Origin of the sequence: Exiguobacterium sp. s145 (assembly GCF_018618835.1) — a bacterium.
Taxonomy (GTDB): domain Bacteria; phylum Bacillota; class Bacilli; order Exiguobacteriales; family Exiguobacteriaceae; genus Exiguobacterium_A; species Exiguobacterium_A artemiae.
In genome coordinates, this window is the sequence record NZ_JACSMV010000014.1 from 1 (window position 1) to 57,055 (window position 57,055).

Sequence of the window (57,055 nt, forward strand, 5' to 3'; positions counted from 1 at the left end):
TAAACGGCTTGAGTCCGCTGGAATTCAGAGCTCAAGCCGTTTAAAAGATTTTTATTATTTCGCCTGTCTACTTGACGGGGAGCAGTTCAAAGAGGACGGTCGTTTTTAAAATCATATTTTGAATCGTGATACGAGGACTTGCAATTCTTCCGCCATATCAGACAAGGTTTTAGCCGATTGTGAAATATCTTCCATCGAGCCAAGCTGTTCTTCCGTCGTCGCTGCGACGCGCTCGGATGCTGCAGAATTTTCATCTGCGATATGAGCGATTTCCGTTGCGGATGCCGAGACTTCCTGGACGTTGGCAGCAATCTCTTCGACCGTTGCCGTGACATCTTCGATCCGCGGTGTCATTTCTTGCGTCCGCAACATGATTTGTTTGAAACGAACGGCTGAATCTTCCGTCGTTTCGAGTCCCGCTTTCGTATGATGCGAAACTTCTTTCATCAGGAAGACCGAACGTTCCGTTTCCTGTTTGATGTTTTGAATCAGATGGGAGATTTGTTTCGTCGATTCCTGCGACTGTTCCGCAAGCTTCCGCACCTCACTGGCAACGACGGCAAACCCTTTTCCGTTCTCACCCGCCCGTGCCGCTTCAATCGCCGCATTTAAGGCCAGTAAATTCGTCTGGGTCGCAATGCCGTTGATGACATCAACAATTTTCCCGATTTCGTTCGAACGATGGGCCAGCGACTGGATGACCTCACCAAAGTTCTCGACCGATGAATCGATTGCTTTCATCTGTTCGACGTTTTTTGTGACCGCGGCCGTTCCGTCTTCTGCTTCTGAAGCGGTCGCCCGTGATAGTTCCGACACATTCGTCGAGCTCTCGGCAATCCGCATGACACCCGATGTGATGGCTTGCAGCGAAACCGCATTCCCGTCGAGCTGGCGTTTCGATTGACCGGCTCCGGCCGCCATTTCCTGAATCGAGCCGGCAATTTGTTCCGAAGCTGCCGTCGTTTGTGCGGCATTCGCCATCAGTTCCTCGGAAGAAGCCGCGACCTGACCGATTGATTGATCAAGATTTGAGATGATCCCGCGCAGTGACAGAATCATCGTGTTAAAGCTTTCCGCGACTTTTCCGATTTCGTCGTTCGATTCGACGACGACTTCTTCCGTTAAGTCACCTTCCTGAATCCGCTCCGCACTTTTCGTCAAGCGGTTCAGCGGGCTGATGATCGAACGCAGGATAAAGAACAGCAGGAGTCCAGCCAGGAGAAACGTACCGGCAATGACACCTAATGTCGTCCATAAAATACTGGCTGTTTCGTCCGTGATTTCACGGTCGTACAACGTACCGGCGACTTTCCAGCCGGTCAGACCGTTCGTCATGAAGTCCATCTGTTTGTCTTCATCTTCAAATAAGTAAGAGAAGCGTCCTTCTTTCCCGGCATAAAGAGGTCCGACCCAGTTGCCAGTTGCTGTTTCACCCGGTTTTAACGTCGGATGAGTGACGAAATTTTTCTTTGAATCTAAAATCGTGACATATCCTTCTTTCCCGATTTTGATTTTCTTGGCGATGTCGGCAATCCGGTCGACATCGACGTCGATTGCGATGACACCACGTCCGTTTCCACCTGTTTGCGAGAGCGTCACCATCATCTTGCCCGATGCAGCGTCAACGTATGGATCCGTGATGACGACTTTTCCACTGGCGTCTTCGGCTGCTTTGTACCATGGACGCTCACGCGGATCATAATCATCCGGCATCGACTGCTCCGGATAAATCGTCATCTCGCCGGATGTCGTCGCATAATAAATATTAGCGGCTTGCGGATGCGTATCTAAGTATTCGGTCATTTTTTCTTTTAAGTCGAGATTCTGTTTGCCTGATTGATACAACGTCCCGTCAATCCGGTCCGCAAAAAAGGCGACATCCCGTCGCATCGGATCGATGATATTCATGATTTCATCATTCATCCGATCGACACCGGCATGAGCCGACTGTAAAATTTCATTCATGATTTTTTGTTTGGACTGGCTGTAAGAAACAAAACCGATCAATAAAGAAGGAATCAATAATAAGAGCATCGATGTCAGGATCAACTTTTGTTTAATACTCAACGTGCGTTTTTTCTTCTGTTCCATATCCAACTCCCATTCTCGAGCTACGTACTCGCCGTTCTAGTTTCTTTATCGGTTAAAATGTATACTTTTTCACAGAAAATCAAAAAAAAGAAGCAGATCCGTTTAGGAATCCGCTTCCAATTTTTCAGCAATCACGCTTCTTGATCGCCTTTCCAGTTCATCATCCCGCCTTCGACGTTGATGACGTCATAGCCGTACTGTTCGAGGAACCGTCCGACGTTTTCGCTCCGGCCGCCTGCTTTACAAATTAGATAGTACGTTTCGCCTTCCTGCAACTCGGTATACCTTTCTCCGATTTCAGACATCGGCATAAAGCGGACATTCGGAATATGACCGGCATCGTATTCGTCCTGTTCCCGGACATCTACGACGTGTAATGCTTCACCCGCTTCAAGCTTTTCTTGCAGTTCATCGACATGAATCGTTTTCATAATAATCCTCCTCTTATTTCATCTTTGTCCAGTGTAGCAAAACTGACGTCGAAACAGAACAAAAGAGACCAGCCGAAGCTGATCTCCAGTTCTTATTCTCCGGATGCCCGATCCAGTGGTTGACGCTTTTGTTTATGCATTCCCCGTGCATAATACACAGCAATCAAAATCACGTACCAGAGCGGTCCGACAATCAGTGCAATCCGTGTTCCGGCATCAAATGCCATCAGGACGATGACACCCACGAGTGCGGCTAACGCAAGATAGTTCGCAATCGGGAAGAACGGAACTCCGAATTCAGCTGATCCGTGCACTTTACGTGCCCGCATCTGAGCAATCAAAATCATCGCCCATGTCCAGACGGCTCCGAATGTCGCAATACTTGTGACGATTGCAAAGACATCGTCCGGCAAGAAGTAGTTGAGTGCGACACCAACCAGCAGGGCAACGCCAGAAAGGATCGTCGCAAGTGCCGGCACACCGTTTTTAGAAATCTTCGCAAAACGTTTCGGCGCTTCCTGATTTTGTGACAAGTTCATCATCATCCGGGCTGTTGAGAAAATCCCTGAGTTACATGACGATAAAGCCGCCGTCAAGACCACAAAGTTAATGATTCCGGCAGCTGCCGGAATGCCTAGTGAATCAAATAATAAGACGAATGGACTGCTGTTATTCTGTCCGACTTGATCCCATGGATAAATCGAAAGAATGACGAACAGAGCACCGATGTAGAAGACTAAAATTCGTAAGAAAACATTGTTGACCGCTTTACGGATTGTTTTCTTCGGATTTTTTGCTTCACCTGCTGTGACCCCAATCACTTCAATCCCTAAGAAGGCAAACATGACCATTTGCATCGCAAGTAGAACACCGCCGAACCCGTTCGGCAGGAATCCGCCATGTGACCAAAGATTTGAAATCCCGACCGGCGTACCGCCGTTCCCGAATCCGATGACAATCGTCAGCGTTCCAAGAATGATCATTGCGACGATGGCAACGATTTTGATTAATGCAAACCAGAATTCGAATTCCCCGTAAAACTTAACGGCAATGAAGTTGATGCTCGTCATCAAAATCAGTGCACCAAGCGCCCACATCCAAGTGGGTGAATTCGGGAACCATTCCTGCATATAAATCCCGACGGCCGTAATTTCGGCCATACATGTGAAAATCCAGAGCAACCAATAATTCCACCCTGTCAAGAAACCGGCAAGCGGGCTGACATATTTTCGGGCATACTCGGCAAAGCTGCCTGATACCGGTTCACGGACTGCGAGTTCCCCAAGAGCCCGCATGATAATGAAGATAATGAGACCACCGATTAAGTACCCGATCAGTATTCCTGGTCCAGCTAATTGAATCGCTTTTGCGGATCCGAGGAACAGTCCGACACCGATCGCCGCCCCCAGCGACATCAGTGTAATGTGACGTTCTTCTAATCCCCGATTCAGTTCTGTCTGTTGTTTCATCTGTACGACGTCCTTCCCGTCTCTGTTTGTTTCTTAGCAGTTCCCCTAACCGCTACGTTGTCAGTATAAAGAAATTGTGTCCGTTTTGTAAACGTTTTCAAGAGATATTTTCTCCGAATCCCACATACTCGAAATATTCTGATTTATGTAACGGTACATAAAAGGAGCAACCACCTATACCGAATAGTATACATGACTGCTCCTTTCATAAGGGTTACAAATCTTATTCAACCTTTGCCAAAGGTGTTTTTCTCATCGCTGTCTTCTTTTCCGTCAAACGGAACAACCCGTTTAACAGCAGGGCTGTTACCGATCCTGCGACAATCGGACTGTCTGTCAGGACACGGACCTGATCCGGAAGTGACGCGACAATCGCCGGATTCATGCTGATGCCGAGTCCGACACCAAGTGCAAGCGCGACCGTGATCACATTATCGTTTTTAGCAAAATCAACACGGGATAAAATCCGGATTCCGCTCGCTGCGACCGTTCCGAACATCACGAGCATCGCTCCGCCGAGAACCGGTTTCGGAATCAGTGTCGTAAAGGTTGCGACTTTCGGCAAGAAACCGAGCACGATCAAAAAGAATCCGGCAAAGACGATGACTTTCCGTGTTTTGACACCCGTCAACTGGACAAGACCGACGTTTTGACTGTACGTCGTATATGGGAAACTATTGAAGACTCCGCCGATGATCGTTGCGGCTCCTTCCGCCCGGTACCCACGGGCTAAATCTTTATCCGTCAGTTTTTTGTCGGTGATTTCTCCGAGCGTCAAGAAGACGCCTGTTGATTCGACCATCGAAACGAGTCCGACCAGCGTCATCGTCAGAATGGCTGTAGCATTAAAGGTCGGGACACCAAAATAAAATGGTGTCACCATTTGGAACCAGGATGCTTCAGCGACCGGGCTGAAATCAATCATTCCCATTCCGAATGCAACGAGCGTTCCGATCAGGACGGCAATCAGCACAGCTGCCGCTTTTGAAAAAACCGTTCCGTAACGGTTAAAGACTAAAATCAGGACAATCGTCAGTCCGGCAAGTGCCAAGTACCGCATATCACCAAAATCCTTCGCGCCTTGTCCGCCGCCGATATCATTAATCGCCGCCGGAATTAACGAAATGCCGATGATCGTCACGACAGAACCGAGCACGACCGGCGGAAACAAAATCGCAATCCGGCTGAACCAACCGGAAATCACGAAGATAATTAAACCGCTGGCAATCAACGCACCGTAAATGGCCGTGATGCCCTGCAAACTGCCAATCGCAATCATCGGACCGACAGCTGTAAATGTACAGCCGAGGACGACCGGTAAACCAACACCGGTATATTTCGTCACGAACACTTGCAACAATGTCGCTACTCCACACATAAATAAATCAATCGCAACGAGATACGCCAGTTCTTCACCGGATAACCCGATTGCACTGCCGACAATCAGCGGAACAATCGCGGCTCCCGTGTACATCGCGAGTACATGTTGCAGACCTAGACTCGCCGCTTTGACGTTCGATAACGTCTTCATACTGTCACCGGGTCGACGAATGTCGCCTCTCCTGCTTCGAGCTTTTTAATACGGGCAAGCGATTCAACACGGAATCCGGCATCCAGCAATTTCTGACGTCCCGGTTGGAATGATTTTTCAATGACGATACCGAAGCCTGCGACTTCTGCTCCGGCCTGTTCGACGAGTTTTGCTAATCCGAACGCCGCTTCCCCGTTTGCGAGGAAGTCATCGATGATCAGGACGCGTTCTCCGGCCTGTAAATATTGTTCTGCGACCGTAATCGTACTCGTCTGTTGTTTCGTAAACGAATAGACTTCTGCTGAAATCGTTCCTTCGTTTAACGTTAACGACTTCGTTTTCCGGGCATAGACCATCGGGACACCAAGACGAAGCGCGGTCATCATCGCCGGTGCGATGCCACCTGCTTCAATCGTCAAGATCCGCGTAATACCGGCATCTTTGAACCGGTCCATAAATTCATAGGCAATTTCCCACATCAAGGTCGGATCGACCTGGTGGTTTAAAAAGGAATCGACTTTTAATACTTGATCCGATAAGACTAATCCTTCTTGTTTAATCATTTCTTCCAAACGTTTCATAACTGATTTCTCCTTTTCGAACGAAAAAAAACGTACAGTCGCTACCCGGGGGCAGCCACTGTACGCTAAAAAGAGAGCAGTAACTCACCACCCGTAGTCGGATCGTTACGGCGATCCGGTAGAGACTCGTGGGCCAATCCCCACTATTATACGAGCGTTGCTATACGTTTATTCGTTGATGCGTTATGTGTTCCATTTTACGGAGTTCACTGAAAAAGTAAAGTCTTTTTCGAAAATGGATTACGCTTGGCGTTCTTCGACAGCTTGTGCCGCTGTAATGATCGCCAGTTTGTAGACGTCTTCTTCGTTACATCCGCGCGACAAATCGTTGACCGGTTTGTTGAGTCCTTGCAGAATTGGTCCGATTGCTTCAAAACCGCCAAGACGCTGGGCAATCTTATAGCCGATGTTTCCAGACTCAAGGCTTGGGAAAATAAAGACGTTTGCTTGACCGGCAACATCTGATTCCGGCGCTTTTGATTTTGCGACACTCGGGACGAATGCTGCGTCAAATTGTAATTCACCGTCGATTGAGAGTTCAGGTGCACGTTCTTTTGCCAAACGTGTTGCTTCGACAACGCGCTCTGTTTCCGGTGATTTCGCTGAACCTTTTGTCGAGAAGCTGAGCAACGCAACTTTCGGATCGATTCCGAATGTTTTTGCCGTTTTCGCAGACGCGATTGCATTTTCAGCTAAATCGTTAGCGTCCGGTGCGATGTTGATTGCACAGTCGGCGAACACATACTGCTCGTCGTCACGAACCATGATGAAGACACCTGATGTCTTTTTATAGCCTTCTTGCATTTTGATGATTTGAAGTGCCGGACGAACCGTATCACCTGTTGCGTGCATCGCACCGGAAACTAGACCTTCTGCTTTTCCTGTGTGGACGAGCATCGTACCAAACGTGTTGACGTCTTTCAGGATGAGGGCGCGGGCTTGTTCTTCCGTTGCTTTTCCTTTACGACGCTCAACGAATGAAGCAACGAGTTCTTCGATTCCTTCATATGAAGCCGGATCAATCGTTTCAAGATCTGCAACATCAATGTTGTTTGCTGAAGCTGTCTCTTCGATTTGACCACGTGGTCCGATGACGATCGGTGTAACTAAACCGTCTTTTTTCAAACGTACAGCTGCACCGAGAACACGTGCATCGATTCCTTCAGGGAAAACGATCGTCGGCTGGTGGGCTTTGACTTTTGTCTCAAGCATTTCGAATAATTGCATGATATTAGCTCCTTTTGTGGCGAATAAGTGTCGGTTTTTGTTGTTGTTCCATTCCATTGTTCATTATACACAGTTCTGTTTCGTTGTTAAAACAATTTGCAAAAAAGTGTTTTTTCTATTCTTATACCTGACTTTTTGAATACTATTACAGTATCTTTTTTAATATAGTACAGGGAAAAACAGAACCTCTTTATCACACCCTTTTACCTCATACCCCCCTTTCCGTTTTTGTATGTCGGGTCCGCTCCAAAAACGAACCCGTTTTCTTACGGGGAAACCAAAAAGATATGGTAAGATTGAACATGGATTAACACGTTCACCATTACAGATTCAGGAGGTTTTCATATGCAACATCAATCATCCGAACCAACCGTTACGCAACAAGCCGCCGAAACACTCGATGGCTGGTATACATTCCATGATTTCCGCCGGATTGACTGGGCCCGTCTGAAACAGGTCGATGCTTCCGTCCGGACGAAGATGGTACAGGAGTTCCAGGCATTCTTGGGCGAACTCGCACAAGTAGAAGATCAAAAAGAAGGCAGTCATGCCCTCTATACGATCATCGGTCAAAAAGCGGATCTCGTTCTGATGGTTCTGCGTCCGACAATGGAAGAGATTCAGGACGTTGAAGTGAAGATGCAGAAGCTTGATCTATACGACTATCTGATTCCGACGTATTCCTATGTGTCTGTCGTCGAACTCGGTACATACCGCGGTTCAGGAGAAGGTAACCCGTATGAAAACCCGTACGTCCGCGACCGTCTCTATCCGATTCTGCCGAAATCGAAGCACATCTGCTTCTATCCGATGAGCAAGTCACGCCGCGACGGCGACAACTGGTACACGCTTTCGATGGAAAAACGAAAAGAACTCATGTACCGTCACGGAATGATCGGTCGGAGCTACGCCGGCAAGATTCAGCAAATCATCGGTGGATCAACCGGATTCGATGACTGGGAATGGGGCGTCACGCTGTTCGCCAATGATATTCTGCAGTTCAAGAAAATCGTTTATGAAATGCGTTTTGACGAAGTCAGTGCCAAATACGGTGAGTTTGGTGAGTTCTTTATCGGGAACCGCCTCGAAACAACAGATCTCGAAGCACATTTCGCACTTTAATCTGCTAAATCACGTTTCATAGGAAAACCCTACGGGAATATACTCTTTGCGGCCACAAAAACTGTCAGATTTGTACCTGAAGGAGGAATTACCATGGGGAATGCTATGAACCGATCAACGCGATCGCGTGAATTGCAATTCGCTGTGCTTTCAAAAGAGCTAAAGCCAGTCGCGGAACGCGTACTGGACCGCTATGAGCAAGCATTATCGAAGTTAAATAAAACACAACCTGCCAAGCGCTGAAGCTATTGCTTTTGTCGCTCTATCGTACCGGTAAACAGATCAAAATCTGTTTACCGGTTTTTTTGCGAACAAAAAAATCTATCCGTTTCACGTTTCTCTGCTCGAGTCGCGTGAAGCGGATAGATTCTTATTGTCTTTACAGCCCTTTATAAGCCCCGATTGCAACAAAAATCCAGGCTGCGATGAACAGGACGCCACCGATCGGCGTCACAGCCCCAAGTTTCGTCACACCCGTCAGCGCCATCACGTACAGGCTGCCTGAGAAGAAAACGATTCCGGCAAGCATCAGCCAACTGGCCAATGAGAACTGAGAAATCGATACTTTCAATAACATCCCGCCGAGTGCGAGAATTCCGAGCGAGTGAACCATTTGATACAAGACACCCGTCTGCCAGTTCGCAAGCATCCGCTCTGATAACATATCTTTTAAGGCATGCGCACCGAAAGCTCCCAGTGCCACGGCGAGCATCATCGATAATGCTCCGATCATGATGAAAATTTTCATTCCTTATCTCCCCCTAAACGTCGTGCTGGTAAATTCCATTCATAATAATAGGATAGCATACGTAAAATTGTGATCAGACCGAGTAATGTGAACAAATGGAGTGGATTCGTCAATTCGAACCGGTCAATCACAAGTGCCGCCATGACGGCCCACATCGCATAGATTTCTTTATGCAGGACAAGCGGTTTACGTCCGGCGAGTAGATCGCGGATGACGCCACCACCGACTCCTGTTAAAACAGCTGCCGAGATCGTTGCCGATAACGGCAGGCCTTTAGCGGAAGCCATCAACGCACCTTGAATCGCAAAGGCGGATAAACCGAGTGCATCAGCGAGCACCCCCCACCGCGTCCAGTGCGGTAAAAATAATTGCGGTAAAATGAAGATCAGCAACGCGACCAAAATCGCGATTAAAAACAATCCGCCTTGCGACCAAAGCGCAGAAACCGGGACACCAATCAACAGGTTGCGGATGGCACCACCGCCGAAGGCCGTGATTAAAGCAAGCAGCCAAACACCAAACAAATCATACTTTTCTTCCATCGCGACAATCGCGCCACTCATCGCAAACGCCACCGTGCCGATGATATTTAACAAGTCCCAGGACATACGCACATTTCACCTTTCCCATTAGAAATTCCAATACTTACTATACGCTCTTTTTCGATTCCGGCAAGCTTATTTTTTCTGTCACCGATTCGACCGTTTGCAAGTGTCGTTTTTAGGTAAAGTAACCTATACTGAAACAAACTGTACAGGAAGCGTAGGTGGAGGTATGAAACGTTGGGCGCTTTATCGGATTTTCATCATCGTAACGATGTTCGCTCGTTACATCTGGACGATTTATCGATTCACCCGGAAGAACCGACCCGGTACGAATAATGAAGAATTTGAGCGCATCATGATTACGATTGCGCGTGACTATAAGAAAAAAGCACTTCGTCTCGAAGGACTCCTCATTAAACTCGGTCAGTTCCTGTCGATTCGGGCCGACCTGTTTCCTCCATCCGTTTTAATGGAGCTGACGGAACTTGTCGATAAAGTCCCGTCAAGCAAACTCGGTGAATCCCGGAAAATCATCGAAGAGGACTGGGGAACAGCGATCGAAGATATCGTCGATGACATTTCCCCCCGACCGATTGCTTCTGCCTCGATTGGTGAAGTCTACAGCGCAACCCTGAAATCCAATGGACGCAAAGTAGCGATTAAAGTGCAGCGCCCGAACATCGAACAAATCATCAAAACCGATTTCCGGGCGATGCGGCTCGTCATTGCGATGCTCCGCCGGACATCGCTCAATAAATCAACCGATTTACAGAGTCTGTACCGTCAAATGGTCTTCGTCATCGGAGATGAGCTGAACTATCGGACAGAATTAAAAAACGGTCTCTACTTCAAAAAAATGTACGAAACGAATCCGGTCATTTATATTCCGGATTACTTTGAAGAACATTGTACGAACCGCGTCCTTGTCATGGAATGGATTGAAGGAACCCGCATCACGGATCTTGATTACTTAGCGGAACATAACATCGACCGTGATGAACTGGCCCGGAACCTGTTCCTGAATGCCGGGGAACAGTTATTGTTCGGCGGAAAATTCCATGCCGATCCCCATCCGGGTAATGTCCTTGTCCAAAGTGACGGCCGGATCGTCCTGCTCGACTTCGGGATGATCGGTGCGACGACGGCTGATGACATGCGCGCGATCCAGCGAATTCTGCAGTCGTTCGTGACGCTCGACTACGACGCCATCGTCGACGGTCTAGAAGATTTGCGCTTTTTACTGCCAAATGCCAACAAACAAAATATCCGGCAAGCGATTGAAAAAGCCGTTACCTTCTATCTTGAAAGTGACATGGAAAACATTGATACGAAGTTGATTGAAAAAGTATTATCCGATATTGAATTACTGGTTCGAAACGAACCGATCCAACTCCCGGCAGAGTTTGCCTTTTTCGGCCGGGCTGCCTCAACGATTCTCGGAATTCTGCAAATCTTATCACCTAAAATCAATTTGCTCGAACTTGCTAAACCGATGGTCCGAAGATGGCTCGATGAAGAAGGAAAAAATCAGAACCGCTACTTGCAAATCGCCGGTTCTTACGGGGCACGGCTGCTTGCCTTCCCCCGCCTCGTCAACGATGCCTTGAGCGAACCGACCCGGTGGCGACTGTTTGAACAACAGAAGTTTTCCCGCGTCGCTAACATGGAATCGCTGAAAATCCGTCAATGGACCAGCTCCCTCGTCGGGATCGTCAGCCTTCCGGTCAGCTACACCGGCTATTTTCTCGCTCATTATGATTTGATGGGCATTTCGCTCGCCATTGCCGTCGTTGCTTTATGGAACGGTCGACGCATCGGACGGCAAATTGTCCGGATTGCCGACGAACCGTTTAAATAATGACTGAAACGTCCTCTTGAGAGGGCGTTTTTTTATTTTGAAATAATGTTTTTTCGTTCTTCTATGTTTTTCGGATCTGTTCCCGGGGTACAACTTCAAGTAGATAGAAAGAAATTTAAAAGAGGTGAAACACTTGATTGATATCTTAATTGCGCTCGTACCTGCCTTGATGTGGGGGAGTCTTCCATTGGTTGTCTCCAAAATCGGTGGTTCGACGGAACAACAAATTATCGGAACGACACTTGGGGCTTTAGCGTTCGCCATCATCACGTTCTTTTTCGTCAGCCCTGAACTTTCGACGACAGCCTGGGTCGCCGGATTCTTCTCCGGTGCTTTTTGGGCCCTTGGCCAAATGAATCAGTTCGCAGCTTTTAAACAGATGGGCGTCTCGAAAACGATGCCGATTTCAACCGGGATGCAACTCGTCGGGACGTCTCTGTTCGGTGTTCTTGCTTTTGGTGAATGGTCGAACCGGACTGCTTTGATCCTCGGTATCAGTGCACTCGTCTTAATCGTGGCCGGTGCCGCTTTCACTTCTTATAAAGAAGATAAAAGCAAACAGGATGAAAATATCGGAAAAGGTTTACTGTTGCTTCTCGTTTCGACAGTCGGTTATGTCGGCTATGTCGTCATCGCCCGCTGGTTCAACATCAACGGCTGGGAAGCTGTCTTGCCGCAAGCCATCGGTATGGTCATCAGTGCCGTTCTATTGTCTTTACGTAAAGGAAACCTGTTCACGAAAAAAACAGCCGGCAACACGATCGGCGGTCTCATGTGGGCAGTCGGTAACATTGCTCTGCTGTTTGCTACCGCCAAAGTTGGTGTCGCAACGAGCTTCTCGCTGTCACAAACCGGTGTCGTCATCTCGACGATCGGTGGTGTCGTCTTGTTAAAAGAAGCGAAAACAAAAAAAGAAATGACATTTGTCATCATCGGCTGTATTTTAGTCGTCGTCGGTGGCATCATGATTGGATTTACGAAGCAATAATAAGGAGGAGTTCATATTATGTATAACAGTCTCAAAGGTAAAGTCGCAATCGTCACCGGTGGATCAATGGGAATCGGTGAAGCCATCATCCGCCGCTATGCGGAAGAAGGCATGCGTGTCGTCATCAATTACCGGAGCCACCCGGAAGAAGCGAAGAAAATTGCAGAAGACATCAAACAAGCGGGCGGAGAAGCCCTTACCGTTCAAGGGGATGTCTCGAAAGAAGAGGACATGATCAATCTCGTTAAACAGGCGGTCGACCACTTCGGTCAGCTTGATGTTTTCGTCAATAATGCCGGCGTCGAAATGCCGTCACCTTCTCATGAAATGTCACTTGAAGATTGGCAAAAGGTTATCGACGTCAACTTGACCGGTGCCTTCCTCGGTGCCCGGGAAGCTCTTAAATACTTCGTTGAGCATAATGTCAAAGGGAATATCATTAATATGTCGAGCGTACACGAAATCATTCCATGGCCGACGTTTGTGCACTATGCTGCGAGCAAAGGCGGCGTCAAACTGATGACCCAAACACTTGCAATGGAATACGCACCAAAAGGCATTCGTATCAATGCGATTGGACCGGGCGCGATCAATACACCAATCAATGCCGAGAAGTTCGAGGATCCGAAACAACGTGCCGATGTCGAAAGCATGATTCCGATGGGGAATATCGGAAAACCGGAAGAAATTTCTGCAGTCGCCGCATGGCTTGCTTCCGATGAAGCAAGTTACGTGACAGGGATTACCTTGTTTGCGGACGGCGGCATGACACTTTATCCATCATTCCAAGCTGGACGCGGGTAACCCCGCGTTTCTGCTTCTCTTAAAAGGGAGGAACCTTCATGTCGAACTTTTTTACTCTGCTCAGGCGTGGGAATAAATCGGCTCTCGCTGCTGCCATCGTCAATACGGTTATCGCTCTTATCAAATTCGTCGCTTACATCTTGACGGGAAATATCGCCATGTTTGCAGAAATGATGCATACAATCGGTGACGCAGCCAACCAGTTTTTTGTTTATGTCGGATCGGCATTAAGTAAAAAAGCACCGACCAAGCGGTTCCCGAATGGATTCGGTCGACTCGTCAACCTTGTTTTACTGGCCGCCATCCTTGTGGTTGCCATTCTTGCTTACGAAACCATCCGTGAAGGTGTCCTGCACATCCTGCATGCTCCGGGTGAAAAAACCAGCGGCCTTTGGATCATCCTGACTGCACTCGGAATCGGTGTTGTGCTCGAAGTCGGTGTGTTCTACAAAGCAATGATTGAAATTGCCCATGAGACGGGATTAAAATCCCGTGGTCTGACGCTGGTCGGTCAAAGCTTCGCCAACTTATCGCAGGCAAAACCGGCGACACGACTCGTCTTCATGGAAGATTTAGTCGCGACGCTCGGTGGTGTCATCGCCATCATTGCCGTCCTGATTTCGCATTATACGTCGTTTTATCAGGCAGAAGGAATTGCTTCGATTTTGATCGGCTTGATGATGTTCTATGTCGTCTATAATGTCTTTATTCAAAATGCTGCCGGTGCGCTTGGTGAGATTGATGAAGTACTGACTGCAAAAATCGGAGAAATCCTGATGCGTGATCCGGACGTTCGTGATATCGAAAAACTTGAAGTCATCAAAGAAGGGGATCATTTCCACGTCGAGATTGAGATCGAAGTTGATCCCGGACTGACAATTGCTCAAGCAGATGATATTAAAGATCGTCTTGAACTACAGATCCGGATTCTCAAAGGAATCACGGATGTGACGATTTCCTTTGATGAAGATGATAAGATTCAACATTATCAGCCGCCTACACAACCGTAATGCACAAAGAAGCTGACTCAAAATTCAATCTCTACAAAGATAAGGAGGGCAGATTATTATTCTGCCCTCCTTATCTTTTTGGCGTCATCCTCTTTTCAGTCAGTTTGCCGCCCGGACGAATCCGGCTTCTTTTGCTTCCCGTTCACTGCAAAACATCTCTTCCGGGTTCACTTCATCATAGGAACGTCCCCCTCGGATATGATAGATTTTCTTTCCTTGGCGGTTGATATTACCTTTGATGTCGGCGCAGTCTGTTGGCTCTGCCGGTGTTCCTTTCATGACCGAAGTATCGAATCCGCGGTCCGTCGCATATCCGTCTGTCTGCCAGATTCCTAAATTTTCCTCTTTTGCTTCGTCTTCGATTTCCTGAAATGTCTCGACGTACCGGGTGTCCGGTTCATAAATGTAGGCGACCCGTGCCAATCCTTTTCGCAATAATTCCTGATTGATCATCTTCCCGTCCGCCCAAACGTACGCCAGCAATCGACCATACCGGTCTGCTTTCGATTCATCGCGTTCGAGCAATACCTCACTGCCTGCCGGTAACGCTTCTTTTGTGAAGTGTGATGCTTCCGGACCATACGGTTGAACCGGCTTTTCCGGATTCACGGTTTCCGGTGTGTCGATCAATAAAAAGCGGACATCTTCCGTTTGACCATTCTTCAGCCGGACTTTCACCGTATCTCCGTCGATGACACGCTCGACGGTCGCTTCCGTCACTTTCGCTTCATCCGGTTGCGGGATGCCCGTCTGTGGATCATCCGGTTCTGAATCCAGTGCGCATCCGCTCAAAAATAGGATCGTCATTACTAAAAACAGTTGAGATAATATTCGTTTCATAAGTTGCCCCCTCTCATCGGATTCAAAAAGGCGCCGACATCAGGCGCGTCGACGCTTTCCAGTCTAAATCGTATCTCCTGTTACTTGTGCTGCTTCCCGATTACTTTGCTTCGAGGACCTTTTCGAAATCCGTACGGTTCGTATACAGCGTATAAAAGGCTTCGGCAACATTTTTCGGATCCAGTGCCGTTCCGCGTTTAACTTCACCGGCAATCGTCACGGTCCCGACATAGACATTGTCGTCTTTCAACGTATCATGCAACATATGCGTCAGTTGACGGACACCGGCTTTCCCGATCGACAGACCCGGCAAAGATTTAATCGCATGTAGTGCTGCTCCGCCGCCTGTGATTAAGATGGCTCCGTCTTTTCGTGCCACCATATCCGGTGCGACGATTTGTGCAGCATGCAATGCTCCGAGAACATCAATTTCAAATTCTTTCGTAATCTGCTCTGCTGATACCTCAAGCACAGAAGCTTGGTGCAGGATCGACGCGTTATAAACGAGGACATCCACTTGTCCGTACTGTTCTTTCGTCCATTCCACGAGCGATTCGAGATCGGCACGGCGTGAAGCATCACATTCGACACCAACTGCTTCGATCCCTTGTTCTTTCAGCTCCGTGATGACGGCTGCCAGTGTTTCCTGTGTCCGAGCGGCACAGACGACTTGGAAACCTTCTTTACCGAACCGCTTACTGATTTCGGCTCCGTTTCCCGGACCGGCTCCGATGACGATGACTGTTTTCATATTCTGTTCCCCCTTATTTTTTCCTTTTACTCTATTCCCACATTTGATTTGATTTACTCAAAAATCAAGCAGCGAGGGCCCTTTTTCTTCTTTTTCCGGAGCGACTCCCATGAAGCGGGCCAACATCGGATCGACTTCGGGCGGTTTCGGTTGAGTGGTCGGTGTGATGACCGAAGGCTCCCTAACGCTTTGCGGTTGATCCAGCAATAATTCACAGTAGGCCTTCATCGCCGCGATTTGTTCGATTTGTCCCGTCCCGCTCGACTGCTCGATTTTTGACATCGTCTGCCGCATTTTTTCAATGACTTGTTGTTCTGTAATCATCTTGCTCACCTCATATGATAGATTGAATGTATTAACTGAAAAGGAAGTGTCCTCCATGATTCGTACTGCTCTAATTGGCTTTGGACTTGCCGGTGAACATCTGCACGCCCCGTATCTCATAGCACCTGATTATCAACTGGTTGCGGTTCAGTCCAGTCGTCCGGAGGCAGTCGCTACGCGTTATCCGGATGTGCCGGTCTATTCTTCGCTTGAAGAGTTGTTGGCTGCTGAAACGATTGAACTCGTTGTGATCGCGACACCGAACGCCGAACATTATCCCCTCGCCAAGACGGCACTTTCAGCCGGCTGTCATGTCCTCGTTGAGAAACCATTTACGGTCACGTTACTGGAGGCCGAACAGTTGACGGATCTTGCCCGTCAACAAAATCGATTACTGACAGTTTACCATAACCGCCGGTACACAAAAGACTTCCGGACATTGCTCGAACTGGTTCAAGCTGATGAACTGGGTGTCGTCCAGACCTTCGAGGCGCACTATGACCGCTATCGTCCGACCGTTCGGGCACGCTGGCGGGAACAGGACGTCCCGGGCGCCGGTCTGCTTTACGATTTAGGTTCCCATTTAATTGACCAGGCGTTGATGTTGTTCGGTGAACGACCGGATCGCGTCTTTTGTGATCAGACGATCCAACGTCCGGACGGTCCGGTCGAAGACTACACGCATCTGATTCTCGCTTTCGGAACGCGCCGCGCCATTCTGCATATCGGATCACTCGTTCCGTCACCCGGTCCTTCGCTCGCCGTCCACGGTACAAAAGCGAGTTATTTCGTCGACAGCGTCGATACGAAACGGTCGACTTATACGTGGGGAAGACCTGAACAGCCTTTGGAAGAACGCCCCTTCGTCGATTCCGGTTTTGCCGACTACTATCATGATTTGGCACACGCCTTGCGTCAGGAGTCCCCTCTTGCCGTCACAACGGAACAAGCTCTGCTCGTCATGAAAATTATTGATTGTGCTCAAAAAAGTGTAAAAGAGGGTACATGGATAGAAGTAGATTAAAATAATCCATTTCAGACGAACAGGGGGAAATATGCATGTTTTCAAGTACGGAACGAACCGCATGGCTGGAAGAGATGGGACAGGAATTGCTTGATGTATTAGTCATTGGTGGTGGCATTACAGGTGCCGGGATTTTACTCGATGCTCAAAGCCGGGGTATGCGGACCGGGTTGATTGAGATGCAGGATTTCGCAGAAGGGACATCAAGCCGCTCGACGAAACTCGTGCACGGGGGCTTACGTTACCTGAAGCAATTTGAAATCAAGTTAGTCGCAGAAGTCGGGAAAGAACGGGCCATCGTCTATGAAAATGCGCCGCACGTCACGACACCTGAATGGATGATGTTACCGCTTGTCGAAGGCGGGACATTCGGCAGCTTTTCGACGTCGATCGGTTTGCGGGTCTACGACCAATTGGCAGGTGTCAGACGCCATGAACGACGGACGATGTTATCAAAAGAAGAAACACTCCGATATGAACCGCTGTTACGGTCGGAACATCTTGTCGGAGGCGGACGGTATGTTGAATATAAAACAGACGATGCCCGATTAACGGTCGAAGTATTAAAAGCTGCGGTCGGATACGGCGGACGTGCCGTGAACTATACGAAGGCTGAGTCTCTCGTCTACCATAACGGGAAAGTCGTCGGTGTCGAAGTACAGGACGTCTTAACCGGTAAGACCTATACGATCCGGGCGAAAAAAATCATTAATGCAACCGGTCCTTGGGTCGATGAATTACGCGAAAAAGACGGTTCAAAATCCGGCAAATCGCTTCATCTGACGAAAGGAATCCATCTCGTCATCGATCAAGCCCACTTCCCGCTTCAACAAGCGGTTTACTTTGATGTTCCAGACGGCCGGATGATTTTCGCGATTCCCCGCGAAGGAAAAACGTACGTCGGTACGACAGACACGAACTATCAGGGTGATATTCTCGAGCCGGGTGTAACGGAAGAGGACCGCGATTATATCCTCGATGCGACCAACAAGATGTTTAACGTTGATCTTCAGCCGAAACATGTCGAGTCCACTTGGTCTGGTCTGCGTCCGTTAATTCACGAAGACGGAAAAGATCCGAGTGAACTGTCACGAAAAGATGAAATCTTCGTTTCGAAATCCGGTCTGATGTCGATTGCCGGCGGAAAATTGACAGGCTACCGTAAGATGGCGGAACGGATCATTGATATGGTCGCAGATCAGTTCAAGGAAGAAGAAAACCGGATTTACCTGGCTTCCCGGACTCATGATATCCTGCTTGGCGGCGGTCATCCTGACGGCAGTAAAGGATTTGCCCGTTACTTGAAAGAACAGCAGCCGAAAGGTGAAGCGCTTGGACTCTCTCCAAAAGAAGCGACCTGGTTGATTCAACGTTACGGTACGGATGTTGAACGTGTCTTTGAATTGATCCGTTCGCGCGGCAGTGAGGCGGAACGTTATCAACTTCCCCTTCACTGGTTCGGAGGATTATTATACGGACTCGAAGCGGAACTCGTCATGCAACCGGGTGATTTCCTGAACCGGCGTGCCTCTGCTGTCTTCTTCGACTTCCCGAATGCTGAAAAATATGCCGACGGTGTTCTCGCTCTAATGCGAAGCGAACTCGGCTGGTCAGCGGAAGAAGAAGCGAAAGCCAATGCCAGCATCCAACGTGAGTTTGATGCCGTTCGAATCAAAACGTCTTTACCATCTTAATCTTCTGTTTATCACAACAAAAAATGCGACCCCTCACGGGATCGCATTTTTTTATTTGTCGTCTGAAGCTGCGAGTTCGGCAGCCGGCATATTTCCCGGTTCCAGATTCGAGTTCTTTCGGGCAAAGGCGAAGTACAGGACAAGTCCAATCGCCAGCCAGATGAAGAAAGCAATCCATGTTTCGAGTTTCAAGTTGAACATCAAGAAGAGACAAGAAGCGATTGCAGCAATCGGTACGTACGGCATTCCCGGGCATTTGAATGCACGTGGAAGATCCGGTTGTGTTTTACGAAGGATCAAGACCGCAACAGAGATCAGGACGAATGCTGCGAGTGTTCCCATGTTAACGAGGTTCGCGATGACATCGAGTGGAACGAGTCCTGCGACTGTCGCACTGCCGAGTCCGATCATCCATGTTGCTTTGAATGGTGTTTTATATTTGGGATGTACTTCCGAGAATACTTTCGGGAACATGCCGTCACGTGAGATGGCGAATGCTAAACGTACCATTCCGTATGTCATGACGAGGATAACCGTTGTGATTCCGAGAATCGCACCTAAATCGATGAATCCTGCAACCCAGTTTTGTCCAGCCATTTGAATGGCGAGTGAGACCGGGTGATCGACACCCGCAAATTTTTGGTACGGGACGATTCCTGTCATGATGGCTGCAACGATGACGTAAAGAACTGTACAGACAGCAAGGGAACCGATGATACCGCGTGGCAAGTTCTTTTGCGGCTCACGTACTTCTTCTGCTGCCGATGTAACAGCATCAAATCCGATGTAAGCAAAGAAGACGATGGCTGCTCCAGAGAATACGCCGCCCCATCCGAACGGTGTAAATGGTGCCCAGTTCGTAGGTTCAACATAGCCGACACCAACGACGATGAATAAAACAACGACTGCCAATTTAATGATAACCATGATGTTGTTGACACGTTTTGTTTCCTTGATTCCCATTGATAAAAGGCCTGTAATTGCGAGTAAAATAAGGAAGGCCGGTAAGTTAAAGAATGTTTTAGCGCCTTCTACCGCGCCGGGAGCTGCTGAGAGTGCCGTAGGAAGATGAATACCGAATCCACCGAGTAAGGACTGGAAGTAACCCGACCACCCTGCCGCAACGGCACTCGAGGCGAGTCCATATTCCAAGATTAAGTTCCAACCGATGATCCATGCGAAAATTTCTCCCATCGTGGCATACGTATACGTGTAGACGGAACCACTGACCGGAATCGTCGAAGCGAATTCCGCATAAGCGAGTGCTGCTAACCCACAGGCAATGGCAGATAAAATGAATGAGACGATAAGACCAGGTCCTGCTGTCAATGCTCCTGTTCCGGTTAGGACGAAAATCCCTGTACCAATGATGGCGCCAATTCCTAAAAACGTTAAATCCATTGCGCCAAGATTTCGAGCAAGTCCACTGTTACGCTGACTCGCAGCAATCATAGCGGAAACATCTTTTTTCCGCGTCAAACTCATGATGATACTCCCCCTGTTGTGTGTTTAGTTCGAATTACAAAAAAAGTTTTGCAATTACTTAATCCAAAATTTACGAAGTTTTCAGATAAATTGATATAGGTCATTAGACTCATTTGTAAAATGAGTTTCGCTTACATGATTTTTTATCCATCAAAAAATTCCTTCGTATCCCATTATGAACTGGTATTCAGAAGGAATCTTTGCCTAAAAAAAGGTCTTCGGAAATAGTATTCAGCGGGTAGCTAACCAACTTAAAAACACTTGAAAATCAAGCGTTGTCCGCGCTGCATAGGCACTTGACCACCGTTGAATTTGACGGGTGAATTCAGCGTCCGATACACCGATCGATTCGATGATGACGACGTCTGCATGATGATGCAGGATATCGACATCAATTCCCGCATCCATGTCGGCCCGCGCGTGAATTTTGGCGGTAATTTGACCTTGAATCGCAAGGACGTTTTCGAGATCATCCTGGCTTTTGATATGCTTGGCTTTCAACTTTTTTTTGTACGGAGAACGTTCCCGGACATAATATTCCTTCCCTTGCATCGTCACATAACCGAGATACGGATCTTCATGTGCCTGCATTGCCTTTTGTGAAGTCACGATCCGACGACCTTGGTGAACCGTTTCGACTTCCTGCAAATAAACCGGTACAAACAGTGACGGAACGGACGACTGGGCTTGTTTCATCTCAAGAATCAGGTCCTCATGCTCTCCGCCTGTTCCTTCGACCAAAATATAGTAGCGCTCAAGACCAATCGAAGCCGTTCCGCTGTCGAGCTTATAAACGATATCCTTGATGGTGTAGAATCCCTCTTCCTGCCGGTCCTCAGCATCGATCGATGCGATATACTCCGGCCAAACCGCTTCAATCGCTGCGTACGTGGAAGAATCAAGCCGCTTCATATCCGGCAAGTCGGCGAACCGGCGTTGTCCGTCGACAATCGTCGTCCGCTCTCCGAGTAATTCCGCCTTCTTTTTCTTTGCTTTTTTGATCAGTTTACGGATCGGTCCTTTTGTATTGTCGGTCGTAAAACAGACTTTTCCCGGATTTTTCCCTTTCGCATATTGGCGTAAGTCATCTAAGTAGTGTTGAACATAGGCGGCAATGGCCGGCTTGGCATCATACCCGGCTTCTTCCGCAAACAGTTGGACCGATACGGCCATCCGGATTAAATCGTACAGATAGGATCCGAGATACCCTTCGTCAAAGTCATTAACGTCATAAATGATTTCCCCTTTGGCATTGCCGTGGACCCCGAAATTTTCGAAGTGAAGATCGCCTTGAATCCAGGTCGGTGTCTCCGGCGGCGTATCAAATCCGAGCGGAATCCGGGTCACGTCATAATAAAACAGGTGGGAACTGCCGCGGAAAAAGAGAAACGGACTGACACTCATCTTTTGATACTTCGTTTGCCGTGCCGCTTCATCGAGTCCGCGGACTTCATGATCGTAGAAATCGAGTACTTTCGAGATGGTCAGCTGCCGAATTTCCTCATAGACTTGCGTGAACATGGAAAACCCTCCTTTGTCTAGAAAAAAAGACAGCAAAACGAATCCGCTTTGCTGTCTTTTACCTTCATTCGAAGTGCTTTTTATATTCCCCGTATCCAGCCGAATCAAGCTCTTCTACCGGAATAAATCGGAGTGCTGCTGAATTGATGCAGTAGCGGAGACCTCCGAGTTCAGTCGGACCGTCATCAAAGATATGACCAAGATGACTGTCGGCATTCGCAGAACGGACTTCTGTCCGCGTCATGCCGTGACTCGTATCGAGTTCGACTTCCATCTTGTCCTCTGAGATCGGCTTCGCGAAGCTCGGCCATCCGCAGTTCGAGTTAAACTTGTCTTTTGACGTAAAGAGCGGTGTCCCGTCGACGATATCAACGTAGAGACCCGGTCGCTCCTCATCCCAGTATTCATTGCGGAAAGCGGGCTCTGTCCCGTTCTCCTGCGTAACTTTATACTGGATCGGTGTCAGGCGTTGTTTCAACTCCTGCTCCTTGCCTTGATCTTTCCAGGCTTCCTTGACGAATTTGGCACGTCCCGATCCGACACTGTACATCTGATAACGGAACGGATTTTTTTTATAATAATCCTGATGATACTCCTCTGCCGGCCAGAACGGTTTTGCCGGACGGATATCGACCGCTACCGGTTTCGAGAAACGACCGGACGCATCAAGCGCCGCTTTCGAACGTTCTGCCGCCTGCTTTTGATCTTCGTCGACATAAAAAATGGCCGGTTCGTAAGACTGACCGCGGTCGTTGAACTGTCCGCCGCCGTCCGTCGGATCAATTTGCCGCCAAAAAATTTCAAGCAACTCATCATATGTGATGACCGACGGATCATACGTGACTTCCACCGCTTCTAAATGTCCTGTCGTTTCAGAACAGACCTCTTTATAAGTCGGGTTTTCTGTATGACCACCTGTATAACCGGAAATGACTTGTTCGACACCATCATATTTATGAAATGGTTTGACCATGCACCAGAAACAGCCACCTGCGAATATTGCTTTTGCCATCTAGCTTCCCCTCCTCTGTATAGGTCTATTTTAACGCGTTCCGTGCGGCTACCCTACTATCTTGCTCAGTCAATCTTCGGGGTTCGCTTTTAAGCGGCGCATGACAAAATAAATCGCCGCAAACACTAAAATCAATCCACCGAACGAATACCACATATTATTCATGCGGTACAGCATCTGATAGATCGCTAACGTCACAAGTAAAATCGCAATCGGGATGAATGCCCGTTTAAAGTGATACCAATAGTTCACTGAGGTCGCCTCCATTTTTCTTTTATCTTAATCGATTTCTCACCGTTTGATACGTTTTCCGAATGATTCTTTCTCAAAAGACACAAAAAAAGTCGACTCCGCTTGAAACGGAATCGACTTTTTCAATTACGGACGCGGATGCTCCGGGAATTCCATTTCTTCATAAGGAACGACCGATGTCCGGTTTTTAAATTTATGACCTAACCAAAAGGCAAGGAATAACGGGATACCGACATATGTTGCGGCAATTCCCACCCAGTCAATTTGATCCGCGAGGAACGCGGCGTAGTTTTGACCGACGATGACGAGGAAACAAAGTCCGAACGCAAAGAGCGGTCCAAACGGGAAAGCAGGTGCCACGTACGGCAAATCACTGAGCGAATGACCTTGCGCAAGGAATCCTTTGCGGAAACGATAATGGCTGATCGCGATACCGAGCCATGCGATGAAACCGGTCATCCCTGATGCATTCAACAGCCACAGATATACTTGACCGCCGAACATCGATGTCAGGAAGCAAAGTGCTCCGATGGCACCGGTCGCAAGCAACGCATTGCGGGGAACACCGTTTTTTGAGACCTGTGCGAACAATTTCGGTGCATCCCCTTGGCGTGCCAACGTATACAGCATCCGTGTCGACGCATACATACCGGAGTTTCCTGCCGATAAGACAGACGTCAGGATGACAGCGTTCATCAATGCAGCTGAGAACGCAAGACCGGCTTTTTCAAAGACAAGTGTAAACGGACTGACTGCTACATCGGTAATATCATTCGAAACGAGGTTCGGGCTTGTGTACGGAATCAACATTCCGATGACGAAAATCGCAAACACATAAAACAGAAGAATCCGCCAAAAGACTTGTTTCACGGCTTTTGGAACGTTTTTCTTCGGATCTTCCGACTCACCGGCTGCGATTCCGACAAGTTCTGTTCCCTGGAAACTGAAACCGGCAACCAGAATGATACCGATGACGGCCGGGATGCCTCCGACGAACGGCGCATCACCTAACGCAAAGTTTTTAAAGCCGACCGGTGCTTCAGATGTGAAGACACCGAAGATCATCGCGACACCGACAATCAGGAAGATGATGACAGTGACTACTTTGATCATCGCGAACCAATATTCCGCTTCCCCGAAACCTTTAACGGAGAAGTAATTTAAACCGATCATCAATAACAGGAACAAAGCACTGAAGTAAAATCCGGGAACATCCGGGAACCAGTAACTCATGACGATTTGCGCCGCAACGAGTTCTACAGCGATCGTAACTGCCCAGTTGTACCAGTAGTTCCAACCGAGTGCAAAGCCAAACGACGGATCGACGAATTTTGCGCCATAGGTTGAGAAGGAGCCGGCGACCGGCATGTAAGCTGCCATCTCACCAAGACTTGTCATCAGGAAGTACACCATGATTCCGACGACCGCATACGATAACAGGGCACCGCCCGGGCCGGCAGCCGCAACGGACGCACCGGAAGCAATGAATAAACCGGTTCCGATGGCACCGCCGATCGCAATCATCGACATGTGACGGGCTTGCAGACCGCGTTTTAATCCTTCTTCAGTTGAATCGAGTTTTCTTTGGGGTTGTAAAGTATTCATCTTATTCGCTTCTCTCTTTTTTAAATTTTTGAGAGGACACTTTTTGAATCGAAAAAAAACAAAAAGCGCCCTCACCTTCCAGAAGGAAGATGAGAACGCAACATAGTAAAATGGATGCGCCCCATTCTACCGTCGTGAAAGATAGCTCCCCACAAGCCAGATCTGACCTGTGACAGTATTAGACCTGTTCGATCTAATCCCAATCGATCATCTTCAAAGCGATGATTGATTTCGGCAATTCTTCCTTTTCAGTCACCTCATCTGCCGCTTGACGACATCCGTGACTGTACTTATAAGAACTGCAACCTCCATCCCACTGGTTGAGTGAGAACTAATTAAGTTAGTTATAATTTCGTTATTACTTCGTCATGTTACACAAAACGTCTTCAAATTGTCAATTCTTTTTTTGAAATTTCCGCTATCCGTGGTAAAAATCCGTAATTTTTAGTACACTAAATTATAGAAGTTAACCGAGAGAAAGGATGTTGCTTGAATGCCACAAGAACGTGATCAACTGACCTATCGATTAGAGGAACAAATGCGGGTCATTCTCCGGACACTACGCCGCGAACTCAACCGACTGTTTGAAGGAACCGCGACGCGGAGTGAATTTTTCATTTTGCGTAGCCTGTCCGAAAATGGTCCCCAACGTCCGACTCTACTCGCAGAGCAGTTTGAGCTTGCGACAAGTCAGGTAACAGCTTTGACTGATCGTTTGTACAAAGCCGGATTCGTCACGCGGACGCGTTCGACGGATGACAGAAGATCGATTGTTTTAGCACTGACGGACGAAGGAGAAGCCGCTTTCCGCGAACTTGAAGTCGTCCGCCGGAAATATCTCCAAGAGCGTTTCGGCACCCTCACGGAAGAAGAGCTGAATGCGATGGTTCTCGTCTTCGATAAGATCCTCTTAACGATGGATGAAGAAGCGATTTCTTCCTAAAAATTACTTTCAAAAAAATATTTATTTTTTTCTCCGACAAAGTTCACTTGACTGTGTACTTTGTCTTTTTTATTGACTTTAGCATCTTTCGCTAAACATTTTTCCATTTCTTGCCGTTAGTAAAATGGGTATACTGGAACTATCTTATTGGAAATGCGTTTACGAGGAGCTGGGAGGATTTGTTGTCCATCATGAATAATTTCATCATTAACTTTTGCTTACTGTTTACAACGATTACTCTTTTGTTTCTTCCTTTTCGAAATCACCCACGGATTACACCGAACACGAATCTGAACGTTCGACTCGTTTTAGGTGGTCTCGCCGGTCTGATTTCTGTCCTTCTAATGTTCAACAGCATTCAGATTGATGTCGCCCAGGTCGACTTACGGATTGTCCCTGTCGTCATCGCCATGATGTTCGGCGGGTTGCCGAGTGCCCTCGTCACCGGTGTAATGATCGTCGCGACACGTTTTATGCTGACTCCGGTCGAACAAATGGATGCTGCTGTCGTGTCAACAATCGTCATCGGAGTGTTCATCCTGACGATTGCCGTCGTCCGTCGCTATATCCGGTTGATCTTCTGGAACTTCGAACTGATGATCGGCATCGGTATCGTCTATTCGTTACCGGGCATCTATCTGCTGACGAACAGCTGGACGACCTTCATCGAGATTTCCCTGGCTTACATATTCTTTAACCTGATTGCCGGTTTCGTGACCTATCATCTGTTGACAGAGTTACGACGACACTTTGAAAATATCCAGTACCAGCAAAAACTGGCCATGACCGACGCCTTGACAGGGCTCGCCAACCGCCGCCGGCTTGATGACTCCCTGTCACTCGTCGGTTCAGCAGAAGAAGGCTACTCGCTGATCCTGATTGACATTGATTTCTTTAAGCACGTCAACGATACATATGGTCATGACGCCGGTGACGACGTCTTGCGGCAACTCGGGACGACGTTAGCCTCACTGGCACGACCGGATGATCTGGTCGGACGTTACGGCGGCGAAGAATTTTTAATCATTCTCCCGAACACCTCACTCGCCGATGCGAAGAGCATCGCGGAACTTGCCCGGACGACGGTTGCCCGAAATCTGTTTCCGACGACAGCCGTCCCTGATCTGCAGATTACGATTTCTCTCGGCATCGCGCACTCGAGCAGCTCGCATACGTCTCTTGAAGCCTTACAGCAGGCAGATAAAGCGCTGTATCATTCGAAGGACAGTGGACGCAACCGGAGCACGACCTATACCAAACAATTGCAAGTCGAACAGGCCTGATTCCCGCCCTTTCCCGTCATCCGGTGAAAGGGCGGTTTTTTGACATCACTTTAAGTCGATTGTTCCGGAAAACCGATGCTCTTGACTGTTCCGAAAACAATCATCCGGCTGAGTTGATCTGCCATGTAGGCCGCCGAATAAGGACGACCGTTTCGTAACCAGGAAATCAGTAGCCCGAGCTGTCCGCCGATCACGTAATTCAACAATAAATCACGATCGACCAGTTGGGTTTCCGTTACCGTGTGCGCTTCGAACACCCGCTGATAATTTTCCTTTAACGTATCGAGAAAACGCGAGATGAACGTTTTGACCGGACCGTTCAGCAACATCGTCCGGTAAAATTGTTCATGTTGTTCAATATGGATGAACAGTCGTTCGAAGTAACGGCTGACCCGATCGAGCGACGGAGCAGCCGGTGCTCCGGTTCCCTGAATCCGGATTGCTTCCATCAGAAGCCGCATATGATCGTCTACAATCTGATTCATCAAATCATATTTATCCGTAAAGTGCGCATAGAAGGTCGATCGATTGACCGCCGCTCCGTCCGTTAACATCTTGACGGTAATCGTCGAAAAAGGATGACGGTCCAGCAAACGAAATAATTCTTTTGTAATACGGTCACGTGACCGCTTTGGTCGTGGATCTTGTCCTGAATTCATCTTCTAGAACCACCTTTTTTTGATATTGTATCCGCTATCATTGACTTTTCCAACACTTTGTCGGAAATTGTCGGTTGTATATTGATTCCTTCTCCATATAATTAACTATATTAACTACTCCTCCCCCAGAGGAGTATTTTTTATGTTACGACTGGGGAACTCAGAGTATACGGAAGAAAGGATGCATTTCATATCATGAACATGAAAAAAGTATTATTGATTAACATTTTGACACTGGTTGTTTTAATCGGTGGAGGCGCGATCGGCTACTACTATTACGATCAAGCGACAAGTTACGTGAAAACAGACAATGCCAAGATTGACGGAAAAATGATTACCATCGCAAGTCCCGGTGCCGGTAAACTGACGGACTGGACAGCCAAAACAGGTCAAACGCTCGACAGTGACGCAACACTCGGTCACGTCATGATGGCGCAAGCCGGTCAAAAACCAGTCAGTACAGCGATCTCTATGCCAACAAAAGCAACAGTCGTTCAGTCGATGGCGACAGAAAACGGCGTTGTCGGAGCAGGAACACCGCTCGCTTACGGTTTTAACTTAAATGAGCTTTGGGTAACAGCGAACGTCGAAGAAACCGACATTGATGAAGTCAAAGTCGGACAGACTGTCGATGTTTACGTGGACAGTTATCCGGACACGACGTTATCCGGTGAAGTCGAACAAATCGGTATGACAACAGCTGGAACATTTTCGATGATGCCGTCTTCAAACGGAACTGCCAACTACACGAAAGTTGCGCAAGTCATTCCGGTCAAAGTCTCACTGTCACAAGAAAAATCACTCGACATTCGACCTGGTATGAATGTGACCGTCCGCATTCATAAGGATTAAGGAGGGACGTCTATGTCTACGACCTTCCTCTTCGGATACATCGCTTTTATGGTTGTCACGATCATCGGTGTCAACCTGATTGCACGGCGTTCACGTCCGGCCCGTCTGGCGGGTGCTGCTGATGCCCCTGCTCCTCTCGATGAGGTGCAACTCAACAATCCGGACAGCGCTCCGATGCCTGCACCGCAAGTAAAAACGCAGGAGCGGGCGCCGCTCGTGACGGCAGATATCAGTATTCCAAAAGTCTTGACGGTACTCTTGATCGGGATGTTCATCGCGATTTTGAATCAGACATTGATCAATGTCGCGTTACCCGTCCTAATCAATGATTTTAACGTCTCGACTTCGACGGCACAATGGTTGACGACCGGGTTCATGCTCGTCAACGGCATCCTGATTCCCATCAGTGCCTTTTTGATGCGGAGTTATACGTTCCGCCAATTGTTCCTCGTTTCCATGACATTGTTCTTCTTCGGATCAATCATTTGTTCGATGGCGATGAACTTCCCCGTCATGATGATCGGCCGTGTCGTTCAGGCAGCCGGTGCCGGTATTTTAATGCCGCTCGGTTCAAATGTCTTCATGACTTTGTTCCCGCCTCATAAACGCGGCGCGGCGATGGGGATGCTCGGAATCGCGATGATTCTTGCTCCTGCAGTCGGTCCGACGATTACCGGCTATGTCATTCAGAATTATGATTGGCATGTCATGTTTTACGGAATGGCCTTTTTCGGTCTTTTGACACTCTTACTCGGTGTCGCCTGGTTTAAACTCGTTCAGCCTTTATCAAAACCGAAGTTTGACGCACTCGGTGTTGTTTTCAGTACGATCGGCTTCGGAAGCCTGTTGTACGGATTCAGTGAAGCCGGTAATGACGGTTGGGACAGCCCGCTCGTCATCAGCACGATTCTGATTGGTATTTTAGGGATCGCAGCGTTTGCGCTCCGCGAGCTTTCCATGGATGATCCGATGTTAAATATCCGGGTCTTGAAAGTACCGGAGTTTTCGTTCACTTTATTCATCAACATCATCGTCACGATGGCTTTGTTCGGCGGGATGCTCCTGCTTCCGATTTACTTGCAGAGTATTCGCGGTTTCTCACCGATTGATTCCGGTCTCTTGTTGTTACCCGGATCACTGATTATGGGAATCACGGGTCCGATCGCCGGTCGACTGTTTGACCGCTTCGGTATCCGGCCGCTCGCTATTTTCGGTTTGACGTTAATGACCTACGGTACGTGGGAACTGACACAACTCGATATGAATACCTCATATAATTCGATCATGGGTATCTATATGCTCCGGTCGTTCGGAATGGCTTTCATCATGATGCCAATCATGACAGCCGGAATGAATGCCTTGCCGATGAAAATGATTCCACACGGGAATGCAACACAAAATACGTTGCGTCAGGTCGCCGGTTCAATCGGAACAGCGATTCTCGTCACGGTCATGACACGTCAAACGACAGCTCACCTGGCAGATGACGCCAATCAGTTTACGACACTTGATCCGACCCTTTCACAGCATTTAAATGAGTTGGGACAACAGCTCGGCAGTTCGCAAGCCGCTTCTGTCAGCTGGATGACGCAGTTGACGAAACAAGCGACGATCAGCGGAATCACGGATGCGTTTTGGGTTGCGACCGTCTTGTCTGCACTCGCCCTGATCTTGTCATTTTTCCTACACGGAAAAAAAGAACCGAATCTCGATTAAGGCTTTTCCTGAACCCGTTGGCGGCACATCGTCAACGGGTTTTTAGTTGTTTGCCTTTGCACTTCTTTCCTAAAATCGCTACACTAGGGTCATTGAGTTTCATATCTAAAAGGAGATGCTTTATGGTTGCCTTTCTGCAATTTTATGCGTTCATCTTTGCCTGCTGTTTCGCCTGGCAAGTCGGACGCCCTTCATCCTGGTCTCAAAAGGTCACACGTGCCTTTTTGATCAGTATCAACAGTCTATTCATCTTTTTCCGTGCGTCCGTCTCCATCTTCCTGTTGATCGGACCGTTACTGCTCGTTTCTTATGTCTTATTTCCACACTTATTATACTTCGCAGGACCTTTGTCCATCATCATCAGCATATTAGTGATCGGTCTGCTGGATCGTCTCGTCAGCTTCGTGATTTTGCCGATTATCCGGTCGTTTTTCCTGAAGAAAAACCGGATGATGCCGCAATTACTGGAAGCTGCCCTTTATACTTTCTCGATGGGCGTGCTTCTTTTTGTGAACTTAACGGTCGTGCCCGGGGTCCAGATTAATATCATGATAGCTGTATTCTTTGGCTTCACGCTCTATTTCGCACATTACTTGTTCGCCTTATTCCGAATTCGGCAACTCAAGAAAAAAATTGCTGCTTCACCCGACAAACGCTGATTCGAACCAGCGTTTTTTTAATTAACCGTTGACAATGATAATCGTTATCAATTATATTCTAAGAGTACTTACGTCAGGAGATGATCACCATGAACACCCGACAACTGATTTTAGAACGACGATCCGTCCGTGCTTACACCGATCAGCCGGTTCCAAATGAAATGATTGAAGAAATTCTCGAAGCCGCCATCTATGCTCCGACTCATAAATTGCGTGAACCTTGGCGATTTGTCCTCGTTAACGAAGAAAGCCAAGAGCGGTATGTCGACCAATTGATGACGCTGCTTGCCAAGCGGGGACAGCTGGATCAAAAAACAGACGAACAACGCCAGATGATGCGTCAAAAATTTGCAGATGTTCCTGTTTATTTGACCGTTTTATATGAAGTAAAAGGAACAGAGGATCAGCAGATGGAAGATCTGCTCGCGACTGCTGCCATGATTCAAAACGTTCAGCTTCTCGCGACTGAACTGGGTCTCGGCTGTTGCTGGAAAAGCGGAAAACATTGGTTCACGGATGAATATGCCGAAATGATCGGCGCTTCCGAAAATGAACGTGTCGCAGGAATCATCCAATTCGGATGGCCCGCCTTAATTCCTCCGCTGAAAAAACGAACGGCAGCACGTGACAAGTTAACGCACTTCTAAACCGGTGCGCATTCTGCGGACTACCCCTGTCCGCGCCAATCAAGCCCCATCATAATAGTTAAAGCGTCCTTCTTTTCATTCCCTCCCCAAACGGAATCGTAAAAGACGGACGCTTTTTTTGATGTTTGATTCCGAACGACAAACAAAGGTGGCGGATTTAGTATCCACCACCTTTGTTTCGTTTCATCCGCTTCGATTAAATCAAACGGTCTTCCGTTCTTCTGGACGCATCGGTGCATCCGGGAGCGCTCCCGTCAATATATGATTGACGATCCGTTTTGTCGCCAGTCCGTCTTGATACGTAAAGAACCGTGCCGCGAAATCTTCAATCTGTTCCGGTTCGAACTGACCTGCCTTGATCCAGGAAATGACGTCATTGAATGACGAAACAATTGGTCCCGGTACAAAGGATTCGTATGGGAAGTAAAAATCACGTTCTTCCCTATACGCGTTCAAATCGTTCACGAGGAAGATGATTGGTTTTTTCAGTAAAGCAAATTCAAAAATAACGGAAGAATAATCGGTCACTAAAATATCCGCTACCTGCATCAAGTCATTGATATCCGGATAATCCGTCATATCAATGATTTGGTTTGAAAATTCTGCCGGTACGACCGGACGGTTCAAGACAAACGGATGCATCCGTAACAGCAGGATATGATCCGGTCCCAACTGTTCACGAAACTGCTGGAAATCCAGTTCCTGATCGTAATGCGCTGTCGTTTGTCCATTTCCTCGGAATGTCGGTGCCAGTAAAATCAGCTTTTTCGACCGCCACTCCGGATACCGGTCATAGAGTTTATGCTCAATCTGAACTTGCCGCTCCCGGTTCAGTAACTGATCGGTCCGCGGAACACCCAGCGGATGGATCCGGGTGGAATCCATCCCAAATGCTTCAGCAAACGGTCCAATGCAGGCTTCTCCGGAAACATACACTTTCGAATAGTTCCGGTGGATCGCCACCATCTTCAAGTAATCGTCATCCGGTGAATAGGACTTATCGAGGACGCTGTAGCCGAACTTCTTGAAGGCGCCGCAGGCATGCCACAACTGAATGACTTCCGTCCCCTTGCGCAACTTCGAGACATAGACCGGATAGTAATAGTCATCAATGATGAAGTACCGGGCCGTCGCCAGTTCGTATGTCGCCCGCATCATATGAAAGACGTATTTGATTTGTCCGATCAGATTTTGTGGAAAACGTTTCAATAAAAAGACATATTGAAAACCGAGTTCACGACTTTCAAGTTCATCATAAACGGCGCGAAAGTTATCGACGAGCTTATCCGAACGATAGGTCGCAAAGACGACTTTTTTTGTCTGTACCGGAAAGAACTTTGAGATCCAATACGTCACGACAAGCAAATAGTGGACTGTTCGCCGCTGAATCAAACGTAATTTCTGTTTCATAACGTGATCCCTTCTCTTTCCGCTTTCATTCTTACATGCACCATTCCATGACGGTTTTACCGAAACGATTCGTCAAATCACTTTCAAATGCTTGATGAATATCTTCGATTTGTCGAATCTGGAAAACACCGGACACGAGATTCGACAAATAGGCCGGAATATCCGGATACATTTGATACAATTCCATCGTCCGTGCAAAATCAGCCGGTGTACTCCGGCTTGATCCGTAGACACGTAATCCTTTTTCAAGAATCATCCGCGTATTGACGGAAACCGGGTCTTCGGAAACGCCGAGCAGTGCCATCGTTCCTTCTGGAATGATGTAATCAATCATTTGATTAATCGCATACTGACTTCCGATTCCACCAACACATTCAAATCCGTGATTAAATGATACGTCGTCCGGAATTTGATCAATATGATATGTTTCATCAGCAAACGAGAAATAATCGAGCTTCGATTGTGTTTTTCCGAAGACAAGCAATTTTGCTTCCGGATACAGTTTGCGTAACATCAATGCTGTAATGAATCCGAGGTTCCCGTCTCCCCAGACACCGAATGTTTCCCGACGGCTGTGGGCAATCTGATCAAAACGTGTCATGGCATGAACGGATACACTGACCAGTTCCGTGAAGGCTGCGACTTCCGGGTCAAGATCAGCCGGTACTTCGACAAGACGATCGGGCTGAATGAAGACATAATCCTGCATATAGCCGTCATAACCGCTCGAGCGGAAACGGCTTGTCCGCAAGTAGTTTTCTCCGATGATGTCATCTGTTTCCGACGGTGTGTTCGGAACCATTGCGACCAACGTACCGATCTTAAACGTTCCAGACGGGTCATGCACTACTTTCCCGATGCCTTCATGAATCATCGCCATCGGTAACTTCTTTGCCAATACTTCCGCACTGCGGCTGCCCGTAAAGTAACGTTGATCCGCGTGACAAATCGATAAATACGTCGGACGAACGACGACCCGGTCTGAATTGAGTGACCGTTCGTCGTACGTCACCTCGATTTGGCGTGGCGCCACGAGTTGATAGACTTGGTTAATCATTGGTGAATCCGCTCCTTCAAAATAGCATTGGCGATGCGGAGATCGTAAGGTGTCGTTACTTTAATATTAAACAACTCACCTGTGACGAGAGCCACCGCTTCCCCTTTAAGCAAGAGAATCTTACAGGCATCCGTCAAAATTGCCCGCTCATCGCTTGATAATGCTTCGTAATGATTTTTGAGTTTTGTGATTTGGAAACTTTGCGGCGTCTGTCCTTGATACATCTGATCGCGGACCGGAATATCGGAAATCGTTTTTCCGTCCGTCGAAGCGACGATCGTATCAATCGCCGAGATGACGGTATCACATGCTCCGTACTCGAGTGCCGTTGAAATGTTTTCTTTGATGATCCGGTGCGTCAAGAACGGACGGACTGCATCGTGTGTAACGATGACGTCTTCGTCTGTCAAACCGTTTTTATTTTCAATCCAGTTGATCGCCGCCATGATGGACTCGTTGCGGTCGCTTCCGCCTGCCGTGATGACGATCCGCTCATCGGTTCCGATATATTTCTCAAGAATATCACGTGTATAGTTAATCCAAGCCGTTGGGGTCACAATAATGATTTGATCAAAATCTTCGTGTAAAAGAAACTTTTCAACGGTATGCACGATAATCGGACGTTCTCCGATTGACAGGAATTGTTTAGGACGATCGACATTCCCCATTCTCGTTCCTTTTCCGCCTGCTAAGATTGCTGCATAAATCATCTTGTATCGCAAAGGACCCATCCATAGACAATGGCGCTATCATGGGTCACTCTGCTTCCCTCCCTTAATAAAAAAAGTTTTTTGTTTCCACTTACCAGCGATGTGGGTATGTTTAAAAAATATGATCTTTTTCTAATGACTCTATCCGCCAAAAGCAAAAAAAATAGACAAAGTTCTATTTTTTTTGCTTCGTCACGATATAATGATGGATGATTTCTAATATCACTATACCATGTTCATGATGATTTTAAAAATCTGTCATTGTTGTGTAAATGCATTGTAATCATTTAAGCGAGGAGAGATTGTTTTGACAGAAGAAACACAGATGCCGACGTTACAGGCACACGTTAACTATCTAGAACTGGCGGGAACCAAATTCCGCTTCGAGGCACGTCTTTTCGGATTAACTGATTTCATTCAGGCCGAACAGCTACTTTTTGAGAATCCTGCCGCTCCTGAAGACACAGAAGAAACACAACCGGACGATGGATACATCCAGTCCGAGGCACCAGCGGAACCGATTCCTTTAGAACGGGCCGTCATTTTCCGCAACAAACGGAACAAGCGGACATTCATTCTTCGTTTCCCGTTCGAAGGTGACTGGACAGAAGAAACATTCAGCGGTGAGCTTGATCTCAATCACCTGACTCCGACCGGACGCCCGCTCCCAATGGGTTACTTCGATGCTTTCTTCGCAATCGTCCAAGGAAAGTCCATTTTACATGAAGCACCATTTGGAGACACACGTTCCTTGATTCCGGTCATTTATCGTGTTGACACAAAACATAGTAACGTCCTGCTCAAACTTGAATATGAACTGGTCGTCCAGTATTCAGAATACAGCAATACCCTAGGTTTCCATTCCCTTAAGCAGGGAGAGACGAAACGGTTTATCCGCTTGATTGAAAAATTCAATAAATCCAAGAAGAATTGGCGGAAGCGTGCGTTCAAATTCCGTCGCTTTACATTCAAGAGCATTTACAATGTCACGAAGTGGACACAACCGATTCAAGACAATAAAGTTGTTTTTGCTTCCGACTCGCGAAGTGACGTCAGCGGAAACTTCGCCTATATCTTAAACGAAATCGAGCGCCGGGATTTAAACCTGGACGTGAAGACGTTCTTCAAACCGAACTTACAGTCCCGCCGTGATTGGCGCGACAAATTTACATTGCCTTACCACCTCGCGACGGCGAAAACGATTTTGGTCGACGATTTTTATCCGATGATTTATCCGCTCAACATCCGAAAAGGAAGCGACCTGGTCCAGGTCTGGCATGCTGTCGGAGCTTTCAAGACATTCGGATACAGCCGTCTTGGCAAACCGGGTGGTCCAAGCGCCAACTCGCTCAGCCACCGGAATTACACGAAAGCCATCGTCAGCTCGCATAACGTCGCCCGTCATTACGCGGAAGGATTCGGCCTAAGGGAAGATCAAGTCATCGCAACCGGGATTCCCCGGACAGACATGTTCTTTGATCAAACGTATATCGCCGAAGCCAAAGAACGGATTTATGAAGAATACCCTGTCTTCAAAACAAAAAAAGTCATCATGTTCGCCCCGACTTTCCGTGGGAACGGCGCCAAAAGTGCCCATTATGACTTCAGTCAACTTGATTTGGATGCTTTATACGAAGCGTTCCATGAAGATTATGTCTTCGTCTTGAAGATGCATCCGTTCGTCCGCCGCCGGATGGAGATTCCGGAAGTATATGCGGACTTCTTCCTCGATTTGACGGACCACCGGGAAATCAACGAATTGCTGTTCGTCTCTGATATTTTGATTACCGATTATTCTTCGACTTGTTTTGAATTTTCACTGCTCGACCGTCCGATGTTATTCTTCGCTTACGATTTGGAAGATTACATCTCAAAACGCGACTTCTACTATGACTTTGAAGAATTCGTCCCGGGACCGATCGTCCGTACGTCGGAAGAGTTGATTGAACGGATCAAAAACGAAGATTTCGAGATGCAGAACGTCAAAGCCTTTGCGGAATATTTCTTCGAACACCAGGACGGAAAATCGAGCCAGCGTTTCGTCGATCAAATCATTCTTGGAGAAGACAAATGAATCCAACACCAAAACCAATGACCTTTTCTTATGATCATTGGCTCGGGAACTACAAAGTATTATTGATTTTCATGGTCGTGTTCGGCCATCTGATTGAAACGTTCCGTAATCTTGAGCAAAATGATCCGGTGCAGATGGTCTACAACATCATTTATTTACTGCATATGCCGGCGTTCATCTTCATGAGCGGGTACTTTTTTAAGGAAGTCAGACCCAAACGAATCATTTCGTTTGTCGTCCTCTACTTCATCTGGCAGTCGATTCATGAAGTCTATCTCGCTTACGTCAATGAAAAGACGGTCGACGGCTTGATTGACGGGTTGCTTCATCCGCTTGTTCCGAGCTGGACGCTCTAGTATCTGCTCGGGATCATCATTTGGCAAATCGTGACGCCTGGATTCCTGGCCTTACGTTATCCGTTGTTAATCAGTATTGCGTTTGCCCTGCTGATCAATGCCAATCCGGGTTCCATCACGAACTCCCTTTCCTTACAGAAGGTCGTCAGTTTTTATCCGTTCTTTTTGATGGGCTATCTCATCAAAGAGCGGGGATGGCTCGCGGACGGGCAGATTCGTGACCGGCTGACGTCACCCCTCGGTCGTTTGACCGGATTGATCATTTCCGTTGCCATCGCTGTCGCTATGGCCGTTTGGACTAAAAATGGATTTGATACAGTCTGGTTGTTCTACCGGGATACGTACGGTGAATTCGATGTACCGGTTCTCAAAGGTGCCTTGATCCAGCTCTTTTTATATGCGGTCAGTACCGTGATGATCTTCTCTGTGCTGATGATGGTCCCGCATCGCTCCTTCGGCGAACGGTTTGATCAAATCGGAATTCAGACGTTGGCGATTTATCTATTACATTCGTTTATCGTCCGGCTGTTCCGTGATTTTGTTCCGCCGTGGATTGCCGAATCACCGGTGCTATTAATCGGTTCATCCTTCTTGCTTGCGCTGTTCTTCGTGTGGATTTTATCCAGTCGTCCGATCGTTCGATTGTTCCGACCGTTGTTATCTCCAAACGTCAACTGGCTTTTCAAGAAAACACCGTAACCGTTCACTTAATAGTTGATACAAAGACCGACTCCAAAAAGAATCACTCGTTTTTTCACGCTCTACCCTGCAGGAGTGGCGTGAAGCGAGTGATTCTTTTTTTGTAACGGGCGGTAAAATTGACAGGATCTTTCTCTTGAAACTAAGATAGTAAAGGTAGATTAAATAAACGCTTACACCAGCGTGTAGAAAGAAGGGATCCCCTTGCAAGCGGATCAACGAAAAAAATTAACGGTTCTGATGATTAACATGTTCATTGCCGTCGGGAGCTTCGGGATCATCATTCCGATTCTGCCCGCTTACTTAGCTTCCATCGGTCAAGGTGGTACGGCAGCCGGTCTGATGATTGCGATTTTTGCCGGTGCCCAGCTCGTCATGTCACCGGTCGCCGGGAAATGGGCCGATCAATACGGTCGACGGAAGATGATCATTTACGGATTGATCGGATTGACGTTATCGATGTTCGTCTTTTATTTCTCGAACTCTGTTACGATCCTCTACATCTCCCGGGCGATCGGCGGTTTCGGTGCCGCGCTGTTGATCCCTGCGATTTTTGCCTACGTCGCAGATATCACGACGATGGATCAGCGTGCAAAAGGTAACAGCTTCGTCTCTGCTGCCATGTCACTCGGTATCGTCATCGGTCCCGGAATCGGCGGTTTCCTTGCCGAGTTTGATTTAAAATTACCGTTGCTCGTCTCGGCACTTGTCTCACTCCTTGCCGTCTTATTCAGCGTTTTACTGTTGCAGGAGAGTGATGTCCATGATGCGACGGCGATGGCACCGGATGAAGGCTCGATGTGGAAAAAGCTTGGAGCATCGTTCCATAAGCCGTATTTCGTTCCGCTCGTCATCACTCTTGTCATGAGTTTCGGCTTGATGGCATACGAGTCTGTCCTCGGTCTGTTCGTCGACAACCAGTTTGGTGCTTCACCAAAAGATATTGCCATTATGGTAACGTCGACCGGTATCATCAGTGTCATTGCCCAGATTTTTGTCGTTGATAAGTTATCACGCAGTCTCGGCGAAGGAAAAGTCCTGAATATCTTCCTGTTGATTGCGACACTCGGATTCTTGTTGTCTCTTTTGACGGCGAGCTACGGCGGATTCTTCGCTGTCACGCTGGTCATTTTCCTCGCGACTTCAATCTTACGTCCGGTCCTGAATACGATGATTTCAAAACTGGCCGGTAACGAGCAGGGATTCGCGATGGGGATGAACAATGCCTACATGAGCATCGGGAACGTCCTCGGTCCGACCCTGGCCGGTCTGTTATATGATGTCAACATTCTGTATCCGTTCATGCTCGGACTCGTTTTCCTTGCCGTGACATTGGTCGGATCCGTCATTTGGCAACGTCGTCAGTCCCGTTTAATTAAAAAGATTGAACAGACATCTTGATTCCGATGTCTAAACAAAAGCAGGAGGTCGCCCGATTAAATAATCGGATGGCCTCCTGCTTTCTTCATCTGGTAGAGAAATATCAGCCGTGCAACGTCGTCCGGTCCCACCAGAGCACTTGCAGGAAGCGGAGCGTTTTGACAAGCGTTTCGACGACCAACAGGACGAGTAAAAAAGCTGTCATCCGCAAATCCAGTACATGATTCAGAACCAGTCCAAATAAAAGGGTCGTCACAAAGGCACGCCTAGTAAGCTCAAACGAAGACACTTCGAACGTCGCGACGATGCTGAGTCCGATACTGTATATCAGTAAACCGATCAAAATGCTGACAGGAACGGTTTCCACTGTATAGTCCACTAACAGATACATACTTATAATCAATCCGATCAACGCCGCCCAGTACGTATAACGCATATATTCTCCTCCCTTTTAATCCCATCATAGCAAATTTTGAATCCTTCATTTTCAGTGCCAAGAAACAGGCAAATGGAAAACTAAAAATCCGTTCATCCGTACTGTTTTTGATGAGCTTTCTTTAACTTCAAGTACTCTTCATCCGCCCGGATCAAATCCCATTTTTCCTGAAAAATTTCTGCCGATTTCGCTTTTTCCGGATCAATTTTCCGCTCGTTTAATTCACCCGTCTCTTTGTTTTTATACTTACGTCCGCCTTTATAATTCGTATACCGACGTGCCCTTGTATGTCCCATCTGGATGAACTTCCGCGCCATGTCCATTCCGACGAAGTCTCCGGCCTCTTTATAGTCGAGATACATCTGATAGATTTTTTCGGAAGATTCTTTGGCAATTTCCGGTGTCTTGAACCGCCAATGCGGCAAGATTTCCCCTTTATACGGTTCGACGAGCAACACACCCTGTTCGCCCCGTCCGACCCGGTATTTTTCCGGTTCCTTCCGAAAATCGGTTGTCTTAAAATCAAGATCATAATCAAATGCCATGTGCAACGCCCCCTTCTCCTACAGGTTTCCCGGGAACGAGCTTCTTTAACCGTGTTCGTACAGTCCGGTCGTATACACAGCAGTTAAGGTTTTGGCGATTTCTTCGATTGACGCGGTCGTCTCTTCGCGAACGACTTCGAACAGATACATTTCATTGGCAAAAAACCAGCCGCGGGCAACGAGTGCCGGATTTAGGTCCGGACGAGCCAATCCGGTTCTTTGCGCATAGCGGATATCGCAGCTGATCCGTTCAATAAACCGCTCACGAATCTGTTTCCACTTCGTCCGGATGACGTAAGAGATGCCAATCGCCTGCTCGACGACCCGCAGCATCTCCCGCTCCTGCTCAGCCAGCTGTAAAAAGGCCATTGCCTGTTGCTCGATTTGTTTTTGAGCTTCTTCAGCCGTTCCCGGCTCAAACGGCTGTTCCGCCACTTGGTGGAAACGATCCATTACGTCTTCCATCAACACAATTAACAGTTCATCTTTCCCTTCAAAGTGAACGTACGCCGTTCCGTATCCGACGCCCGCCCGTTTGATGATTTGCGAAATCGTCGTCGTCTGGAAGTCATTTTCAAGAAAGACGTGCCGGGCTGCGACCAATAATTTTTCCCGCGTCCGAACGGTCCGTAAATGCCGTTTGTCCATTTTAGATTCATCTGCTTTCATCGTGATCAACCACCTCTCCTGATTCTCTATCCGATAATATTGACACAGTGTCAATTTGTTTGCTACGCTTTTCTCAAAATTGATTACTGATTCATTTAAGGAGGAACGGACATGACATTGAACGCATCACGCAAGCATGCCATCGAACAGGATCAACAGGATATACTCGCTCCGTACCGGAACGAATTTTATCTGCAGAAAGGTTCGATTTATATGGACGGCAATTCGCTTGGTCTGTTGTCGAAACGGGCGGAAGCGACGTTACTCGAATCGCTCGCCGATTGGCGGGAACTCGGGATTGACGGGTGGATGAAAGGCCGGCACCCATGGTTCGACCTGTCGGAAAAACTGGCTGCCTTGAACGCACCGCTTGTCGGTGGAAGTGCGGATGAAGTCATGGTGACCGGTTCGACGACGGTCAATCTGCATCAACTCGTCGCAACCTTCTTTGCACCAAGCGGAACACGGACAAAGATTTTAGCAGACAGTTTAACGTTCCCGTCTGATATTTATGCGCTGCAAAGCCAACTCCGGTTGCGCGGACTTGATCCGGCAGAACATCTCGTTCAGGTCGAAAGCCGCGACGGACGGTTTCTCGATGAAGCCGATATCATCGACGCGATGACGGATGACATTGCCTTGATCGTTCTGCCGACGGTGCTTTACCGGAGCGGACAAGTTTTAGATATGGAACGGCTGACCCGGGAAGCGCATGCCCGCGGTATCCTGATCGGCTTTGACGGGTGTCATTCCGTCGGCGCGATTCCTCATGCCTTTCATGACTGGGGCGTCGACTTTGCTTACTGGTGCAACTACAAACACTTGAACGGCGGTCCCGGAACGGTCGGCGGTCTGTTCGTCAATGAACGGCATTTCGGAACATTGCCGGGTCTGACCGGTTGGTTCGGTTCCCGTAAAGACAAGCAGTTTGACATGAATCATACGATGACACCGGCTGAAAACGCTGCGGCCTTCCAAATCGGAACACCCCACGTCTTAAGCCTCGCGCCGCAAATCGGGGCACTCGAACTGTTTGCGGAAGTCGGCATCGATGCCGTCCGGGCGAAATCCCTCGCCTTGACCGACTACATGATGACGCTTGTCGATCAGGAACTGACAGCATACGGTTTCGTCATCGGCAATCCGCGTGACGCGAAACGACGCGGTGCCCACCTGAGTCTTGAACATCCGGAAGCAGCACGGATCTGTAAAGCGCTGAAAGCCCATCACGTCATTCCTGATTTCCGGGCACCGAATATTGTCCGCCTGGCACCCGTTGCCTTGTATAATAGTTTTGAAGACGTCTATGAAGTCGTTTCGATTTTGAAAACGATCATGGATGAAAAACAGTACGAACAATTCAAGAACGAACGCGAAGTCGTCGCGTAAGGAGGCATTATGAAAGAACATCCTACTGAATTACGGCGTGACTTAAAAACACGCCAACTGACGATGATTGCGATGGGTTGTGCGATCGGAACGGGACTTTTCCTCGGAAGCGGTCTCGCCATCAGTCTGGCCGGACCAAGTGTTCTTGTCAGTTACGCGATCGGAGCGTTTATCGTCCTGCTGTTGATGGGATGTCTCGCGGAAATGACCGTTGCCCATCCGACGTCCGGCTCATTCGGAACGATTGCGGAGAAGTACATCGGTCCTTATGCCGGCTTCCTCGTGCGTTATTCCTACTGGGTCGCGAATGTCCTGGCAATCGGCGTTGAAGTCAGCGCCATCGCCATCTACATGAAATACTGGTTCCCGGATGTGCCCGGGTACATCTGGATTTTCGTTTTCGCAGCGGCGTTGATTTATATCAATGCCACGACCGTCAATACGTTTGCGACATTCGAATACTGGTTCTCCGTCATTAAAATCAGTGCCATCCTGATGTTCATGATTCTCGGCGCGTACTTAGTCTTCGGCAGCAGCTCACCGGAGATTGGTCCGCAAAACTTTACGAATGACGGCGGCTTCATGCCGTTCGGATTCTCCGGTCTCTGGATTGCCGTCTTCATCTCGCTGTTCAGTTTCCTCGGGACCGAATTGATTGCCGTGACAGCCGGTGAAGCAAAAGATCCGGATGTCGCAGTGCCGAAAGCACTGAAGGCCACAGTCTTCCGTCTGTCGACGTTTTATGTCATCACGATTGCCTTGATGCTGATGATCGTTCCGTGGCAACAGGCCGGTGGTGTCGATGAAAGTCCGTTCGTGAAAGTCATGGAGATGTTGTCGATTCCCGGTGCAGCCGGCATTATGAACTTCATCGTCCTGACAGCCGCCTTATCGGCGATGAACAGTCAGCTCTATGCTTCGACGCGGATGATGTATTCGCTATCGAAAGCCACCTATGCCCCGCGGATGTTCAGCCGCCTGAATGCGAAAGGCGTACCGCTGTTTGCCCTGGCTGTTTCGACGCTTGGGATTTTCCTCGCTGCCGTCATCAGCAGCCAATCGAGTGTCTCTTATCCATTTATGATGGGGATTTCGATGTTCGGTGCCATCTTCACCTGGTTCATGATTTTCATCTCCCATCTCTACTTCCGCAAAGCCTGGGAACGGGACGGCGGACGAAAACTGCCGGTCCGGATGATGGGATATCCGTATTTGACCGCACTTGGTGCGCTCTTGTTGTTTGCGCTTGTCATCACGACCTGGTTTACCGATTTCCAAATTGTCTTGAAGTTCGGTATCCCGTGGTTGATTTTCCTGACAATCGCCTATGTTTTTTGGAAACGAAATCATCCGCCGCAAGCGGATCAGACAAACCGTTCACAATCACTTTGACGTAAAGGGGATCGATCGGCATGAAACAGACGGATGCGACGAACATTGAGGAGTCGATTCAAACCGACTTTAAAAAAGACCTGTCTTACGGGGATTATTTACAGCTGGACTCGCTTTTGACGAGCCAACAACGGTTATCGGATCACCATGACGAGATGTTGTTTATCGTCATTCATCAAACAAGTGAACTCTGGATGAAACTGATTTTGCATGAGATGACGGCTGCCATTCAGGCAATCGCCGATGATCAACTCGAACGGTCGTTTAAGATGCTCGCCCGTGTCTCAAAAATTCAACAACAGCTGATCCAGTCGTGGAGCGTCCTCTCGACACTGACACCGGCCGAATATCTCGAATTCCGGGACTCACTCGGACATTCCTCCGGGTTCCAGTCTTATCAGAACCGGCAAATCGAATTTTCGCTTGGCTTTAAAAATGCTCAGATGTTACGGGTCTATGAACATGAAACGGCGCTGTTTGCTCAATTGAACGATGATTTACAGACACCGAGCATCTATGATGAGACCGTCCGGGCGATGCACCGGCGCGGCTTACCGATTGACGAGGCGGTTCTCAACCGGGATGTCACTCAAGACTGGGAAGCCGACGCGAGTGTTGAAGCGGCCTGGGCCATCGTCTATCAGGATGTCGAACAGTACTGGGATTTATATGAACTCGGGGAAAAGCTGCTCGACATCGGCAGCCAGCAACAGATGTGGCGCTTTAACCATATGAGTACCGTCGAACGGATCATCGGTCAAAAACCGGGAACGGGTGGTTCGTCCGGCGTCAGTTATCTGCGCCGTGTGCTCGATCACCGGTTCTTCCCGGAACTGTGGTCGGTCCGGACAAAACTTTGAGGGGGAATCTTGCATGAACCGTTGGATGGATGTCTCACAGCCGTTAACCTCGTCGATTACGACCTGGCCCGGCGATACGAAATTTGACTATACGATCAACTGGAGTAAAGCCGATACCGGCTCCGTCAATGTCGGGCAGGTCACGATGAGCCTGCATACCGGTACCCATATTGATGCACCGTTCCACTTTGACGACGTCGGTCAAAAAGTCATTGATTTGGACCCGGATCTTTATATCGGTCATGTCCGCGTCATCTATCTGCCCGGTCGGACCGAACTCGTCGCAAGCGACCTCGATGCATTTGATTTAACCGATGTCCGCCGGTTGATCATTAAAACGGACGGATGGGTCGATAAGTCCGTATTTCCGGAAACCATCCCGGTACTGACACCAAGCCTTGCCGAACGGCTCGGCGAACTCGGTATTGAATTGATCGGACTTGATTTACCGTCCGTTGATGCGATCGACAGTAAAGAGATGGCGGCCCACCATGCGCTCGCCGCCCATGGCGTTCACATACTCGAAGGGTTGGTCCTCGATACGATCACGCCGGGTGATTATCATCTCAATGCCGTTCCGCTTCCGCTTGTCGACGGTGACGGCAGTCCCGTTCGTGCATTGATGCGACCGTATTAAAAAAAACCGACAGAACGCTCTTCCGAGAATGTTCTGTCGGTTTTCAGTTTTCCTTGATCGTTACGGTGAACAATACGTCTTCAATGCGTTGCATGATCTGTCCGAGTACTTGCAGGGACGGCTTGACATCAAAATCGATATCGAGTGAATGGTTGGCTCCTGTTACGAGTTCCAGTACAAGATTCGAGTTACCGAACCGTTCCAACGCTTCCGGACTGTACTGGCGGTCCTGATCACCGATGACGAGTAATCCGTGATGCCGGCTGTTCGAAATCTTTTCGACGATAGCCGGATCTTTTAAGAGTGGCGTCAGGAGGACGACACGCGCTTCCGGAAACATCCCACGGTACATCATTGAAACCAGCGGCACCGTCCCAAGCGATTTGGCAATGAAGTGAATCGTCTGATACGACCGCGCCCGTAACACGTCCCCGATGACCGCTTCGATCCGCCGGCTCATCTCGGCGTCCCCTTGCTCGTCCGGCATACTAAATAAATCATCTGAGACATATTGAATTTCAATGACGTTCACTTTTCGCTTCAACAACATCATCCGGCTGAAGTAAAAATACGGATGATCATAGGCGTAACCGGCTCCGGACAACATAAAACAGATTTCGTCTGAATCGGAGTAGTAATGATTATAGGCAATCGTTTGATCTTCCAGTTGCGTCTCGCAACGGCGAATTTCCATCATGGCTCACCTCTTATTTTTTCCTTACTTTACCATTCCTGCAATCAACCGTCCATTTGAATTCTGTTCAATCAAAACAGCCACATCCTTCGCTGACAGAGCGTTGGATGTGGCTGTTTTTAATTCAGCGGACCAGTTGATCCGGTGTAAAGACGGATTGTTCGACCTGTTTCAAGGCATAAAAGGCACCTTGCTTGGTCATTAAGTCCGCGTATGTCCCGACTTCGACGACCTGCCCCTGCTCCATGACAACGATTTGATCCATCAACTCAAGACCGGCCAACCGGTGGCTGACAAGAAACAGCGTTGCGTCCGATGCACGAGCAAACAGGTGGCGTAAAATCATCTGTTCTGTCAACGCATCGACCGATGAGGTCGGCTCATCGAGCAGATAAAGCGGTGTCTGACGTAAGAATATCCGGGCAATCGCCAGCCGTTGTTTTTCACCGCCGGACAGGTTTTCCCCTTTTTCGAGCACCCGGTCGTCAAGAGCGAGCAACGAAAGACCCACTTGATTCAATGCTTCGATCATTTGTTCATCCGTTGCTTCGCTGCTGGCGAGCTTCAGATTGTCACGAATCGTCCCGTAAAAGAAATGATTTTGTTGCAGGACGACGTTCGACTGTTGCCATAACGCTTCCGGATTAATTTCTTGACCTGGAGTTCCTTCAATCCGGATTCCGTCTGCCGGATACATCCGCAACAACAGTTGCAACAGCGTCGATTTTCCGGAACCGCTTGCTCCGACAATCGCCGTTTTACTGCCGGCAGGGAACGTCACGCTGACATCGCGTAAGACGGGACGGTCCTGTCCGGGAAACGTAAAGCTGATATGTTCCGCACGGAGTTCCGGAGCCTGCGTCAATGCAAACGGACGATAGTCCGGTTCCGCCGTCGCTTCGACGACATCATCCAGCCGTCGTGCCGCATGACGGCTGTCTTCGAAGAACCCGGGTAAAATCGCCATCGGAGCGGCATTTTCAAACACCGTCAACGAGGTCATGACCAACAAGGCGAGGAAAACGCCGTCGAGTTGTCCGTCAGCGACCAGATATGCCCCGAGTCCGAGGACAATCCAGGAAATGATCAACGTCGCCAGTGTATTCAAGGCAAGGTTCGAGACCGCATGCAGTCCGTTCCGTTTTTCTTCCGCCACGTAGCGTGCGGCGACGGCATTCAGTTCCGCTTCCTTATTGCCGAGTTGTTGATAGATCTTTAAGTCGCGATAACCTTGGAACAGTTCTGTCACTTCCGTCGACAGTTCCCCGCGTCGGGCCCGGACGGACCGGGCAAACCGTTGTTCCCGGTAGGCAAACCAGCCGGGAATGACGAATCCCGTTAAGATCAGACCAAACACAAGGACAAGCGCGACACTGAGTGAAAAGAAACCGACAAAAAAGATTGTACATAGGAAAACGAGCACCAGGATAATCGGCGGATAGACGACGCGTAAAAACGTATTTTGCAGACTTTCGACGTCCCCGACGATCCGGGCCAATAGGTCTCCGCTCCGATACTTGGCAAAGATACCCGGTGCGAGCGGTTCAAGCCGTTTATAAAACGTCGTCCGCAAGTCACTGAGGATCGTAAACGTCGCCCGGTGTGAGTAATACCGTTCGGTGTACCGGCTGACAGCCCGTGTCAGACTGGAGATTTTCTGTAGGGCAATCAGGACGGCAAGTGTCTGAATCGGCGGCAACAGGGCCGCTTTTGAAATCAGGAAGCCGCTCGCGGCAAACAGTCCGACCGCCGTGATGCCGGCCAATACACCAAAGATAATCGAGAGCACGATGTCCCGTTTCTGGTGCAGCATCAAACGAAAAATTCCCATCAACTCTTTCATCGTGTCTCCTCCCCTCGTTGAACGGCGCGCATCATCGCATATTCCGATTCACGTCCGAGTAATTCTTCATGTGTTCCGCGGTCGACGATCCTTCCGGCTTCCAGCACGACGATTTGATCTGATTGTTCAATCGTATGCAGACGGTGGGCGACCGTGATGACGGTCGCTTCACGTCCGAGAACAGTCATCGCTTCCTGCAACACCCGTTCCGTCTTCACGTCAAGACCGGTCGTCGGTTCATCAAACAAGATGACGTTCGGCCGTTTCAGGAAGGCACGTGCCAGCGCCACGCGCTGCTTTTCCCCACCGGATAAGCCGCGTCCGCCTTCTCCGATGACCGTGTCGAGTCCGTTCGGCAACTGTGCGATCAATTCGGTCAGACCGGCGTCAGATGCCGCCTGTTCAATCGCAGCGCGCGACGCTTCGCGCAATTCACCAATGGCAATATTATCCGCCAGCGTCCCGGCATAAAGATACGGATGTTGCGAGATGTAGCTGAGCTGACTGAACCAACTTGTTTCCGTAACCGTCTGACGGTTTTGACCGTCAAGCAACAGCTGTCCGTCCTGCGGATCGGCAAGACCAGCCAGCAATTGGAGGACCGTCGATTTTCCGGCACCGCTGCGCCCGATCAAGGCCACCTTTTGATACGGTTCAATCGTCAAATTCAACTGTTCCATCGCAAAGCGGGCATCCCGGTACGAAAAAGCGACGTCTTTCAGCTCAATCCGCGGCGGACGGGCCGCCGGCAGATCCGTTTGTCCGAAAGCGACATTCCGGTCATCGTCCGTCAGTTCGGCCGCAATCTGTTTTGCGGCGGCGACACTGCCCCGACCGGTATGGAAAGCGGCTCCCATCTCTTTTAACGCCAGATAGTATTCCGGTGCCAGGACCAACATCAAGAAGGCCGGTACAAAGGTGATGCTTTGGAATAAAATCAACCGGAGACTGACTTCCAGAGCAATCATCCCCATACTGAGCATCGAAATGAATTCGAGCATTAACGACGACAGGAACGCGAGTTTTAAGACAGTCAGCGTAGCATCCCGAAAATCGAGGCTGCTCCGTTCGATGACGTCCTGCTGGGCTTTCGCCCGACCAAATAACTTCAACGTCGTCAGTCCCTGTAACGTATCGAGGAACGTACCGGAAAAGGCATTCATCTTCTCAAGCTGCGTATCGGCCCGCTTTTGCGTCATGATTCCGATTACGATGTAAAACAGCGGAATGAACGGCGCCGTAATCATCATGACGAGTCCCGTCACCCAGTCGTAGCTGAAGGCGGCAATCAGGACCATCAGCGGAACGATCGACGTCTGGATGACTTTCGGCAGGTACTGGCTGTAATAGCTGTCCATCTCATCAACGGAATCCAGCAGAATGCTGACCTTTTGACCCGATTGTCCTTCAAGCATCGATTCGACGGAGTTTTTCGTATATTTCGCGACAAGTGCCTGGCGTAAGTCTTGTTTGACCCGTGCCGCAAGATTCGTCCCGAGACGTCCGTTCCAGTACGTGACGCCGACGCGCAGGACAAGCATCCCGAGCAGGACACCAAGCAATGGAATGACTGCCGCGAACGGATCCCCTTGCAGGAAAATCCGGTCGACGATGATGACGATCAGATAAGATTGACCGATGACGGCGACGCCCATCAGGACGGCGGCCAACATCAGTTGTATAAAAATCGTACGCGGAATCGTGATGATTCCTTTGAGTAGATTCATAGGAAAACGTCCTTTCACTAAGTGTGAACGACTTTTAGTGAATATTTTCACATATCGTACATTCAGTATACCGAATCCATTCTGTTGATGCCACGGGTATGCAGTCGAAAAGGTGTGACGGTTTTGTGAGGAACCTTTTGTTGGACAATTCATCTATCCGGATGTATTGTAGATAATAGTTATCCACGTTATACAGAAAGGAGAATGTTTCATGCAAATGAAAACAGGCGTCGAACAATCGGTGTACGCGATGCTCTTATTGACGTTTTTACCGGAGAAGGGTGTGTTGCCTGGAGAATTCATCAGTCAGCAACTCGGCGCTTCCCCGACCTATTTTCAAAAACTGCTTCGGAAGCTCGTGAGTGCGGATCTGCTGATTTCTGTTCCCGGTTCCAAAGGCGGCTTCCGTCTAAAAGCGTCACCGGAAACAATTCGTGTGTTTGATATTTATGAAGCCATCGAGGGCAAACAGTCATTATATGCTTCAAGCGGTGTCTTCGAAGACTTGATGGGCATCCAAAACCAAAACATCTGTCTGTTGTCCGATCTGATGACAGAGGCGGAACAATCCTGGCAGTCGACGCTTAAACGCGAGACGATTGACTCGATCCGCCGGGAAATTTATTTGAACTGTCCGCCCGACCACCTGACAAAACTGCAAAGCTTAATCGAAGAAAAAATGATTCGCAACTAAAAGGAGAATGAACCATGACTATATCTACACTTGACCGCTATTTTGATTTATTTGATGCTTCCCGGACTGATGAAAAAGCTTTTGATGACTTGATTTCCCTGTTCTCGGACGAGATTACGTTTGTCTTAAACGGACAGGAACAGCACGGAATCGAAGCCTGGAAACAGTTTGTCCGGATGGTCTTTACGGCTAACCAGGACATCAAACACATGTACGCCGGCTGGGTCTCGTCTGCAGCAGGCGATACGATGGAAACACGCTGGGCCGTTTGCGGCAAACGGGCAGACGGATCAGTCTTCACGCAGGACGGCACGGACATCGCCCGGCTTGATGCAGACGGAAAGATTGTTTATCTCGCCAACGTCCCCGATGATACAGCGATGTTTAACCAGTACAATGGATAATCTGATAATCTATAGAAAAAAGGCATCACTTCGGTCATGAAGTGGTGCCTTTTGACGTTTCTTATAAATTTTTCGCTTTGAATGTGTCGCCGCCTTCGATCGTTCCGTTATCGAATCCTTTTTGGAACCACCGTTCCCGTTGTGCCGAAGTACCGTGTGTAAAGCTTTCCGGTACGACATACCCTTGGCCTTTTTTCTGAAGTGTATCATCACCGACCGCATTGGCCGCACCGAGTGCCTCTTCGAGATCGCCTTCTTCGAGCAAATTTTGTCCTTGTGCGTGATTTGCCCAGACACCGGCATAATAATCCGCCTGTAATTCAAAACGGACCAGATACTTGTTGAACTTTTCTTCGCTCATCTTTTGGCGGAGCGGCATGATTTCGTCAGATGTCCCGAGCAACGTTTGAACATGGTGTCCGACTTCATGGGCAATGACGTATGCCATCGCGAAGTCTCCCGGTGCCCCGTATTTATTTTGTAACTCATCATAAAAACTAAGATCGATGTATAATTTCTGATCACCCGGACAATAAAACGGTCCAACCGACTTTCCGGCTTGTCCACACGCTGAACTGACTTGATCGGTATATAAAACAAGCGTCGGTTCTTTATACGTCATACCGTCCTGTTTAAATTCCTTCGTCCAGACTTTTTCCGTATCCGCCAACACGACAGATACAAAGTCCGCTGCTTCTTTTTCCTTGGCCGTTTCCTGATATTCGCCCTGGCTGTCGCCCTGCGAACCAGACAGCCCTCCAAGGATGTCTGCCGGATTCCCGCCCATCAACGTAACGACGATTAAAATGATGATCCCGAGTCCGCCTCCGATGCCGGCGACCCCTTTTCCACCCATTCCCCGCCGGTCTTCAACGTTCGAACTTCTTTCTCTACCCTTCCATTTCATACACAGTTCCTCCTAAGTCTCAATGCACTTCTATACCCCATATCGTGTCTGTTTAGCCATGATTTTCTATTTTAAAATTTAATTTTGTTTTAAGTATCTTGAAGCTAAACAATCTCATTTTGCCGACCGATAGTGGTATACGTTTAGCATGTTTATTCGTGATTTGTTTCAGTTTCTACTAAAAAACGGGGGAATTTAATTTTATGAAACGTCAAAATCAGCTTATGCTTTGGATTAGTTTTCTTGTCGTCTGTTTATCGTTAATTGTCCATGGTTTACACCAATTTACCAACTTTGCAGACGATTATCAACTCATTCACGGAAACGTGGCCGCCGCTTCACCAGCGACACTTGCCTGGATTGCCTTGTTACCGTTTGTCTGTTGGATTGCTTCCTCGGGCCTTTATCGGATTCGCCCCAACAGCCCGTCTGTTGCCCTTCTTTTAACGTTGACGTTGACGTTTTCCAGTATGTCGATTGTTGCCGGTGGGAACGGACTGGTCGAGTATCATTTTTCCATCTTCATGGTCCTGGCTTTGATTGCTTATTTCCGCCGGATTGACTTGATTCTCGTCAGCACCGTCCTGTTTGCCGTCCAACATTTCGCCGGCTTCTTTTTTGCTCCGTCTCTGATTTGCGGAACAACCGGGTATCCATTCAGCATCCTCATGATCCATGCTGTCTTCTTGATTTTGACGAGTGTAGCTCTGGTCATCCAAATTGCCGTACAGAATCAGGAACGCTCTGCCTCTTCCCGACGTGAAGCGGACGCGACGACGCTGATGACAAATGCCAGTCAGCAAATCGAAGCTCTGGTCGGTAATTTAAAAACGAATACGAAGCAATTGCGACAGGCAGCCAGTCAGTCTGTTGAAGCAACGAATCAAATCGCGACGGCAATCGCCCCAATCGTCCAGTCCGCTGATGGTCAGCATCAATCGATGCAACACGGAACGGATCAGTTGCATCAGGTCAATGCATCCATCGCATCGATCCAGGCGAAAATGGCGCAGACCGTCACGACGACGGAACATATGACGAAACGTGCGTTGACCGGCAACGAGGAGATGAACCTGATGGATCGCCGGGTCGAGGAAATGGTCAAGTCGACGAACGGTCTGCATACTTCGGTCACGGCCATGGCCAGCCGATCCGATAAAATCCAGAAAATCCTCGCCAGTCTGGAAGCAATCGCCGGACAGACCAATCTGTTGGCGCTGAATGCGGCGATTGAAGCAGCGCGTGCCGGTGATGCCGGACGGGGGTTTGCCGTCGTCGCAACGGAAGTCGGGCACCTCGCCGTCCAGTCCCGGAGTTACGCGAATGAAGTGACGGAAGTCTTACAGGCCCTGATTGCCGATACCGACCAAATCAAGACGACAGCTGCCGGTTACACGAAAACATTGGCTGAAAACCAGGAGATGACCAGCCGTGTCCGTCAGACTTTTTCCGATATCACCCATCTCGTTCAAGAGGTCGAACAGAGTATCGGCTCGATTCAAACAGCCCGTCAAGGAGTCGGTGTTCAAATGCTCGACATCGAACAACGGATGGAAACGACCCGAACGGCTTCGCTCGAAGTCCGTCACGGCATTGAATCGACGGCCGTCTCACTTGAACAACAAACAACCGTTCAACACGAATTTGAGTCCATGACAGAATCTCTCAGTATGATGACGGCGTCGCTCGAATACCTCGTCGATGAATTAACACAACATATGACCCGTTGAAATAACGTTCCTCCCCATCAGGAGGAACTTTTTTTGATTCTTTCGAGGAGTTCTTTCTACCTGTCTCGAATAGACATACAAAAGAAATTCAGTAAAGGGGACGAGTCAAATGCGTAAATCTTTACTGTTTCTAACTTCCTCTGATGTTCAGAATCCGGATGCTGATTTTTCAGATTACCTCTTACATGAACTTTTTAAGCGGATGACGGATGAATACGACGTGACTTGTCTGACTCCGGCGTTTTTTGGCGGGCGTGACGTCGAGTCAATCGGCGGCGTGACGTATATTCGGCGTGGAACATCTGGCAGTTTTTTGTGGCATGTCTTCTGTCAGATCCGGTCTCGTCCTGAGGCATTTGTTTTTTTAGCCAATATTCCGTTTCTTGAATACCTGTTTCAATGGGGTCCCGTTCCACATGCGCGATTTCTGACCCGTTCTTCAACATATCCGATGGCATCCCCTTCTCAGACCAGCTTTGTATTCCACCCCTCCGTTCTGACGGCAGAGAGCGCACAAACAGACCAACCGTTCGTCCGTCTTCCGGAAGGACTGGATTTACTGTCCCCTGAGTCGGCTTGGCTCGAAAAAGAAAAACGGCCGACGTTTGTTTACGTCAGCCGTCCTTCTCAACCAAAAGAATTATTTGATGCCCGCCAAGCTTTCATTGCCGTTTACCAGGAGTTCCCGGAGGTTCAACTCTGGATCATCGGACATTGTCCGACCCGGTTCGACTCATCGATTCCTGAAACGATGCGGCCGCATCTCCATTATCTCGGTGATATGGAACAGGCCGCGCGCAACCGGTATATCAGCCGGGCAACCGCCCTGCTCGTTCCGTCCCGCGAAGATAACTGGGGAATGATCGTCTATGAAGCAGCACGTGTCGGGACACCGGCTGTCGTCTATGAGACACCGGGTCTCTGTGACGCCGTTCAGTACGGCATGACCGGTTATCTGGCTAAAATCAATCACCCCGGCGGTTTAGCTGCAGAAATGCGTTCTTGTCTGCTCGACCAGACAACGTATCAGATGTTACGTTATGCTGCTCATCAATTCTCGACAACGAAACATCATCACGATCTGGAACCACACTTCCGCGAATGGTTACGCACACAACTCTGACATCAGAGCAACTTAATCACTGCTGACGGATCCGTCCGTTTCGTATAATCGTCCGGGACGTCGGCAAATGAAATTTTTCCAGACGGCTGAATGATGAATGTCGCCGGTTTCGGTAACTGCCAGTCTTCATTTCCGTTGTGTCTGGCCACATCGAGCCCCGATGCTTTATACACATCGATTAAATAGTCAGGCATGTTGAACACGAGATCAAACTGGCGGGCAACGACGTTCTCAACGTCACTCAGCACTTGAAATGCCAGATCATTTTTTTCCTGCGTCGACAGCGAGTGGTCCGGTGTTTCCGGACTGATGGCGACAAGTGTCGCTCCGTTTGCCTCGATTTTTCCCAACTCCCGTTGGTAAGCCCGAAGTTCCAAATTACAGTACGGGCACCAGCCGCCCCGGTAAAATGTCACGATGACGGGACCGTTCTGCAACAGGTCTTCAAGCGACACAGATTGACCGGATGCGTTCGGTAATGTGAAACGCGGTGCCTCGTCTCCGACGGTTAATCCTTTTGCTCCGTCTGATGCGGCAAGCTCCGCTGTCGCTTGTGCCATCAACCGTTGTTTTTCTTCCGGTGCTTTTTGACGGAATTGTTTCTGATAGGCTTGAATTTCTTCTAACAATGTAGACATGATCTATCCCCCCTTATGTTTGTCTTACAGCATAACAGGGACTCGAAAATCCGTCTGTCATTTTGCACCATCTGATTTCTTACGGAATTTTTTAATGAAACCCATCAGGCTTTCCGGTGTCAGTTCCAGTTTGTTCTCATAAGCATATTTTGTCCCGTATCCGAGGGCGAGTGTTGCCGTCGAGGCGACCCCTGCACCGATGACGGCGCCATATCCCGGAACCATCTTCGCCAGTTGGCGGAATGCCGTTTTCCCGGAGTTGCCGACAATCGTCACGACCAGTAACTCTTTTGCACTTTCTTTCGAGAGATTCCGTTCATACAGATTCGACAGTTTCAGCATCAGTCCGATTTGAATCGACGTCAACGGAATGATGTCCGCTCCCGGAAACGGTACAGCTCCGATTGCCCCGGCGGCCGTACCGGCTCCGACAATCCAGTTGTTCGCAATTTTCCCCCGCAACGCCGGATCGATCTCGCGAACAAACAGATTATCCTTGTTGAACTTTTTTAAGATGTCGAGCACCTCACGCCGCAAGCGGTCAATATTCGTTCCGTCCAGTGCTGAGACCGGTACGACTTTCGGACCCGGCAGCTGCAACTCGATATGGGACAGAATCGTCGCGAGGTCATTCGTCGCATCGATTTTCGTGACGACGATGACGATGTTTTTATTATGGGCATAAATCTTCTTGAAGTTTTTGGTCTCCGTTTCCGATAAGACGGTCCCGGCGGCGTTTAAGAAATAAAGAATAACATCGGCACTTTGATAAAACTTCCACGTCGTATCCGAGTTCAGGCTGTTTGCATCATTTAATCCCGGTGTATCAACGAAAACGACCTTGTCTTCCGGATGTTGCCGGATTTGATCGATCCGTGTCGTTTCCCCCGGCTTTGCCCCGACGGTCGCTACTTCCCGACCGAGAATCGCATTTAATGTAGAAGATTTACCCGCGTTGACGTCTCCGATCAAGGCGACGGTTACTTCCTGTTCGAGTGATTGATTAAAGTCGCGCCGTTCCGACTCAAACGACTGGTCAAATACTTCTTCGAGTTTTCGTTTCCGTTTCTGTTCGTTGGTCTCAAGACCTTCTCCAAAAAAATCGTCCATGATTATCCCTCCTGAATATACCTGCTCCCGGTCTTTTCCCGTTCTCCATTGAAATCATCCAACAAAAGCGATACGATTAATTATGGATAATGTTACCAAAAATTGAAACGAGGTGCTTTTTATGAAAAAATGGCTCTACATACCACTTGCTGCTCTTGTCTTGACCGGCTGTAACCAAGAACAGGCACAGGAACCGGCTACGAAAAAAGCAGCATCAACCGCCTATACATCGAACCTAAACATTTCTCCCGTAAAGATTACGGAAGGCGAAGAAAAATTTGCGGCGCTCGGTAATCAGCAAATCGGCAGCGTTAAATTAAAGGGCACGTTAAAGACTACACACTGGCTTAAGGGAGTCGAATATCTGCCGAACAAAAAAGAACGTACCCTTTTTACGCTCGAACTCGAACCTAAAAAATACGATACACAAGTCCGCTTCAGTCAATCGTTCTCGGACGATAAAATTCATCTTGGTTTGGACGTGGATGATACAACGGTGCAAGGAGACGATTCCTTCAAGCATCTGGATGACTACATGATCCGGGGAGCCGATTTCCGCTCGCGTGCTTCTGCCGCTACACCTTACAACCTGCTGATGGTTTATCATATGACAACAAAGAACGGAATCCGTGGCTTTAACTTAAACGAAGTGACCCGTCCGGCTGATGTACCGCTCAAAAAAGGTGAACGGATTTTCGGCATCGTCCTATCAAATCAGAAGTAAGGCGTTTGGCGTTTTGTCTCTCGACAAGACGTTTTTTGTTTGTTACCGTAATTCTTTTAAGAAAGGATGTTTTTTCCATGAGAAAATTTTGGATGATCTGCTTACTGACTGCTTTCTCCCTCAGCGGTTGCCTGGCACCTCAAAAAGAAACGGTGACGGTGACACCGCTCAAACT

The 57,055-nt window shown here is 48.5% G+C and carries 55 protein-coding genes, 1 pseudogene and 2 riboswitches (1 of these 58 cut by a window edge); of the genes and pseudogenes, 27 read left to right on the top strand and 29 right to left on the bottom strand.

Going from position 1 to position 57,055, the window contains the following annotated elements:
• Positions 1–111 precede the first annotated feature (111 nt).
• From KNQ07_RS10940 to pta, 6 genes are all read right to left on the bottom strand, one after another.
• The gene (locus KNQ07_RS10940) at positions 112–2,091 is read right to left on the bottom strand and encodes a methyl-accepting chemotaxis protein (protein ID WP_214766637.1); all 1,980 of its coding nucleotides are present in this window, start codon (positions 2,089–2,091) and stop codon (positions 112–114) included.
• A 131-nt stretch (positions 2,092–2,222) separates the two neighbouring features.
• Positions 2,223–2,522, bottom strand: a complete 300-nt coding sequence (locus tag KNQ07_RS10945) for a rhodanese-like domain-containing protein (RefSeq protein ID WP_214766639.1) — start codon at positions 2,520–2,522, stop codon at positions 2,223–2,225.
• 92 nt (positions 2,523–2,614) lie between these two features.
• Positions 2,615–3,991: an amino acid permease gene (locus KNQ07_RS10950; RefSeq protein WP_012369132.1), complete on the bottom strand. Its 1,377-nt coding sequence runs from the start codon at positions 3,989–3,991 to the stop codon at positions 2,615–2,617.
• 223 nt (positions 3,992–4,214) lie between these two features.
• Complete coding sequence (locus KNQ07_RS10955) at positions 4,215–5,522, bottom strand: nucleobase:cation symporter-2 family protein (protein ID WP_214766641.1); 1,308 nt, start codon at positions 5,520–5,522, stop codon at positions 4,215–4,217.
• Positions 5,519–6,103, bottom strand: a complete 585-nt coding sequence (locus KNQ07_RS10960) for a xanthine phosphoribosyltransferase (protein ID WP_012369130.1) — start codon at positions 6,101–6,103, stop codon at positions 5,519–5,521. Before KNQ07_RS10960 ends, KNQ07_RS10955 begins: the two co-directional genes overlap by 4 nt.
• A gap of 74 nt (positions 6,104–6,177) precedes the next feature.
• Positions 6,178–6,277, bottom strand: a riboswitch (purine riboswitch).
• 66 nt (positions 6,278–6,343) lie between these two features.
• On the bottom strand, positions 6,344–7,330 hold the full coding sequence (gene pta / locus KNQ07_RS10965) for a phosphate acetyltransferase (RefSeq protein WP_131503249.1): 987 nt from the start codon (positions 7,328–7,330) through the stop codon (positions 6,344–6,346).
• Between the two features lie 345 nt (positions 7,331–7,675).
• On the opposite strand from pta, the gene hemQ reads away from it, so the two are divergent.
• Entirely contained in the window at positions 7,676–8,452 is a 777-nt protein-coding gene (gene hemQ, locus KNQ07_RS10970; RefSeq protein ID WP_012369128.1) for a hydrogen peroxide-dependent heme synthase, read from the top strand.
• 105 nt (positions 8,453–8,557) lie between these two features.
• Positions 8,558–8,695: a hypothetical protein gene (locus KNQ07_RS10975; RefSeq protein ID WP_200868745.1), complete on the top strand. Its 138-nt coding sequence runs from the start codon at positions 8,558–8,560 to the stop codon at positions 8,693–8,695.
• Between the two features lie 136 nt (positions 8,696–8,831).
• On the opposite strand, the gene KNQ07_RS10980 is transcribed toward KNQ07_RS10975, so the two are convergent.
• Positions 8,832–9,200: a DUF423 domain-containing protein gene (locus tag KNQ07_RS10980; protein ID WP_214766643.1), complete on the bottom strand. Its 369-nt coding sequence runs from the start codon at positions 9,198–9,200 to the stop codon at positions 8,832–8,834.
• Positions 9,197–9,808 carry a trimeric intracellular cation channel family protein gene (locus tag KNQ07_RS10985; protein WP_012369125.1) on the bottom strand — a complete coding sequence of 204 codons (612 nt, stop codon included), beginning with the start codon at positions 9,806–9,808 and terminating at the stop codon, positions 9,197–9,199. The genes KNQ07_RS10980 and KNQ07_RS10985 overlap by 4 nt, the downstream gene beginning before the upstream one ends.
• A gap of 166 nt (positions 9,809–9,974) precedes the next feature.
• Here KNQ07_RS10985 and KNQ07_RS10990 point away from each other — a divergent pair, with 166 nt between their 5' ends.
• From KNQ07_RS10990 to KNQ07_RS11005, 4 genes are all read left to right on the top strand, one after another.
• On the top strand, positions 9,975–11,603 hold the full coding sequence (locus KNQ07_RS10990; RefSeq protein ID WP_214766645.1) for an ABC1 kinase family protein: 1,629 nt from the start codon (positions 9,975–9,977) through the stop codon (positions 11,601–11,603).
• 136 nt (positions 11,604–11,739) lie between these two features.
• Positions 11,740–12,591 carry a GRP family sugar transporter gene (locus KNQ07_RS10995; protein WP_214766746.1) on the top strand — a complete coding sequence of 284 codons (852 nt, stop codon included), beginning with the start codon at positions 11,740–11,742 and terminating at the stop codon, positions 12,589–12,591.
• 18 nt (positions 12,592–12,609) lie between these two features.
• Positions 12,610–13,395: a glucose 1-dehydrogenase gene (locus tag KNQ07_RS11000; protein WP_214766647.1), complete on the top strand. Its 786-nt coding sequence runs from the start codon at positions 12,610–12,612 to the stop codon at positions 13,393–13,395.
• Positions 13,396–13,433: 38 nt separating this feature from the next.
• Positions 13,434–14,405 carry a cation diffusion facilitator family transporter gene (locus KNQ07_RS11005; RefSeq protein WP_214766649.1) on the top strand — a complete coding sequence of 324 codons (972 nt, stop codon included), beginning with the start codon at positions 13,434–13,436 and terminating at the stop codon, positions 14,403–14,405.
• Positions 14,406–14,504: 99 nt separating this feature from the next.
• On the opposite strand, the gene KNQ07_RS11010 is transcribed toward KNQ07_RS11005, so the two are convergent.
• The 3 genes from KNQ07_RS11010 to KNQ07_RS11020 all read right to left on the bottom strand — a co-directional run bounded on the left by KNQ07_RS11010 (position 14,505) and on the right by KNQ07_RS11020 (position 16,320).
• Positions 14,505–15,245: a thermonuclease family protein gene (locus KNQ07_RS11010; protein ID WP_214766651.1), complete on the bottom strand. Its 741-nt coding sequence runs from the start codon at positions 15,243–15,245 to the stop codon at positions 14,505–14,507.
• A gap of 100 nt (positions 15,246–15,345) precedes the next feature.
• Complete coding sequence (locus KNQ07_RS11015) at positions 15,346–15,996, bottom strand: SDR family NAD(P)-dependent oxidoreductase (RefSeq protein ID WP_214766653.1); 651 nt, start codon at positions 15,994–15,996, stop codon at positions 15,346–15,348.
• A gap of 57 nt (positions 15,997–16,053) precedes the next feature.
• The gene (locus KNQ07_RS11020) at positions 16,054–16,320 is read right to left on the bottom strand and encodes a DUF5327 family protein (protein ID WP_012369118.1); all 267 of its coding nucleotides are present in this window, start codon (positions 16,318–16,320) and stop codon (positions 16,054–16,056) included.
• Positions 16,321–16,375: 55 nt separating this feature from the next.
• Here KNQ07_RS11020 and KNQ07_RS11025 point away from each other — a divergent pair, with 55 nt between their 5' ends.
• Positions 16,376–17,344: a Gfo/Idh/MocA family oxidoreductase gene (locus KNQ07_RS11025; RefSeq protein ID WP_214766655.1), complete on the top strand. Its 969-nt coding sequence runs from the start codon at positions 16,376–16,378 to the stop codon at positions 17,342–17,344.
• Between the two features lie 35 nt (positions 17,345–17,379).
• Positions 17,380–19,038, top strand: a complete 1,659-nt coding sequence (locus KNQ07_RS11030) for a glycerol-3-phosphate dehydrogenase/oxidase (RefSeq protein WP_214766657.1) — start codon at positions 17,380–17,382, stop codon at positions 19,036–19,038.
• Between the two features lie 51 nt (positions 19,039–19,089).
• On the opposite strand, the gene bcaP is transcribed toward KNQ07_RS11030, so the two are convergent.
• The 5 genes from bcaP to KNQ07_RS11055 form a co-directional block, all read right to left on the bottom strand.
• Positions 19,090–20,523, bottom strand: coding sequence for a branched-chain amino acid transporter BcaP (bcaP, locus tag KNQ07_RS11035; protein ID WP_012369115.1), 1,434 nt, complete (start codon positions 20,521–20,523; stop codon positions 19,090–19,092).
• A 231-nt stretch (positions 20,524–20,754) separates the two neighbouring features.
• On the bottom strand, positions 20,755–22,044 hold the full coding sequence (locus KNQ07_RS11040; protein ID WP_214766659.1) for a DUF2252 domain-containing protein: 1,290 nt from the start codon (positions 22,042–22,044) through the stop codon (positions 20,755–20,757).
• A gap of 64 nt (positions 22,045–22,108) precedes the next feature.
• A complete protein-coding gene (gene msrA, locus KNQ07_RS11045; RefSeq protein ID WP_012369113.1) occupies positions 22,109–23,056 on the bottom strand; it encodes a peptide-methionine (S)-S-oxide reductase MsrA in 948 nt (315 codons plus the stop codon).
• Positions 23,057–23,125: 69 nt separating this feature from the next.
• Entirely contained in the window at positions 23,126–23,308 is a 183-nt protein-coding gene (locus KNQ07_RS11050) for a hypothetical protein (RefSeq protein ID WP_012369112.1), read from the bottom strand.
• A 126-nt stretch (positions 23,309–23,434) separates the two neighbouring features.
• Entirely contained in the window at positions 23,435–24,913 is a 1,479-nt protein-coding gene (locus KNQ07_RS11055; RefSeq protein ID WP_214766661.1) for an amino acid permease, read from the bottom strand.
• A 134-nt stretch (positions 24,914–25,047) separates the two neighbouring features.
• Positions 25,048–25,232, bottom strand: a riboswitch (Lysine riboswitch).
• A 174-nt stretch (positions 25,233–25,406) separates the two neighbouring features.
• Here KNQ07_RS11055 and KNQ07_RS11060 point away from each other — a divergent pair.
• Together KNQ07_RS11060 and KNQ07_RS11065 are read left to right on the top strand one after the other, a co-directional pair.
• The gene (locus tag KNQ07_RS11060) at positions 25,407–25,856 is read left to right on the top strand and encodes a MarR family winged helix-turn-helix transcriptional regulator (RefSeq protein WP_214766663.1); all 450 of its coding nucleotides are present in this window, start codon (positions 25,407–25,409) and stop codon (positions 25,854–25,856) included.
• 191 nt (positions 25,857–26,047) lie between these two features.
• Positions 26,048–27,139, top strand: coding sequence for a diguanylate cyclase (locus tag KNQ07_RS11065; RefSeq protein ID WP_251139525.1), 1,092 nt, complete (start codon positions 26,048–26,050; stop codon positions 27,137–27,139).
• 50 nt (positions 27,140–27,189) lie between these two features.
• On the opposite strand, the gene KNQ07_RS11070 is transcribed toward KNQ07_RS11065, so the two are convergent.
• Complete coding sequence (locus KNQ07_RS11070) at positions 27,190–27,798, bottom strand: TetR/AcrR family transcriptional regulator (RefSeq protein ID WP_214766665.1); 609 nt, start codon at positions 27,796–27,798, stop codon at positions 27,190–27,192.
• 195 nt (positions 27,799–27,993) lie between these two features.
• Here KNQ07_RS11070 and KNQ07_RS11075 point away from each other — a divergent pair, with 195 nt between their 5' ends.
• The 4 genes from KNQ07_RS11075 to KNQ07_RS11090 all read left to right on the top strand — a co-directional run bounded on the left by KNQ07_RS11075 (position 27,994) and on the right by KNQ07_RS11090 (position 31,672).
• Complete coding sequence (locus tag KNQ07_RS11075; RefSeq protein WP_012369107.1) at positions 27,994–28,650, top strand: HlyD family secretion protein; 657 nt, start codon at positions 27,994–27,996, stop codon at positions 28,648–28,650.
• Between the two features lie 12 nt (positions 28,651–28,662).
• Positions 28,663–30,366: a DHA2 family efflux MFS transporter permease subunit gene (locus KNQ07_RS11080; protein ID WP_214766667.1), complete on the top strand. Its 1,704-nt coding sequence runs from the start codon at positions 28,663–28,665 to the stop codon at positions 30,364–30,366.
• A 122-nt stretch (positions 30,367–30,488) separates the two neighbouring features.
• The gene (locus tag KNQ07_RS11085) at positions 30,489–31,025 is read left to right on the top strand and encodes a hypothetical protein (RefSeq protein ID WP_214766669.1); all 537 of its coding nucleotides are present in this window, start codon (positions 30,489–30,491) and stop codon (positions 31,023–31,025) included.
• Between the two features lie 89 nt (positions 31,026–31,114).
• The gene (locus tag KNQ07_RS11090) at positions 31,115–31,672 is read left to right on the top strand and encodes a nitroreductase family protein (RefSeq protein ID WP_214766671.1); all 558 of its coding nucleotides are present in this window, start codon (positions 31,115–31,117) and stop codon (positions 31,670–31,672) included.
• Between the two features lie 201 nt (positions 31,673–31,873).
• Here the strand turns inward: KNQ07_RS11090 and KNQ07_RS11095 are convergent, their stop codons facing one another.
• The 3 genes from KNQ07_RS11095 to KNQ07_RS11105 are packed head-to-tail and all read right to left on the bottom strand — an operon-like array spanning position 31,874 to position 34,849.
• Positions 31,874–33,082 carry a CDP-glycerol glycerophosphotransferase family protein gene (locus KNQ07_RS11095; protein ID WP_214766673.1) on the bottom strand — a complete coding sequence of 403 codons (1,209 nt, stop codon included), beginning with the start codon at positions 33,080–33,082 and terminating at the stop codon, positions 31,874–31,876.
• A 31-nt stretch (positions 33,083–33,113) separates the two neighbouring features.
• Positions 33,114–34,139: a ribitol-5-phosphate dehydrogenase gene (locus KNQ07_RS11100; RefSeq protein ID WP_214766675.1), complete on the bottom strand. Its 1,026-nt coding sequence runs from the start codon at positions 34,137–34,139 to the stop codon at positions 33,114–33,116.
• Entirely contained in the window at positions 34,136–34,849 is a 714-nt protein-coding gene (locus tag KNQ07_RS11105; protein ID WP_114597238.1) for an IspD/TarI family cytidylyltransferase, read from the bottom strand. The genes KNQ07_RS11100 and KNQ07_RS11105 overlap by 4 nt, the downstream gene beginning before the upstream one ends.
• A 307-nt stretch (positions 34,850–35,156) precedes the next feature.
• On the opposite strand from KNQ07_RS11105, the gene KNQ07_RS11110 reads away from it, so the two are divergent.
• From KNQ07_RS11110 to KNQ07_RS11120, 3 genes and pseudogenes are all read left to right on the top strand, one after another.
• On the top strand, positions 35,157–36,923 hold the full coding sequence (locus tag KNQ07_RS11110; protein ID WP_251139526.1) for a CDP-glycerol glycerophosphotransferase family protein: 1,767 nt from the start codon (positions 35,157–35,159) through the stop codon (positions 36,921–36,923).
• A gap of 17 nt (positions 36,924–36,940) precedes the next feature.
• Positions 36,941–37,978, top strand: a pseudogene (locus KNQ07_RS16325) (acyltransferase family protein).
• Between the two features lie 204 nt (positions 37,979–38,182).
• Positions 38,183–39,379, top strand: coding sequence for an MFS transporter (locus KNQ07_RS11120; RefSeq protein WP_012369097.1), 1,197 nt, complete (start codon positions 38,183–38,185; stop codon positions 39,377–39,379).
• Between the two features lie 82 nt (positions 39,380–39,461).
• Here KNQ07_RS11120 and KNQ07_RS11125 read toward each other — a convergent pair whose 3' ends face one another.
• The 3 genes from KNQ07_RS11125 to KNQ07_RS11135 all read right to left on the bottom strand — a co-directional run bounded on the left by KNQ07_RS11125 (position 39,462) and on the right by KNQ07_RS11135 (position 41,008).
• A complete protein-coding gene (locus KNQ07_RS11125; RefSeq protein WP_214766677.1) occupies positions 39,462–39,794 on the bottom strand; it encodes a hypothetical protein in 333 nt (110 codons plus the stop codon).
• A 92-nt stretch (positions 39,795–39,886) separates the two neighbouring features.
• Positions 39,887–40,339 carry a DUF4385 domain-containing protein gene (locus KNQ07_RS11130; protein WP_012369095.1) on the bottom strand — a complete coding sequence of 151 codons (453 nt, stop codon included), beginning with the start codon at positions 40,337–40,339 and terminating at the stop codon, positions 39,887–39,889.
• 45 nt (positions 40,340–40,384) lie between these two features.
• On the bottom strand, positions 40,385–41,008 hold the full coding sequence (locus tag KNQ07_RS11135; protein ID WP_214766679.1) for a TetR/AcrR family transcriptional regulator: 624 nt from the start codon (positions 41,006–41,008) through the stop codon (positions 40,385–40,387).
• Between the two features lie 111 nt (positions 41,009–41,119).
• On the opposite strand from KNQ07_RS11135, the gene kynU reads away from it, so the two are divergent.
• The 4 genes from kynU to kynB are packed head-to-tail and all read left to right on the top strand — an operon-like array spanning position 41,120 to position 45,286.
• Entirely contained in the window at positions 41,120–42,397 is a 1,278-nt protein-coding gene (gene kynU, locus KNQ07_RS11140; RefSeq protein ID WP_214766681.1) for a kynureninase, read from the top strand.
• A 9-nt stretch (positions 42,398–42,406) separates the two neighbouring features.
• On the top strand, positions 42,407–43,789 hold the full coding sequence (locus KNQ07_RS11145; protein ID WP_012369092.1) for an amino acid permease: 1,383 nt from the start codon (positions 42,407–42,409) through the stop codon (positions 43,787–43,789).
• Between the two features lie 20 nt (positions 43,790–43,809).
• Complete coding sequence (gene kynA, locus KNQ07_RS11150) at positions 43,810–44,649, top strand: tryptophan 2,3-dioxygenase (protein ID WP_214766683.1); 840 nt, start codon at positions 43,810–43,812, stop codon at positions 44,647–44,649.
• 13 nt (positions 44,650–44,662) lie between these two features.
• Positions 44,663–45,286, top strand: a complete 624-nt coding sequence (gene kynB / locus KNQ07_RS11155; RefSeq protein ID WP_012369090.1) for an arylformamidase — start codon at positions 44,663–44,665, stop codon at positions 45,284–45,286.
• A gap of 43 nt (positions 45,287–45,329) precedes the next feature.
• Here kynB and KNQ07_RS11160 read toward each other — a convergent pair whose 3' ends face one another.
• The 3 genes from KNQ07_RS11160 to cydD all read right to left on the bottom strand — a co-directional run bounded on the left by KNQ07_RS11160 (position 45,330) and on the right by cydD (position 49,550).
• Positions 45,330–45,983, bottom strand: a complete 654-nt coding sequence (locus KNQ07_RS11160; protein ID WP_214766685.1) for a cyclase — start codon at positions 45,981–45,983, stop codon at positions 45,330–45,332.
• A gap of 121 nt (positions 45,984–46,104) precedes the next feature.
• Positions 46,105–47,823: a thiol reductant ABC exporter subunit CydC gene (gene cydC / locus KNQ07_RS11165; RefSeq protein WP_214766687.1), complete on the bottom strand. Its 1,719-nt coding sequence runs from the start codon at positions 47,821–47,823 to the stop codon at positions 46,105–46,107.
• Positions 47,820–49,550 (bottom strand): thiol reductant ABC exporter subunit CydD, encoded by a 1,731-nt coding sequence (gene cydD / locus KNQ07_RS11170; protein ID WP_214766689.1) that lies wholly within the window; start codon positions 49,548–49,550, stop codon positions 47,820–47,822. The genes cydC and cydD overlap by 4 nt, the downstream gene beginning before the upstream one ends.
• Positions 49,551–49,761: 211 nt before the next feature.
• Between cydD and KNQ07_RS11175 the strand changes: the two genes are divergently transcribed.
• Both KNQ07_RS11175 and KNQ07_RS11180 read left to right on the top strand, forming a co-directional pair.
• A complete protein-coding gene (locus tag KNQ07_RS11175) occupies positions 49,762–50,244 on the top strand; it encodes an RrF2 family transcriptional regulator (RefSeq protein WP_214766691.1) in 483 nt (160 codons plus the stop codon).
• A gap of 14 nt (positions 50,245–50,258) precedes the next feature.
• The gene (locus KNQ07_RS11180; RefSeq protein ID WP_251139529.1) at positions 50,259–50,648 is read left to right on the top strand and encodes a nuclear transport factor 2 family protein; all 390 of its coding nucleotides are present in this window, start codon (positions 50,259–50,261) and stop codon (positions 50,646–50,648) included.
• A 61-nt stretch (positions 50,649–50,709) separates the two neighbouring features.
• On the opposite strand, the gene ypfJ is transcribed toward KNQ07_RS11180, so the two are convergent.
• Positions 50,710–51,555: a KPN_02809 family neutral zinc metallopeptidase gene (ypfJ, locus tag KNQ07_RS11185; protein WP_214766693.1), complete on the bottom strand. Its 846-nt coding sequence runs from the start codon at positions 51,553–51,555 to the stop codon at positions 50,710–50,712.
• A 203-nt stretch (positions 51,556–51,758) separates the two neighbouring features.
• Here ypfJ and KNQ07_RS11190 point away from each other — a divergent pair, with 203 nt between their 5' ends.
• Positions 51,759–53,285 (top strand): methyl-accepting chemotaxis protein, encoded by a 1,527-nt coding sequence (locus KNQ07_RS11190; RefSeq protein WP_214766695.1) that lies wholly within the window; start codon positions 51,759–51,761, stop codon positions 53,283–53,285.
• A 109-nt stretch (positions 53,286–53,394) separates the two neighbouring features.
• On the top strand, positions 53,395–54,408 hold the full coding sequence (locus KNQ07_RS11195) for a glycosyltransferase family 4 protein (RefSeq protein ID WP_214766696.1): 1,014 nt from the start codon (positions 53,395–53,397) through the stop codon (positions 54,406–54,408).
• A gap of 2 nt (positions 54,409–54,410) precedes the next feature.
• Here KNQ07_RS11195 and KNQ07_RS11200 read toward each other — a convergent pair whose 3' ends face one another.
• Both KNQ07_RS11200 and KNQ07_RS11205 read right to left on the bottom strand, forming a co-directional pair.
• The gene (locus KNQ07_RS11200) at positions 54,411–55,046 is read right to left on the bottom strand and encodes a peroxiredoxin-like family protein (RefSeq protein ID WP_214766698.1); all 636 of its coding nucleotides are present in this window, start codon (positions 55,044–55,046) and stop codon (positions 54,411–54,413) included.
• 57 nt (positions 55,047–55,103) lie between these two features.
• The gene (locus KNQ07_RS11205) at positions 55,104–56,156 is read right to left on the bottom strand and encodes a YcjF family protein (RefSeq protein ID WP_012369081.1); all 1,053 of its coding nucleotides are present in this window, start codon (positions 56,154–56,156) and stop codon (positions 55,104–55,106) included.
• A 121-nt stretch (positions 56,157–56,277) separates the two neighbouring features.
• On the opposite strand from KNQ07_RS11205, the gene KNQ07_RS11210 reads away from it, so the two are divergent.
• Entirely contained in the window at positions 56,278–56,880 is a 603-nt protein-coding gene (locus KNQ07_RS11210) for a hypothetical protein (RefSeq protein ID WP_214766700.1), read from the top strand.
• 77 nt (positions 56,881–56,957) lie between these two features.
• On the top strand, positions 56,958–57,055 hold the beginning of the coding sequence (locus tag KNQ07_RS11215; protein ID WP_012369079.1) for a hypothetical protein. It continues 460 nt past the right edge of the window; 98 of the gene's 558 nt are visible here — the first part of the coding sequence; it begins with the start codon at positions 56,958–56,960; its stop codon lies off the right edge, out of view.

What these genes read in the sequence shown, in the direction of transcription:
- KNQ07_RS10940 (WP_214766637.1), bottom strand. Translation starts at nt 2,091, where the DNA reads ATGGAACAGAAGAAAAAACGCACGTTGAGTATTAAACAAAAGTTGATC.
- KNQ07_RS10945 (WP_214766639.1), bottom strand. Translation starts at nt 2,522, where the DNA reads ATGAAAACGATTCATGTCGATGAACTGCAAGAAAAGCTTGAAGCGGGT.
- KNQ07_RS10950 (WP_012369132.1), bottom strand. Translation starts at nt 3,991, where the DNA reads ATGAAACAACAGACAGAACTGAATCGGGGATTAGAAGAACGTCACATT.
- KNQ07_RS10955 (WP_214766641.1), bottom strand. Translation starts at nt 5,522, where the DNA reads ATGAAGACGTTATCGAACGTCAAAGCGGCGAGTCTAGGTCTGCAACAT.
- KNQ07_RS10960 (WP_012369130.1), bottom strand. Translation starts at nt 6,103, where the DNA reads ATGAAACGTTTGGAAGAAATGATTAAACAAGAAGGATTAGTCTTATCG.
- pta (WP_131503249.1), bottom strand. Translation starts at nt 7,330, where the DNA reads ATGCAATTATTCGAAATGCTTGAGACAAAAGTCAAAGCCCACCAGCCG.
- hemQ (WP_012369128.1), top strand. Translation starts at nt 7,676, where the DNA reads ATGCAACATCAATCATCCGAACCAACCGTTACGCAACAAGCCGCCGAA.
- KNQ07_RS10975 (WP_200868745.1), top strand. Translation starts at nt 8,558, where the DNA reads ATGAACCGATCAACGCGATCGCGTGAATTGCAATTCGCTGTGCTTTCA.
- KNQ07_RS10980 (WP_214766643.1), bottom strand. Translation starts at nt 9,200, where the DNA reads ATGAAAATTTTCATCATGATCGGAGCATTATCGATGATGCTCGCCGTG.
- KNQ07_RS10985 (WP_012369125.1), bottom strand. Translation starts at nt 9,808, where the DNA reads ATGTCCTGGGACTTGTTAAATATCATCGGCACGGTGGCGTTTGCGATG.
- KNQ07_RS10990 (WP_214766645.1), top strand. Translation starts at nt 9,975, where the DNA reads ATGAAACGTTGGGCGCTTTATCGGATTTTCATCATCGTAACGATGTTC.
- KNQ07_RS11000 (WP_214766647.1), top strand. Translation starts at nt 12,610, where the DNA reads ATGTATAACAGTCTCAAAGGTAAAGTCGCAATCGTCACCGGTGGATCA.
- KNQ07_RS11005 (WP_214766649.1), top strand. Translation starts at nt 13,434, where the DNA reads ATGTCGAACTTTTTTACTCTGCTCAGGCGTGGGAATAAATCGGCTCTC.
- KNQ07_RS11010 (WP_214766651.1), bottom strand. Translation starts at nt 15,245, where the DNA reads ATGAAACGAATATTATCTCAACTGTTTTTAGTAATGACGATCCTATTT.
- KNQ07_RS11015 (WP_214766653.1), bottom strand. Translation starts at nt 15,996, where the DNA reads ATGAAAACAGTCATCGTCATCGGAGCCGGTCCGGGAAACGGAGCCGAA.
- KNQ07_RS11020 (WP_012369118.1), bottom strand. Translation starts at nt 16,320, where the DNA reads ATGATTACAGAACAACAAGTCATTGAAAAAATGCGGCAGACGATGTCA.
- KNQ07_RS11025 (WP_214766655.1), top strand. Translation starts at nt 16,376, where the DNA reads ATGATTCGTACTGCTCTAATTGGCTTTGGACTTGCCGGTGAACATCTG.
- KNQ07_RS11030 (WP_214766657.1), top strand. Translation starts at nt 17,380, where the DNA reads ATGTTTTCAAGTACGGAACGAACCGCATGGCTGGAAGAGATGGGACAG.
- bcaP (WP_012369115.1), bottom strand. Translation starts at nt 20,523, where the DNA reads ATGAGTTTGACGCGGAAAAAAGATGTTTCCGCTATGATTGCTGCGAGT.
- KNQ07_RS11040 (WP_214766659.1), bottom strand. Translation starts at nt 22,044, where the DNA reads ATGTTCACGCAAGTCTATGAGGAAATTCGGCAGCTGACCATCTCGAAA.
- msrA (WP_012369113.1), bottom strand. Translation starts at nt 23,056, where the DNA reads ATGGCAAAAGCAATATTCGCAGGTGGCTGTTTCTGGTGCATGGTCAAA.
- KNQ07_RS11055 (WP_214766661.1), bottom strand. Translation starts at nt 24,913, where the DNA reads ATGAATACTTTACAACCCCAAAGAAAACTCGATTCAACTGAAGAAGGA.
- KNQ07_RS11060 (WP_214766663.1), top strand. Translation starts at nt 25,407, where the DNA reads ATGCCACAAGAACGTGATCAACTGACCTATCGATTAGAGGAACAAATG.
- KNQ07_RS11065 (WP_251139525.1), top strand. Translation starts at nt 26,048, where the DNA reads ATGAATAATTTCATCATTAACTTTTGCTTACTGTTTACAACGATTACT.
- KNQ07_RS11070 (WP_214766665.1), bottom strand. Translation starts at nt 27,798, where the DNA reads ATGAATTCAGGACAAGATCCACGACCAAAGCGGTCACGTGACCGTATT.
- KNQ07_RS11075 (WP_012369107.1), top strand. Translation starts at nt 27,994, where the DNA reads ATGAACATGAAAAAAGTATTATTGATTAACATTTTGACACTGGTTGTT.
- KNQ07_RS11080 (WP_214766667.1), top strand. Translation starts at nt 28,663, where the DNA reads ATGTCTACGACCTTCCTCTTCGGATACATCGCTTTTATGGTTGTCACG.
- KNQ07_RS11085 (WP_214766669.1), top strand. Translation starts at nt 30,489, where the DNA reads ATGGTTGCCTTTCTGCAATTTTATGCGTTCATCTTTGCCTGCTGTTTC.
- KNQ07_RS11090 (WP_214766671.1), top strand. Translation starts at nt 31,115, where the DNA reads ATGAACACCCGACAACTGATTTTAGAACGACGATCCGTCCGTGCTTAC.
- KNQ07_RS11095 (WP_214766673.1), bottom strand. Translation starts at nt 33,082, where the DNA reads ATGAAACAGAAATTACGTTTGATTCAGCGGCGAACAGTCCACTATTTG.
- KNQ07_RS11100 (WP_214766675.1), bottom strand. Translation starts at nt 34,139, where the DNA reads ATGATTAACCAAGTCTATCAACTCGTGGCGCCACGCCAAATCGAGGTG.
- KNQ07_RS11105 (WP_114597238.1), bottom strand. Translation starts at nt 34,849, where the DNA reads ATGATTTATGCAGCAATCTTAGCAGGCGGAAAAGGAACGAGAATGGGG.
- KNQ07_RS11125 (WP_214766677.1), bottom strand. Translation starts at nt 39,794, where the DNA reads ATGCGTTATACGTACTGGGCGGCGTTGATCGGATTGATTATAAGTATG.
- KNQ07_RS11130 (WP_012369095.1), bottom strand. Translation starts at nt 40,339, where the DNA reads ATGGCATTTGATTATGATCTTGATTTTAAGACAACCGATTTTCGGAAG.
- KNQ07_RS11135 (WP_214766679.1), bottom strand. Translation starts at nt 41,008, where the DNA reads ATGAAAGCAGATGAATCTAAAATGGACAAACGGCATTTACGGACCGTT.
- kynU (WP_214766681.1), top strand. Translation starts at nt 41,120, where the DNA reads ATGACATTGAACGCATCACGCAAGCATGCCATCGAACAGGATCAACAG.
- KNQ07_RS11145 (WP_012369092.1), top strand. Translation starts at nt 42,407, where the DNA reads ATGAAAGAACATCCTACTGAATTACGGCGTGACTTAAAAACACGCCAA.
- kynA (WP_214766683.1), top strand. Translation starts at nt 43,810, where the DNA reads ATGAAACAGACGGATGCGACGAACATTGAGGAGTCGATTCAAACCGAC.
- kynB (WP_012369090.1), top strand. Translation starts at nt 44,663, where the DNA reads ATGAACCGTTGGATGGATGTCTCACAGCCGTTAACCTCGTCGATTACG.
- KNQ07_RS11160 (WP_214766685.1), bottom strand. Translation starts at nt 45,983, where the DNA reads ATGATGGAAATTCGCCGTTGCGAGACGCAACTGGAAGATCAAACGATT.
- cydC (WP_214766687.1), bottom strand. Translation starts at nt 47,823, where the DNA reads ATGAAAGAGTTGATGGGAATTTTTCGTTTGATGCTGCACCAGAAACGG.
- cydD (WP_214766689.1), bottom strand. Translation starts at nt 49,550, where the DNA reads ATGAATCTACTCAAAGGAATCATCACGATTCCGCGTACGATTTTTATA.
- KNQ07_RS11175 (WP_214766691.1), top strand. Translation starts at nt 49,762, where the DNA reads ATGCAAATGAAAACAGGCGTCGAACAATCGGTGTACGCGATGCTCTTA.
- KNQ07_RS11180 (WP_251139529.1), top strand. Translation starts at nt 50,259, where the DNA reads ATGACTATATCTACACTTGACCGCTATTTTGATTTATTTGATGCTTCC.
- ypfJ (WP_214766693.1), bottom strand. Translation starts at nt 51,555, where the DNA reads ATGAAATGGAAGGGTAGAGAAAGAAGTTCGAACGTTGAAGACCGGCGG.
- KNQ07_RS11190 (WP_214766695.1), top strand. Translation starts at nt 51,759, where the DNA reads ATGAAACGTCAAAATCAGCTTATGCTTTGGATTAGTTTTCTTGTCGTC.
- KNQ07_RS11195 (WP_214766696.1), top strand. Translation starts at nt 53,395, where the DNA reads ATGCGTAAATCTTTACTGTTTCTAACTTCCTCTGATGTTCAGAATCCG.
- KNQ07_RS11200 (WP_214766698.1), bottom strand. Translation starts at nt 55,046, where the DNA reads ATGTCTACATTGTTAGAAGAAATTCAAGCCTATCAGAAACAATTCCGT.
- KNQ07_RS11205 (WP_012369081.1), bottom strand. Translation starts at nt 56,156, where the DNA reads ATGGACGATTTTTTTGGAGAAGGTCTTGAGACCAACGAACAGAAACGG.
- KNQ07_RS11210 (WP_214766700.1), top strand. Translation starts at nt 56,278, where the DNA reads ATGAAAAAATGGCTCTACATACCACTTGCTGCTCTTGTCTTGACCGGC.